The following is a 55,580-nucleotide window of genomic DNA, read 5'->3' on the forward strand; positions in this document are numbered from 1 at the left end:
TCGGCGTCGGGCGGGGAGCGGCGGTCGCGGGCGGCGTGCCGGGCGCGGTGGTGGCGGAGACGACCGGCTCGGCCTCGGGTGTCGTCGCGGCCGCCGCGCTGGCGGCGGTGAGCGATCCGGCGAGGAGGCCGAGGACGACGAGGGCGGAGACGGTCAGGCGTCCGCGCGCGGCGGCGGACGCGCGGAGGAGCGGGCGGGCACGCATTCGATCAGTATGTCGGAACCGGACGCGCACCCCTTGCGCAGGGGTCTCCCGCGCGGTCATGAAAGGATTGACGGGTTGCACCGCACGGATGAGCCGCCGGCTCTCGCGCGGTTGGAGTCGGCCAGAGGGGTTTCAGGCGTCATGAAGTTGAGTGTGATCGGTTGCGGTTATCTGGGTGCGGTGCACGCGGCCGCGATGGCGTCGCTCGGGCACGAGGTCGTCGGTGTGGATGTCGACGCGGCGAAGATCGACAAGCTCGCCGCAGGTGAGACGCCGTTCTTCGAGCCCGGTCTGGGCGAGATCCTCCAGGCGGGCCTGGCATCGGGCCGCCTGTCGTTCACGACCGACATGTCCGCCGCCGCCGGCGCGAAGGTGCACTTCATCGCCGTGGGCACCCCGCAGCGCAAGGACGGCACCGGCGCGGACATGACCTACGTCAACTCCTCCGTCGAGGCGCTGCTGCCCCACCTGGGCGAGGGCGACCTCGTCGCTGGCAAGTCCACCGTCCCCGTCGGCACGGCCCAGCGCCTGTCCGAGCTCGTCGCGCCCACCGGCGCGCACCTGGCGTGGAACCCCGAGTTCCTCCGCGAGGGCTTCGCGGTCAAGGACACCGTCGAGCCCGACCGGCTCGTGTACGGCGTCTCCGACACCACCGGCGAGACCGACACGGCCACCCTCGACGAGGTGTACGCCACCGCGCTCGCCGCCGGCACCCCGCGCCTGGTGACCGGGTACGCGACCGCCGAGCTGGTGAAGGTCGCCGCGAACAGCTTCCTGGCCACGAAGATCAGCTTCATCAACGCCATGGCCGAGATCGCCGAGGCCACCGGCGCCGACGTCACCCAGCTCGCCGACGCGATCGGGCACGACAACCGCATCGGGCGCCGCTTCCTCAACGCCGGCGTCGGCTTCGGCGGCGGGTGCCTCCCCAAGGACATCCGCGCCTTCGCCGCCCGCGCCGAGGAGCTCGGCAAGGGCGAGTCCGTGGCGTTCCTGAAGCAGGTCGACGAGATCAACCTCCGCCGCCGCCAGCGGGTGGTCGACCTCGTCACCCACAGCTTCGACGACCACGTCAACGGCCACCGCGTCGCCGTGCTCGGCCTGGCGTTCAAGCCCGACAGCGACGACACCCGCGACTCCCCCGCCCTCGACGTCGCCGTGCGCCTCAAGGGCCTCGGAGCCGACGTCATCGCCTACGACCCCGAGGCCATCGCCAACGCCCGCCGCGCTCACCCGCAGCTCGCGTACGCGGACTCCCTCGACGACGCCCTCACCGGCGCCGAGACCGTCGTCATCGCCACCGAGTGGAAGGCGTTCCGCGCCCTCGACGCCGCCGAGACCGCGCAGAAGGTCGCCCGCCCCGTCATCATCGACGGCCGCAACATCCTCTCCCCCGACCACTGGCGCGACGCCGGCTGGACCTACCACGGCATGGGCCGCTGACATGACCCCGCGCGTCGCGATCGTCGTCCGCACGAAGGACCGGGCCGACCTGCTCGGCCGTGCGGTGCGGAGCATCACGGCGCAGACGCTCGACGACTGGGAGGCGGTGATCGTCAACGACGGGGGCGATCCCGCCCCCGTCGACGCGCTGATCGCCGCGCTGCCGGAGGCGGATCGCGCGCGCGTGCGCGCGATCCACTCCGAGACGTCGCGCGGACGGTGGGTCAGCGCGAACGCGGGAGTCCTCGGGACGTCGGCGCCTCTGCTCGTGCTGCACGACGACGACGACACGTGGCACCCCGAGTTCCTCGAGCGCGCGGCGACGTACCTCGACGAGAACCCGGATCGCGGTGGCGTCGTCTCCCGCATCGAGATCGTGTGGGAGACCCTCGAGGACGACCGGCTCGTGCCCGTCCGGCGGGAGGTCTTCCAGCCGCACCTGCCCGCCCCCACGCTCGCGGACACGCTGCTGTTCAACCGCTACGTGCCGATCGGGTTCGTCTACCGCCGCGCGCTCCACGAGGAGCTGGGGCTGTACGACGACCGGCTGCCGGTGGTGGGCGACTGGGAGTTCAACCTCCGCGTGCTCGCGCGAGGCGCCCTCGAGTACCTCTCCGACGATCCGTACGCCTACTGGCACCAGCGGACCGGGGCCGACGGCAGCGCCGGCAACAGCGTGATCTCCTCGCGCGGCGAGCACGAGAAGCACGACGCCCTCATCCGCGACCGCGCGCTGCGCGAGTACGTCGACGAGAACGGCCTCGGCCTCGTGCTCTATCTCACGAAGTTCATCGACCGCCGCTTCGTCGACGTCGAGAACGGCATCCGCGACGAGGTGCGCCGCGAGGTGGGCCGCTTCAACGTGGTCGCCCGCGGCTACGACAAGCTGCGCCGCCGCCTCGCCCGCTGAATCCGGCCCGCGCGAGCGCTCGCGCCGTGCATCCACGTGCCGAGACAGCGCCATCGCTCCGACACGGCATGCGCCGCACGCGGTGTCGGAGCGGACGCTGGCCCCTCGGAGCGCCCGCGCGGTCTCGGAGCGCCCGCGAGCGCCCGCGAGCGCCCGCGCGACCGAGCTCAGTGCGGGGTGGTGCGCACGAGCTCGACGGCTTCCTCGATGGGGCCGTCGAAGAGCACCTTGTGCTCGTGGATGAAGATGCCGCGCGAGCACAGGCGCCTGACGGTGCCCATGTCGTGGCTGACGACGAGCATCGTGACGCCCTTGGCGGTGAGCTCCTCGATCTTCGCGTAGCACTTCTGCCGGAACGGGGCGTCGCCCACCGACAGCACCTCGTCGACGAGCAGCACGTCGAGGTCGACGTGGATCGCCACCGCGAACGCGAGGCGCATGAACATGCCCGAGGAGTAGTGCTTCACCTCGGTGTCGATGAAGTCGCCGATCTCGCTGAACGCGACGATGTCGTCGAAGCGCGCCTCGATCTCCTCCTGCTTCATGCCGAGGATGGCCGCGTTCAGGTACACGTTCTCGCGCCCCGACAGGTCGGGGTGGAACCCCGCGCCGACTTCGATGAGGCCCGCGACGCGGCCGCGGGTGAAGACGCGCCCCTCGTCGGGCTCGAGGACGCCGGAGACGAGCTTCAGCGTCGTGGACTTGCCCGACCCGTTGAACCCGAGCACGGCGACGGACTCGCCCTCGCCGATCTGGAAGCTGACGTCGTCGAGCGCGGTGAAGACATCGCTGCGGACCTTCTTGCGCTTGATCCAGCCGATGAACGCCTCCTTGAAGGAGTGCGTATTCCGCTTGAGGAACATCTTCGACACGTGGTCGATGACGATGGCCGGCTTCGTGGCCGACGTGACGGTGAGAGTGTTCGACATCACAGGTCCTGGGCGAAGGTGCGCTCGAAGCGGCGGAACGTGAGCTGTCCGATCATGAGGATGACGACGCAGATCACGACAGCCACGCCGAGGTACACGGTGAAGTGCGGCGGGAAGCCGTGGGGCTGCTTCTCGGCGGCGGAGCCGACGGTGGGCTCCCAGAAGGTCCAGTGGAACAGCTCCACGGCGATCGTGACGGGGTTCGACATGTAGAGGTGCAGGACCCAGCCGCTGGCCTTCTCGGCGACGAGCGTCCAGGCGTACAGCACCGGCGAGGCCCACGTCGAGACCATGCGGATGATCTCGACGAAGTTCTGCGCGTCGCGGTAGCGCACGTTGATCCCGGCGAAGAAGAGGCCGAGCCCCAGCGCGAGAGCGGCGACCAGGGCCATCCCCAGGAGCATCGCGCCGATCCCCGCGAACGTGGGAAGCCATCCGTAGAGCAGGGCGACGACGAGCAGGATGGCCAGCTGCGGCAGGAAGTGGATGAACGCGACCGTGACGGCGGAGATCGGGAAGAGCTCCCGCGGCAGGTAGATCTTCTTCACCAGCGCGCGGTTGTCGACGATCGCGGTCGTGGAGTTACCGAAGGCCTCGTTGAAGAAGTTCACCGCGACCAGCCCGGCGAACAGGTAGATCGGGAAGTTCGTGATGCCGCGGTTGCCGTCGAAGATGTATCCCACGACGAGGAAGTACATGAGGAACTGGATGCCGGGCTTGACATACGACCAGGTCCAGCCGAGCACCGAGTTGCGGTAGCGGGTCGCCGTGCCCTTGCGCACGAGGAGGCGCAGGAGATAGCGCCAGCGGAAGACGTCGGCGAGCCCGCGGCCCCGTCCGGGGACGTCGTACTCCGAGAGATCGATCGTCGTCACTGCTGCGCGCCCTGCCTCGTCAATCGGGAAAAAGCCACACGCGATCCTATCGCCGCACCCCCGGGCAACCTGGAGGCCAGCCCCGAAGCGGAAGTCACAGCTCGGCGTGCAGCTGCCACACCTTCTCGGCCGCGCCGTGCCAGGAGAACGCCCGCGAGCGGTCGCGCGCCCGCAGCCCGAGCGAGGTCGGGTCTCCCGCGAGCACCGCGACGAGCGCGTCGGCCATCTCATCGGCGGGCACCACGGCGCCGCCGTCGAGCACCACCTCGCGGTGGCCGTCGGCGTCGATCGCGATGACGGGCGTGCCGAGCGTCATGGCCTCGACGACGCGCCACGGCCACACCGCCCGCGTCGATCCGGCGAGGAACGCCCCCGCCGCTCCCAGGACCGCCGCGCGGTCGCCGCGGTCCAGGAAGCTGTGCGGATGGACGCGCTCCGCCCCGAGTCCGGCCTCCTCCGCGATCGCGTGGACCGACGCGAAGTGCCGCTCCGGCACATCCAGCACCACGACATCCGATCCGGCGGCGCGCGCGGCCGCGAACACGCGCGCGAGGCCATCCGAGGGCGCCGCCGTGCCGGCCGCGGCCACGAACGCGGGCGGCAGCCCGAGGTCCCGCCGACGCGCCTCGGCGTCGGTCGGCAGCGCGAACCCCTCCGGCGGCGCACCGGCGATGACGCGGATGCGGCCGCGCAGGGCGGCGATGGCGTCGAGGCGCTCGGCCACGGCGTGCGTGGGCACGACGACGGCGTCCGCGTGCCTCTGCGCCCGGCGCAGCAGCGCCTGCTCGAGGGCTGCCGCTCCGCGCGCCAGCTCCTCAGGCGCCTCCCAGGCGCGCAGATCCCAGACCGTGACCGCCGTCTGGGCCGCGGGGCGCTCGTGGCGCACAAGCGGCGCGAGCAGCGTCGGAGAGTGAATGAGGCCGTCCTCCGGTGCCATCCCCATCCGCCATGCCGCGGCGAGCTCGCGCCGTCCGCGCGTCAGTCGCTTCTCCGCGGCGAGCCCCGGCACGTCCAGCGGCGCACCGGCGGGCGCGATCGCGTCGACCACGCACCCGGCGGGGGCGGCCTCGACCAGCAGACGCGCCAGATCCCGCGAGGCGGCGGCGAGGTCGGGATCGGCGGGCGCCACGAGCTGATCCAGGACGACCCGCAGGCGCACGGTCATCCGGCGCTCGAGCCCGGGTGGAGCACCTCCTGCAGGTACGCGTGGATCGCGTCGAAGTCGGGGTCCTCCTGATCCACCGCCAGGGGCCCCTCGGGGGTGAGCTCGACGGATGTCATGGGCTGGCTCTTCGCCTGGACGGCCAGATCCAGGAAGGTCGGCAGCAGCGACTGCGGGATGTCGGTCTCGACGATCGCGGTGCCGGCGCGCGCCACGTCCTGGAAGCGCATCACGACGTTCTCCGGCGTGAACTGCGCGAGGATGGCCTCCTGCAGCTGGCGCTGGCGCTGCATGCGGTCCCAGTCGCTCGTCGTGTAGCGCGACCGCGCGTACCACTGGGCGGTGTTGCCGTCCATGTGCTGGGCACCCGGCTCGATCCATCCGGTCGCCCAGTCCTCGGCGGGCTGCCCCTCGTACGCGGGACCGCCGCCCTCGGGCAGGCGCTGGGCCACCTCGATGTCGACGCCGCCGAGCGCGTCGACGAGGGCGGCGAAGCCGTTCATGTCGATGAAGGCGTAGTACGGGATCTCGAGCCCCGTGACGCCCTCGGCGGCGTCCTTCGTCGCCTCCACGCCCGGCTCGGATCCGTGCTTCGCGGCATCGGGGTACAGCGCGGCGCCCTGGTCGTCGCGGCAGACCTGCGCGGCCTGCCGGATGTGGTTCATCCAGTCGTCCCAGCCGCACTCCGCGTCGGCGTGCCCCTCGAACCCGGTCGGGTACAGCGCCGCCATCGGGCTGCCCTCGCTGAACGGCGCTCCGCCGAGCTCGCGCGGGATGCCGGTGATCGTCACGGCGCCGGTCGTCGCCTCGATGGAGACCACCGAGATGCTGTCGAAGCGCATGGAGTCGCGGCCGTCGCCGGAGTCGGCGCCCAGCAGCAGGATGTTGTAGTACCCGTCGCTCGGCGGCACGACCGGCGCGCTGGCGGCGAAGATCGACCCGAAGGCGCTGGAGGCCGCGATGAGCCGCGGCGCGGCGTAGGCGACGGATCCGCCGGTGAGCACCATGAGCGCGATGCTGAGCAGGGCGATGCCGAAGCGCGCGGGGCTCTTGGTGCGGACGAGCCGCACGAGCCGCAGCGTGTCGATCGCGAGGACCAGCCACAGCACGCCGTAGCCGACCGAGAGCACAGCGAGGCCGATGAGGACGTAGGTGTTCAGCAGCACCGTGAGGGCGCCATCCCGCCACAGCAGGAACGCGAGCGCCGCCACGACGGCGACCACCCACGACGTCAGCGTCGCACCCAGGCCGAATCGTCCCAGCCGCCGGCTGCCGGCGAGGACCTGCGCGGAGCCGGGGATGACCCATCCGAGGAGGACGAGCCACCAGCCGCGCCGCGTCATGAGGGCGGCGTTCGCCGGGTCGGGGTGCCGCATCGGGCGCGCGAGGGCGACGGCGCTCGGCTTCGAGATCCGTGCGCGAGGGGGCGCCGCTGCGGCAACGGTCACAGAGAGTCCTTCAGCCGGGTGTTCTTCTCCTCGACCTGGCGTTCCAGGTCGCGCGCGTACTGCTCGACGGCGTCCGCCAGGGCGGGGTCGGATGCGCCGAGGATGCGGGCGGCGAGGAGGCCGGCGTTCTTGGCGCCGTTGATGGAGACCGTGGCGACGGGAATGCCGGCGGGCATCTGCACGATGGACAGCAGCGAGTCGAGGCCCTCGAGGGTCTTCAGCTGCACCGGGACGCCGATGACCGGCAGCGCGGTGAGGGAGGCGAGCATGCCCGGGAGGTGCGCCGCGCCGCCCGCACCGGCGATGATCGCCTTCAGCCCGCGACCGCGCGCCTCGCGCCCGTAGCGGACGAGCTTGTCGACCGTGCGGTGGGCGGAGACGACCTCCACCTCATGCGCGATGCCGAACTCCGACAGCGCGTTCGAGGCGTCGACCATGACGCGCCAATCGGAGTCGGAGCCCATGACGACGCCGACGAGGGGCGCTTCGGACGTGTTCAGCACCAGACAAGGGTAGGGGGAGAGCCTGGATTTCGCCCAGAGGACGCCGCAGGGTCGCCCGCGCCGTCGCCCGCACTAGGGTCGTTGCGTGATGTGGGAGCGAGCGCGCCGGGTGGCGGGGCGGATGGCCGAGGTCGCGCAGACGGGGTCGACGAACGCCGATCTCGCCGCGGCGATCGCACGCGGCGAGGAGTGGCCGCATCTCGGCGCGCTGCTGACGCACGACCAGCGCGCGGGCCGCGGACGCCTTGATCGCCGCTGGGTGGCGCCGCCCGGGGACGCGCTCGCGCTGTCCGTCGTGGTGCGGGTGCCCCGCCTCCCCCTCGCCGCGCGGGGCTGGATCCCGCTGGCCGCCGGCGTCGCGATGCGCGACGCCATCGCCGCGCAGATCTCCGCAGAGCGGGTGGGGCTGAAGTGGCCGAACGACGTGCTCGTCGGGCCCGACCTGCGGAAGATCTGCGGCGTGCTCGCGGAGGGCACCGCAGACCCCGACGCCGTGATCGTGGGCACCGGCGTGAACACCCGGCTCGACCCCGCCGACCTGCCGGTCGAGACCGCGACGTCGTTCCCCGCGCTGGGCCTCGTCTGCGACGAGGACGCGCTGGTCGCCGACTACCTGACCGGCCTCGACGCGCTGCTGGATGGCCTCGCCAGCGCGGGCGGGGACGCCGTCGCGTCGGGCGCGCACGCCGCGGCGACCGCCGCGTGCCTCACACTCGATCGCGACGTGTCGGTCGCGCTGCCCGACGGCAGCACCCTGCGCGGACGTGCTGCCGCCATCGCCCCCGACGGGCGCCTCGTCGTCGAATCGACCGGCGCGCGCGTCGCCGTCTCGGCGGGCGACGTCGTGCACGTGCGCTGACCCCCGGCGCGGCATGCGCGGGCGTCGGCGGGGTCGCGGACAATGGGGGCATGAGCACGCCTGGACTCGCAGGACGCCCCGCCACTCCCCCGGCCGCGCCCGCGCCGGAGCTGATCATCGCGCGCATGCACGGGCACGCGCGGCGGCTGGTCTGGTCGGCGCTCCTCCTCGTGGCGACCGCGGGCGCTGTCGCGTACTTCTACGACAACCTCGCGCTGCCGTGGGAGAACTGGATGCTCCTGTGCGCGGCGGGCGGCGTCATCCTCGTGGGCGTGGTCCTGCCGCTCGTGCGCTGGCTCACCCGCACCTACACCGTCACCACGCGGCGCGTGAGCGTGAAGGACGGCTTCCTCTCCCGCAGCAAGCGCGACCTCTTCCACGCCGGCGGCTACGGCATCCGGCTCCGCCGCGGCCCGCTGCAGCGGCTGTGGGGCGCAGGCACGATCACGCTCTCCGACGGCGCGTCACCGCCGCTCGTGCTGCACGACGTGCCCGATGCGGGGCTGGTGCACGAGGTGCTCGCCGACCAGGTGGAGATGAGCCAGATCCAGGCGCACCGCGATTCGCAGGGCTTCTCGTTCGGCCATCAGCTGCCCCCTGCCTGAACGGACCCCGGCGCCGCGATGCGCCAAGATGGACGCATGACGATGCGTGTGGGTGTGATCGGCGGCGGCCAGCTGGCTCGGATGATGATCGCTCCGGCGGTCGAGCTGGGGATCGAGATCCGAGTGCTGGCCGAGGCGGACGGCATGTCGGCCGCGCTCGCGCAGGCCGCGGTCGGCGACTACCGGGACATCGAGACGGTGCGCGCGTTCGCGCAGGATGTCGACGTCATCACGTTCGACCACGAGCACGTGCCGCAGGACGTGCTGCGGGCGCTCGTCGACGAGGGCGTCGCCGTGCACCCCGGCCCCGACGCGCTGCGCTTCGCGCAGGACAAGCTCGTGATGCGCCGCCGACTGGCCGAGCTCGGCGCACCCCAGCCCGATTGGGCCGCCGTCGCCCGGACGGAGGAGCTGCAGGCGTTCCTCGACGACCACGGCGGGCGCGCCGTCGTGAAGACCCCCCGCGGCGGCTATGACGGCAAGGGCGTGAAGGTGGTGTCCGACCCCGCCGAGGTCGCCGACTGGTTCGCCGACTTCGACGGCGAGGCGCTGCTCGTCGAGGAGCTCGTCGACTTCCGTCGCGAGCTCGCACAGCAGATCGCGCGCAGGCCGAGCGGCGAGATGGTCGCCTACCCCGTGGTGGAGACCGTGCAGCGCGGCGGGGTGTGCGCGGAGGTCCTCGCCCCCGCGCCGGACGCCAGCGAGAAGCTTCTCGAGGTCGCCGCGCGCCTGGGTGCCTCGATCGCGGACGGACTCGGCGTCACCGGGATGCTGGCCGTGGAGCTGTTCGAGACGTCGGATGACCGCATCCTCGTGAACGAGCTCGCCATGCGTCCGCACAACAGCGGTCACTGGAGCCAGGACGGCGCGGTCACGAGCCAGTTCGAGCAGCACCTGCGCGCGGTGCTCGACCTGCCCCTCGGCGCAGTCGACGTCACGGCCGGCGCCGTCGTGATGGTGAACATCCTGGGTGGGCCACAGGGCGAGCAGCTCACCGATCGCTTCGCCGCCGCGATGGCCGCTCACCCGCTCGCGAAGATCCATACCTACGGCAAGGAGCCGCGCCGCGGGCGCAAGGTCGGCCACGTGAACGTCACCTCCGACGAGCTCGACGACGCGGTCTACGAGGCCAGGGCGGCCGCTGCGTTCTTCGACACGTCGGCCGCGGACTGAGTTCTCGCCGGAGGAAGCCCACACAGCATCGCCGCTGTCATTGTGTGCGCCCTCCAACTGCTTCGCCGCGCCCACGGATAGGGTGGAACGCGTGACGGAACCGGACATGTCCACGACCCAGGGCAAGATCGCCGACCTGCGCGCCCGCTACGACGAGGCCGTCGTGCAGGCGGAGGTCAAGGCCCAGGAGAAGCAGCACGCCAAGAACAAGCTGACCGCGCGCGAGCGCATCGAGCTGCTCGTCGACCACGGCTCGTTCGTCGAGTTCGACGAGTACGTGCGGCACCGCACCACCGCCTTCGGCATGGATCGCTCCCGCCCCTACGGCGACTCGGTCGTGACGGGCGTGGGCACCATCCACGGCCGCACGGTCGCGGTGTACGCGCAGGACTTCTCCACCTTCGGCGGATCGCTCGGCGAGGTCGCCGGCGACAAGATCATCAAGATCATGGAGTTCGCCCTCCGCGGCGGCATGCCCATCATCGGCATCCTCGACTCCGGCGGCGCGCGCATCCAGGAGGGCGTGGTCGCGCTCGGGAAGTACGGCGAGATCTTCCGCCTCAACACCGCGGCCTCCGGCGTCATCCCGCAGATCTCGATCATCATGGGCCCCGCGGCTGGCGGCGCCGTCTACTCGCCCGCCCTCACCGACTTCGTCATCATGGTCGACAAGACCAGCCAGATGTTCGTCACCGGCCCCGACGTCATCAAGACGGTGACCGGCGAGGACGTCGGCATGGAGGAGCTCGGCGGAGCGCACACCCACAACACGCGCTCCGGCGTCGCGCATTACCTGGCGGAGGACGAGGACGACGCGCTCGACTACGCGCGCACGCTCCTGGGGTTCCTCCCCGACAACAACATGGCCGACGCCCCGACCTACGAGTCGGCGTTCGAGTTCGAGACCACCGACACCGACCGTCAGCTCAACACGCTGGTGCCGGACTCGCCGAACCAGCCGTACGACATCCACGAGGTCATCGCACGCACCGTCGACGACGGCGAGTTCCTCGAGGTGCAGCCGCTGTTCGCTCCCAACATCGTCATCGGCTTCGGCCGGGTCGAGGGACGCACGGTGGGGATCATCGCCAATCAGCCCTCGCAGATGGCGGGCACGCTGAACATCGAGGCGGGCGAGAAGGCCTCCCGCTTCGTGCGGTTCTGCGACGCGTTCTCCATCCCGATCGTCACCCTCGTCGACGTGCCCGGCTACCTGCCCGGCACCGACCAGGAGTGGACGGGCGTCATCCGCCGCGGTGCGAAGCTCCTCTACGCGTATGCGGAGGCGACGGTTCCGCTCGTCACCGTCATCCTGCGGAAGGCCTACGGCGGCGCGTACATCGTCATGGGCTCGAAGCAGCTCGGCGCCGACATCAACCTCGCGTGGCCGACGGCCGAGATCGCGGTGATGGGCGGCCAGGGCGCGGTGAACATCCTCTACCGCGGCGAGCTGCGGAAGGCGGAGGAGGCCGGTGAGGACGTCGCAGCAGTGCGCACGCGCCTCGCGAACGAGTACACGTACAACGTGGCGAGCCCGTTCCTCGCCGCCGAGCGCGGCGAGCTCGACGGCATCATCGAGCCGGCCGCCACGCGCGTGTCGATCGCGAAGGCGCTGCGGTCGCTTCGCGGCAAGCGCGCCGAGCTGCCGCCGAAGAAGCACGGGAACATCCCGCTCTAGCGGGAGCCGATCCATGTCGCAGCAGAACGACATCCCCCGCATCGACGTCGTGCGCGGCACCCCCACCGACGAGGAGCTCGCGGCGCTCATCGCCGTCGTCTCGGAGGCGTACGCCACGGAGGCCGCCACCGCGGTCGTCGAGGACGCGCCAGCCGCCGACGCGTGGACGCACGCCCGACGCCTGCGCCGCCCCCTCGCCCGGGGCGCGTGGGGCCGCTTCCGGGGCTGAGCCCCCATTCCGCGAGTTCCGCACCACCGGCACGCCAGGCCATCCACTCGATGGTGCCGAACTCGCCTTCCCAGCCCCCATTCCGCGAGTTCCGCACCACCGGCACGCCAGGCCATCCACTCGATGGTGCCGAACTCGCCTTCCCAGCCCCCATTCCGTGAGTTCCGCACCACCGGCACGCGAGGCCATCCACTCGATGGTGCCGAACTCGCCTTCCCAGCCCCCATTCCGTGAGTTCCGCACCACCGGCACGCGAGGCCATCCACTCGATGGTGCCGAACTCGCCTTCCCAGCCCCCATTCCGCGAGTTCCGCACCACCGGCACGCCAGGCCATCCACTCGGTGGCGGGCGGATGTCCCCCGAAATACCTACAGACATCCGCTTGCGGGTTTTCCATACTGAATACGGAAACGCTTTGCGTTGGCCGCCCCATCTGCTCCAGGGTAGGCGGATGGGCTGTCGGCCCTCCCGCGGACGGTTTTCGGGTAACCGTCCGCACCGGCCGGGGGTGAATGATCACCCCCGGCCCTTTCCGTTCCCCCGCAGCGCTCGGACGCCCCGCCGGGTGGAGCGCTGACGGCTCAGCTCGGGCGAGGGATCTCGTGCCAGAGCGCGACGGCGTCCTCGTCGGAGAGCTCGACTCCCGCGCGCCCCACGACCGTCACCGCGATCTCCGGATGGGGCGCCGCCCGGATGATGAGGCGCGGCGCGTCGGTCGCGGCGAGGGTCGCCGCGAGCTCGGCCCGGACGGTGGCGAGTTGCGCCTCGTCGAGGTCGTCCACGCCGCCCTCGTCGAGCACGGTGACGGTGGCGCCACGCCGCCGGAGGCCCGCGATCGCCGCGCGCACCTCGTCGTCCATGAGCTTCGGCGCCCGCAGCTCGTCGCGCAGCGTTCCCTCGGCGATCCACGCCTCGTTCCGCTCCTCGTCGGCGAGCGCGCCGCCCGAGGCGATGACCTGCGTGAGGACGGGGCCCGCCACCTCGAGCGCGTACTGCACGCGCTCGCGGCGCTCCCGCCGGCGCATCATCTGCGCGGACTGCCACGCCGCTGACGCCTGCTGCAGGCTCGCGAGCTTGACCGTGTCGGCGTACGCGCGGTCCGTCGAGAGCTGCATGAGCTGCGCGACGGCGACCCAGAGCACGGAGCCGACCAGGCCGAAGGACAGCGCGGAGCCCAGGCCGATGAGCGCCGAGCTCGCCGCGCTCATCGCCACGATGCCGCCCCATGCCCAGACCGGGCGGCGTCTGACCATGACGATCGTCATGAGCGCTCCGACCGCGCCGATGTACCACGTCACGTGCGGAGCGGTCCAGTCGTCCCGCTCGGAGCTCGCGCTGACGATGCAGGGCAGCGCGGCCGAGACGAGCACGGCCCAGGCCGAGGTCCATCTCGGCAGCCGAGCGGGGGCGCCGTCGCGGCGCCCCGACGGCACGGCGAGAACGAGCAGGGTCGACAGCAGGTAGACCGCGACGCCGGCGACCAGGAAGCCGGGGCGATCGACCATCTGCGTGGGGAAGATGCCGCGCGCGGCGAGGTAGCCCGACAGCGCGGCCGCGAGACTCGTCAGGACCTGACGGACCTTCACCGCGTCACCCCCTGCATGCTCTGGCGTGCGTCCTCGGATGGCCACGCGATCGTCACGACGGTGCCGCCGCCATCCGAGTCGATCTCCGCTCGCCCGCCGACGGCCGTCACGCGCGCGAAGATCGACGCGCGGATGCCGAGCCGGTCGGCGGGAATCGCCGCGAGATCGAGACCGGCGCCCGCGTCGACGACGACGATCTGCACCCGGCCGCCGCGGGCGGAGAGCCGCACCGCGAGCCCGCGCCCGTCGGCGTGCTGGATCGCGTTCGCAACGGCCTGGGTCGCGGCGAGCACGAGGGCGCGCGCGACGCGGCCCGGGATGCCCGACATCGGCGGCGCGGTCTCCTCCACGACCAGATCGAGCCCGAGCGCGCGCGCCTGCGCCTGCAGCTCCGAGCGGATCCACGAGGACGTGACGGGAGCGTCGCTGCCCTCCGGCTCGTCGGACTCGGCGTTCGCCAGGCGCGTGAGCGCCTCGCGCGCCATCGACACGGCCAGCTGGTGCTCGCGCTCGGAACGCGCGCGCCCCGCCGCGATGAGGGCCGCCAGAACGCTGTCGTGCATGAGCGCGGCGACCTCGACCCGCTCCTGCTCCGCGGCGTCGGCCGATGCCGCGCGCGAGTACTCCGCGATCGCGGCGGACCGCGCCGCGTCGACCCCCGACGCGAGGCTGCGGAACATCCACACGAGCGCCACGATCGTGGCGCCGATGATGAGAGCCAGCGACAGGTCGTAGACCGCGGCGATCCAGTACTCCGGCGCGAACGCGCCCCGGGAGAGCCGGATGTAGGCGTACAGCACGGGAACGACGACGACCCACAGGATCTGCCAGACCGTGGGGAAGGTGATCGCCGCGGCGGCCGGCGCGACGCTGAGGAGGAAGAAGATCCACGGCCCGCCGTCGGGTTCGTAGCCGGGTGCCGGGAGCGCGCCGAGCACCGCCAGCGCGAGCGGCAGCAGGAAGGCGAACACCGCCGACGTGCTGCGCGCCCAGCGGCCGACGAGGCACGCCACGATCATCGCGGCGAGCGAGGCGAAGACCATCACCACGAGCACCGTGCGCAGGGGCGGACCGAGATCGGAGGCGAGCGCGGCGCCCACCGCCTGCGCGCCGAGGAGCGTGGAGGCGAGCGCGAGCGCGACCTGCAGCACCCGCTCGATGCGCGCGGTCGTGAACCCTCGCTCGAGCGCGACGGCCGCCGCGCGGCGCGGCAGGACCTGGTTCCACGCCTGGGCGATCGCCTCCTCGCCGGTGGGAACGTGCGGGGCGGCCATCAGCTCTCCGCCGGGGCGTCGACGATGCCGTCTTCGATGGCGCGGCGGAGGAGGTCCACCTTCGTCGGCGCAGGGCGCCCGACATCCGTGTACTTCACGCGGATGCGCGTGATGTTCTCCTTCGCCGTGGAGTACGCGATGCCGAGCCGATCGGCGACCGCCTTGAGCGGGAGACCGGCGGCATACAGGCGCAGCACCTCACGCTCGCGCGCCGCCAGCTGCGCATCGGCGAACTCGCGATCGCTCGCCACGGCGCTCGCCCACTCCACGTTGTTCAACGGCTCGCCGCCCGCGGTGGTGCGCACCGCTGCGAGCACGTCCTCGAGCGGCGAGGACTTGCTCACCACGCCCGCGGCTCCCGCGGCGAGCGCCTCGCGCACAGAGGCCGGGCGGTCGGCGACGGAGTGGATGATCACCGCGGACTCCCCCGCCAGCCGCACGACGTTCTCGGTGATGGTGGCGCCGTCGCCGAGGGTGAGGTCGAGCAGCACGACGTCGGCGGGAGCCGCGCCCGTCTCCTGACGCCAGGCGAGGTGGGCGGACACGGACACGCCGCTGTAGACGACGTCATGTCCGTCGCGCCGCAGCGCCGCCTCGAGGCCGAGCCGAACCGACTCGTGATCGTCGATGAGGGCCACGCGTGTCATGCCTGAAGCCTAGCCGCCGGGCGCGTCGTCTCACGCCCGACGCAGCACCGCCAGCGCCTCCACATGATGCGAGTTGGGGAAGAGGTCGAATCCCGTCACGCTCTCGGCCGTGTAGCCGTGCGCGCGGAAGAGCCCGACGTCGCGTGCGAGCGCGACCGGATCGCAGGCCACGTACACGACCGCCGACGGCGCGATCTCCGCGATCGCGTCGACGACCTGTGCGCCCGCTCCCGCGCGCGGCGGGTCGAGCAGGGTGACGCCGCGCCGCAGGGCGTCGCGGTCCGCGGCGTCCGCGTCGGCGGCGAGCGCGCTGAGCCACCGCTCGACGCGGCCGGTGACCGCCTCCGCGCGCGGGTAGCGCTCGAGGTTCGCGCGGGCATGCGCGGTCGCGCGCGGTGCCGACTCGACCGACGTGAGCCGCACGTCCTCCCCCGCGACCTGGCCGATCGCGTCGGCGAGGAGTCCCACGCCGCCGTACAGGTCCAGGTGCCGGGCGTCGGCGTCGAGCTTCGCCCCGAGCGCGCGCATCACCGCGCCGTGCAGCACGCCGGCCGCGCTCCGGTGCACCTGCCAGAAACCGCCGGCATCCACCTGGAACGCGCGCTCACCCACGCGCTCGGTGACGACCTGCGGCGTCACCGCCAGCGTCTTCGCTCCACGCCGGCGGTCCGGTCGGCGCACGACGTGCACCGCGCCATCCGCCGACTGCGCGAGATCCACGCCGCCCGGCTTCTCGCGGTGCAGCGCGAGCGCGGCGCTCTCGATCGCCGCGGTCGCCAGCGGATGGCCGGCCACCGCGATGACACGATGGCTGCGGGAGGCGTAGGGCCCGATCCGCCCTTCCCCGTCGACATGGAGGCCGATGCGCGTGCGCCAGCGCGTGCCATCCGCCGTCTCGTCGTCGGCCGCCGCGACGGGCACCTCGACCTCGCCGCCCGCGAACCGCGCGAACGCGTCGCGCAGCACCTTCTCCTTGAGAGCGCGCTGGTGCGCCAGCTCGATGTGGCCGAGGTCCGCCCCGCCGACGCGCTGGGCGGGGTCGCGGGCGATGTCGGCTTCGGCCCAGATGTGCGGGCGCCGATGGGAAGAGACGTCCAGCACCTCGAGCGCCTCCGCGCGCGCGAAGCTCTTCTTCACCTCGGTCACCCGGGCGCGCACCCGCTCGCCGGGGATCGCATCCGGCACGAACACCACGCGCCCCTCGTGCCGGGCGACGAAGACGCCCCCGTGCGCGATGTCCGTGACCTCGAGATCGACGACGTCTCCGCTCTGCATCCCCACATCGTCGCATCGCCGGCTGGCCGATCGCCTACCGTGGGGGCATGCAGGTCTGTCTCGCCTCCACGTCGCCCGCGCGCTTGGCGCTCCTGAACCAGGCCGGCATCGAGCCGCTCCCTCTCGCCCCCGAGGTGGACGAGGAGGCCGTGATCGCCGACATCGAGCGGGGCGAGGGGCGCACCCTCCCCGCCGACGAGCACGTCCTCGTCCTGGCTCGGCGCAAGGCGGCGGATGTCGCCGGCCGCGTCCTCGAGGTCCTCCCCGACTTCGACGGGATCGTCATCGGCGGCGACTCGATGTTCGAGCTGGACGGCGAGATCCTCGGCAAGCCGTACACGCCGGAGGCCGCGACCGCCCGCTGGCAGGCGATGCGCGGACGCACCGGCGTGCTGCATTCCGGGCACGCGGTGATCCGGGTGCGCGCGGGGGCGAGCGAACATCCCGAGGCGCATGCGGTCGCGCGGGCATCGGTGTCGTTCGCCGCCGATGTGACCGACGCCGAGGTCGCGGCCTACGTCGCCACCGGCGAGCCGCTCCTCGTCGCGGGCGCCTTCACCGTCGACAGCCTCGGCGCGCCGTTCATCGAGCGCGTGGACGGCGACCCCTCCACGGTCGTCGGGATGTCGCTGTCGGCCATCCGCCGCCTCGCGCGCGAGCTGGGTGTCGAGTGGACCGACCTGTGGAACCGCATCCCGTAGGAATTCGCCCAGCAATCCGCGCGCACTTTGTGAGGGTCACGCAAAAGGGAGCACTCCCGCGTGACTACGCTGGGACGCATGTCTGAAATCGCCAAGGTGCTCATCGCGAACCGCGGCGAGATCGCCGTCCGCATCGTCCGCGCGGCGCGCGACTCGGGGATCTCCTCCGTCGCCGTCTATGCCGACCAGGATCGCGACGCCCTGCACGCGCGCCTCGCCGATGAGGCGTATGCGCTCGAGGGCTCCACGAGCGCCGAGACCTACCTGCAGATCGACAAGATCCTCTCCGTCGCCCGTCGCTCCGGCGCCGACGCCGTGCACCCGGGCTACGGCTTCCTCGCCGAGAACGCCGAGTTCGCGCGCGCCGTGCAGGCCGCCGGGCTCATCTGGATCGGCCCCTCGCCCGAGGCCATCGAGGCGCTGGGCGACAAGGTCACCGCGCGCCACGTGGCGGAGAAGGTGGGCGCGCCGCTCGCTCCCGGCACCCCGGGCCCCGTCGAGACGGCCGAGGAGGTCGTCGCGTTCGCCGAGCAGGCCGGCCTCCCCATCGCGATCAAGGCCGCGTACGGCGGCGGCGGGCGCGGGCTGAAGGTCGCGCGCACGCTCGACGAGGTCCCCGAGATGTTCGAGTCCGCGACCCGCGAGGCGATCGCCGCCTTCGGCCGCGGCGAGTGCTTCGTGGAGAAGTACCTCGACAAGCCGCGCCACGTCGAGACCCAGTGCCTGGCCGACGCCGCCGGAAACGTCGTCGTGGTCTCCACGCGCGACTGCTCGCTGCAGCGCCGGCACCAGAAGCTCGTCGAGGAGGCCCCCGCGCCCTTCCTCACCGACGAGCAGAACGCCATCCTCTACTCCGCATCCAAGGCCATTCTGCGCGAGGTCGGCTACACGGGCGCCGGCACCTGCGAGTTCCTCGTGGGGGCGGATGGCACGATCTCGTTCCTCGAGGTGAACACGCGTCTGCAGGTGGAGCACCCGGTCTCCGAGGAGGTCACCGGCATCGACCTCGTGCGCGAGCAGTTCCGCATCGCCGCCGGCGGCACCCTCGACTACGAGGATCCTGCGCCGCAGGGCCACTCCTTCGAGTTCCGCATCAACGGCGAGGACCCGGGACGCGGCTTCCTCCCCCAGCCCGGCCCCATCCACGTCTTCAAGACGTTCGGCGGCCCGGGCATCCGCCTCGACTCCGGCGTCACCGCGGGCGACGAGGTCTCCGGCGCGTTCGACTCGCTGCTGGCGAAGATCATCGTCACCGGCCGCACCCGCGAGGAGGCGCTCGAGCGCTCCCGCCGCGCGCTCGACGAGTTCGAGGTCGCCGGCATGCCGACCGTGCTGCCCTTCCACCGCAAGGCCGTCCGCGACCCCGCATTCACGGCCGAGAGCGGCGAGTTCGGCGTCTACACGCGCTGGATCGAGACCGAGTTCATCAACGACATCCCTGCCTGGGATGGCGAGCTCGAGTCGCCGCGCGCGGCGGAGGGCCGCCACTCGGTCGTCGTCGAGGTGAACGGCAAGCGCCTCGAGGTGAGCCTGCCCGACCGCGTCGTCACGACCGCGGCCGCCGCGGGCCGTCCGGCCGCGGCGCCGTCATCACGTCGCAGCCACTCGGGCGGCGCCGCCACCGCCGGCGCCTCGGGCGACGCGCTGACGTCGCCGATGCAGGCCACCGTCGTGAAGGTCGCCGTCGAGGAGGGCCAGCAGGTCGTCAAGGGCGACCTCGTCGTCGTCCTCGAGGCGATGAAGATGGAGCAGCCGCTGCACGCCCACAAGGACGGCACCATCGGCTCGATCGACGCCGCCCCCGGCACCACGGTCGGCGCCGGTCACCAGCTGCTCGTCATCGCCTGACGCCAGACCTGGACGAGCATGTCCCACTTGTGCACGCCATCCGATGCGGATGGGGTGCACAAGTGGGACATGCCGTATCCGGCGGGGGTCAGCTCCGGCGGTCGACGTGGTGCAGTGCGCGGGCGGCGTCGGTGATCGACCCCGCCAGCGACGGGTACGCCGCGAACACGCGCGCCACCTGGTCCACCGTGAGGCGCCGCTCCACCGCGATCGAGATCGGGTAGATGAGCTCCGACGCGCGGGGCGCCACGATGACGCCGCCGACGATCGTGCCGGACCCTTCGCGCGCGTAGAGCTTCACGAAGCCGTCCTTCACGCCCATCATCTTCGCGCGAGCGTTGGAGCTCAGCGGCAGCTTGTGCACCTCGGCGCTGACCGTGCCCTCCTCGAGAGCCGGCTGCGTCCATCCGACCGTCGCGATCTCGGGGCTCGTGAAGATGTTCGCCGCGATCTTGTGCGTGTCGAACGGGATGGCCACGTCTCCCATCGCGTGGAAGACGGCCGTGCGTCCGAGCATCGAGGCGACCGACGCCAGCGGCATCATCGTCGTGCAGTCCCCCACCGCGTAGACGTTCGGCACCGACGTGCGGCCGACCTTGTTGATGCGGATGTTGCCGGACGGCGTGACCTGCACGCCCGCCTCCTCCAGGCCGATGTCGGCGGTGTTCGGGATGGCCCCGACCGCCATGAGGCAGTGGCTGCCCTCCACGACGCGGCCGTCCGACAGCGTGACGCGCACGCCGTCGCCGGTGTTCTCCACCGACTCAGCGCGCGACTTCGCCAGCAGCTCCATGCCGCCGCGCGTGAACACCTTCTCGAGCACCTTCGCCGCGTCCTGGTCCTCACCGGGGAGGACCTGATCGCGGCTGGAGACCAGCGTCACCTTCGAGCCGAGGTTCATGTAGGCCGAGGCGAACTCCGCGCCGGTGACGCCGGAGCCGACGACGATGAGGTGCTCGGGCACCGCGGGGAGGTCGTACAGGTGCTTCCACGTGAGGATCCGCTTGCCGTCGGGCTTGGCGGACGGCAGCTCGCGCGGCGACGCCCCGACCGACACGATGATGGTGTCGGCCTCGATGCGGTCGAAGTCGGTTCCGGCGGGGCCCGTCGACACGACGATCGCCTCGTCCCCCTCGAGCCGGCCGTGCCCGGAGATGATCTTCACGCCCGCCTCGAGCAGCTGCGTGCGCATGTCCTCCGACTGCTGGCCGGCGAGCGCGAGGAGCCGCTTGTTGATGGCGAGGAGGTTGATGGCGACCTCCGGCTTCAGCGGCTTGTCGTGGTCGCCCTTCGCGTAGAACTGCACGCCGAGCTCTCCGGCGTCGGCGATCGCCTGCGCGGCGTCGGCCGTCGCGATCAGCGTCTTGGAGGGCACGACGTCGGTGAGGACCGCCGATCCGCCCACGCCGGTGTGCTCGACGAGAGTGACGTCGGCGCCGAGCTGAGCCCCGGCGAGCGCCGCCTCGTAGCCGCCGGGGCCGCCTCCCAGAATCGCGATGCGCTGTGTCCGCTCGAAATCAAAGACCATGCCCCCATTGTCCCCGGTTCCGGCCGCATCGGCGCGACCGTGTCTCACTGCGCGCGGGAATGGCGCGGCAATACCCGCCTCAAGTGAGACACGGGTGCCCGACGCGTGTCGTTATGCTCGTGCCATGACTCTGGAAGGCGCCCATCCCCTCGATCCGCCCGCCGATCCGTTCGCGGTCGCGCAGGCCGCCGCCGCCGACATCGCCCGCCTCACCGGCGTCGAGCGACACGACGTCGCCGTGACCCTCGGCAGCGGCTGGGGCAAGGCGGCCGAGCTCATCGGCGAGACCGTGGCGACCCTCCCCGCCACCGAGGTCACCGGCTTCTCGCGGCCCGCCCTCGAGGGCCACGTGGGGACCATCCGCAGCGTGCGCACGCCCCAGGGGCGCCACGTCCTCGTCATCGGCGCCCGCACCCATTACTACGAGAACCACGGCGTCCGCCGGGTCGTGCACAGCGTCCGCACCGCCGCCGCGGCCGGCGCCCGTGTGATGGTGCTCACGAACGGCGCCGGCGGCATCAAGGACACGTGGAGCCCCGGCCAGCCCGTCCTCATCCGCGACCACATCAACCTCACCGCGGACTCGCCGCTCGAGGGTGCGACCTTCATCGACCTCACCGACCTGTATGCGCAGCGCCTCCGCGACATCGCGCTGTCGGTCGACCCCTCCCTCGACAGCGGCGTGTACTGCCAGTTCCGCGGTCCGCACTACGAGACGCCCGCAGAGGTGCAGATGGCGAAGGCCATCGGCGGCGACATCGTCGGCATGTCCACCGCGCTCGAGGCGATCGCCGCGCGCCAGGCCGGCATGGAGGTGCTGGGCTTCTCGCTCATCACCAACCTCGCCGCCGGCATCTCCGCGGATCCCCTCAGCCACCAGGAGGTCATCGAGGCGGGTCGGATGGCCGAGGGCCGCATCTCCGCGCTCCTCGCCGAGGTCGTGGGGAAGCTGTGATGGACGTCCTCGCCGCCGCCCGCTCCTGGCTCGACCAGGACCCCGACTCGCAGACCCGCGAGGAGCTCGCGGCGATCATCGAGAGCGCCGAGCAGCAGGACGAGACCGCGGCCGCCGACCTCTCGGCTCGCTTCGCCGGCCGCCTGGCCTTCGGCACCGCGGGTCTCCGCGGCGAGCTCGGCGCCGGCCCCCTACGCATGAACCGCGTGCTCGTCGCGCAGGCCGCGGCGGGCTTCGCCGCCTACCTGACCGAGCGCGCGACGGCGGGGACGCAGCCGAGCGTCGTCATCGGCTACGACGGGCGCCGCAACTCCGACGTGTTCGCGCGCGACTCGGCAGAGATCTTCGCCGGCGCGGGTCTCCGGGCCATCATCCTCCCGCGTCTCCTCCCCACGCCCGTGCTCGCATTCGCGGTGCGGCACCTCGGCGCCGACGCCGGGGTCATGGTCACCGCCAGCCACAACCCGCCGAACGACAACGGGTACAAGGTGTACCTCGGCGGCGCCGACGAGGGCGCGCAGATCGTCACGCCCGCCGACCGCGAGATCGCCGCGCACATCCAGCGCGTGGCCGACGAGCTGCGCGTGCCAGAGCTGCCGCGCTCAGACGCGTACGAGATCGCCGGCGAGGACGTCGTCGAGGCCTACATCGCCGCGACCGCCGCGGTCGCCCCCGCTCCGGCGGCTGCCGCTGGCATGCGGTGGGCGTACACGGCGATGCACGGCGTCGGGTGGGAGACGTTCCAGCGCATCGTCGAGCGTGCGGGCTACCCCGCGCCGGAGGTCGTCGCCGAGCAGATCGCGCCCGATGCGGCCTTCCCCACGGTGGCCTTCCCGAACCCGGAGGAGCCGGGCGCCATGGACCTCGCGTTCACGACGGCCGCCGCGCACGACGCCGAGTTCGTGCTCGCGAACGACCCCGACGCGGACCGCCTCGCGGTCGGCATCCCGACGGTCGACGGATGGCGGCGGCTGACGGGGAACGAGATCGGCCTCCTCCTCGGCGCGCGGGCAGCCCGTGCCGCGGCCGGGCGCCCCGGTGCGTCGCTCGCCTGCTCGCTGGTGTCCTCCCCCGGGCTCGGTGCGATCGCGGAGCGGCATGGGCTCGTCTTCCACACCACCCTCACCGGGTTCAAGTGGATCTCCCGCGCTCCCGGCATCGTGTACGGATTCGAGGAGGCCCTCGGCTACCTCGTGAACCCGGAGACGGTGCGCGACAAGGACGGCATCTCCGCCGCGGTGGCGATGCTCTCGCTGGCAGCCGAAGCGCGCGGACGCGGCATCACCATCGCCGGTCTCCTCGACGAGCTCGCCGAGGAGATCGGCCACCACGCGAGCGGCCAGATCTCCGTCCGCGTGGCCGACATCTCGCTCATCGCGGCGGTCATGACCCGCCTGCGCGCAGCACCGCCCACCGCGTTCGGCGATCGCGCCGTGGTGCGCGCGGAGGATCTGCTGCGTCCGCCGCAGGGCGGCCCGTCCGGCGACGTGCTGCGGTACGCGCTCGACGACGGCTCCCGCGTGATCGTGCGCCCGAGCGGCACGGAGCCGAAGCTCAAGGTGTACCTCGACGTCGTCGGCGCGTCCGCCGCCGACGCGAGCGGGCGCCTCGCGGCGCTCGACGCCGCAGCGCGCGCGGTCGTCGGCGCGGACTGATCCGGCCCGGGGCGGTCGGGCTTCGGATCCGCCCGGCTAGGTGCCGATGATCGCGACGAGCTCGTCGAGGAAGCCGGCGAAGTCGGTGCCGCGGCGCAGCAGCCGCTCCACGTTCTCCCGCTCGCCGAACACCTCGACGAACTGCTCGAACACGGTCTGGAACGCCTCGCGGTCGCTCTCGCTGAAGGCCGCGAACGCGACCACCTGCACGCGGCCGTCACCCCACGGCACCGACGGCTCGGCGATGCCGATCGCGATGGCCGTGCGGGCGGCGGTCATGCGCAGGGCGTGCGGCACGGCCAGCGCGTCGGTGAAGGCGGTCGACGACATCCGCTCGCGCGCGATCGCCCCGGTCACGTAAGACTCCTCGATCACGCCGCGCTGGACGAGCAGGCCTCCCAACGTGCGGATGATCTCCTCCTCGCCGGCCGAGCCGTCGAGCCCGCGGAGGAAGGCGCCGGCGTCGAAGTACCGCTCGAGCTCCGCGCGCAGCCGCGAGAGCCGCCGTCCGCGCCGCAGCCGCGCTGCCGCCTGCATCACGCGCTCGACGTCGCCCTCGGTGAGGAACGGCCGGATCCGCACGATCGTCTCCGACGGCGTCGGCGGCTCGATCGTCGTGAGCACGAGGTCGGTGGCGATGGCCTTCCAGTCGGGGTCGACGCGCGTGACGACATCGGTCACCTCCACCGCCTGCCCCAGGGAGCGGGCCACGCTCGAGCGCAGCAGCTCGTGCAGCTCGTAGTAGCCGGGGCACACGATGGTCGCCGAGAGCCGGGCGTCGTCGTGGCGCTCGCGCTCGAGCTCCCCGCCCACGTGCATGGCGATATAGGCAATCTCGTCATCGCGGATGGCCATCCCGAGTCGGTCGGACAGGTCGCCGGCGATCGAGACGGCGACCTCGAAGATGAGCGGGTAGGTCGCCTTCAGCGAGCGCGTGAGCGGGTTCCGCGACCACGCGCGCTCGCGCGCACGATGCGCGAGGTTCTGCACGTGCAGGGCCAGGCGCTCGACGAACTCCTCGCGGCCGAGATCGACGAGGTAGGCGCGCGACACGTGCGCGACGGCCGCGCGGACGGCCTCCTCCACGGCAGCGTCGACGCCGCTCGTGCCGGCCTCGCGCGAATCGGGCACGACGACGCGGGTGAGGAGGAGCGACGCGAGGTGCAGGCGGTCCCCCGCGCCGAGCGCCGCGTCGAGCTCGCGCTCCGCGAGCCGGCCGACGACCGCGGCCAGGCGCTGCTGCTCGGCAGGCGGCTCCCCGTGGACGGTGTCGAGGGAGCGCCCCTGCCGCGCGCGGTCGACCGCGATGGAGACGTGCAGCGTGACGTCGGCGACGGCGAACTCGTTCACGAAGTAGCCCAGGTCGCCGAGCTCGGCGGCGAGCGCGGCCTTGAAGCGACCGAATGCCTCCGCCGGCACCGCGCTCGTGCCGGCGATGCGGCGCAGCGCCTCGAGGTCGAAGGCGCCATCGGCCATCTCGTCGTGGGCGAGCGACGAGAGCAGGCGCCGCCGCGCGAGCTCCGACCCGACCAGCACGATGCGCGCCCCGTGCCGCTCCAGCGACAGCTCGCCGCCGCGGATGAGCGCGCGCACGCGCGCGAGGTCGGATTCGACCGTCGCCTCGCTGACGTGCAGCTTCTCGGCCGTGCCGTAGAGGTCGATCCCGCCGTCGGAGTCGATGAGCGCGTGGATGAGCCGCCGCAGCCGCTCGCGCGGAGCGCTCGCCGGAGGCTGCTCGCCCTCCCGCAGGAGAGCAGCGCCCGTCGGGTGCACGCGGTAGCCGGCCGGCCCCGAGGCGACGACCGGATGGCCCGGCACGCGTCCGTTCACCGCGGTGACGTACGAGCGGATGCTGCGCGGCGTCACGCCCAGCCGGTCGGCGAGCGTGGCCGCCGTCATCCATCCGCCGTCGCGGAGGAGGATCGCCACGAGTCGATCCTGACGCTGCCGCGACATCCGCGCTCCCTCCCGCACCCCGCGACCAGTCAATCACGCGGCGGATGGCCCTTTCCTCGGGGGCGGAAGAAAGACTGCCTTGTCCCGCGGGGCCGCGCTGGGAAGGATGAGGGTCAGGAGGCGTCGGTCGATGAGGATCTTGGTGGTGTGCGGGGCGGGAGCGTCGAGCACGTTCGTCGCGCACCGGCTCAACCGCGCCGCGCGCGCCGCCGGCCTCGATCTCACGGCCTTCGCGGGAACGCAGGTCTCGCTCCCGGTCGACCTCGACGACGCGCACGTCGTCCTGGTCGGGCCGCACCTGGAGACCTCGCTCGACGCGATCCGGGGGGCCGCCGCGCCTCGCGGCGTCGTCGTCGTGCCGCTCCCCGACGACGTCTTCACCGACACCGACGGCACGCGCGTGCTCGCGCTCGTGCAGGCCGCCGCCGACCCGGACGCACCCGCGTCCGTCTGAACCGCAAGGAGCTCACATGTCCGCTGTCACCCGCACCGTGAAGATCGCCTCCTCCCACGGGCTCCACGCGCGTCCCGCGAAGCTCTTCGCCGAGGCGGCCAAGAACTCCGGCCTCAGCGTGCAGATCGCCAAGGGCGACGGCAAGGCCGTCAACGCCGCCAGCATCCTGGGCGTCATCTCGCTCGGCGCCAACACCGGCGACGAGGTCACGCTCACCGTCGAGGGCGAGGGCGCCGAGAGCGTGCTCGACACGCTGGCCGCTCAGCTCGAGACCGACACGGACGCCGCGTGATGCAGGAGCTCCGCGGCGTCGGGATCGGTCAGGGCGTCGCGCAGGGCCCCATCGCCGTGATGGCCGCGCGCCTCGATCCGCCGCGCGACGAGAAGAGCACCCGTGACGCCGACGAGGAGAAGGCCGCCGTCGCCGCGGCCGTCGCGGCGGTCGCCGCGGAGCTCAACGCACGCGGTGAGCGCGCCGGCGGCGCCGCGCGCGACGTGCTCGAGGCGCAGGCCATGATGGCCGAGGACCCGACCCTCGAGGAGTCCGTCCACACGCGCATCGATGCCGGCAGCACGGGCGAGTGGGCCGTGCACGCGGCCTTCGCCGAGTTCGCCGAGACCCTGCAGGCCATGGGCGGCTACCTCGGCGAGCGCGCGGCGGACCTCGCCGACGTCGCCCAGCGCGTCATCGCGCACCTCCGCGGCGTGGCCGCCCCCGGCGTCCCCGACCCCGGTCATCCGTTCGTGCTCGTCGCACCCGACCTCGCGCCCGCCGACACCGCCCTGCTCGACCTGGACAAGGTGCTCGCGGTCGTCACGACCGAGGGCGGCCCGACCTCCCACACCGCGATCCTCGCGGGCGACAAGGGCATCGTCGCGGTCGTCGGCACCGGCGAGAGCGACGCGCTCGCCGACGGCGCGACGGCCATCGTCGACGCGGCCTCCGGCGTGGTCACCATCGACCCCTCGCCCGAGCAGCTGCAGACGGCCGCCGAGCGGGCGGAAGCCCGCCGGGCCGCAGCGGGCGCGCCGATCACCCCTGGCGCCCTCGCCGACGGCACGCCGGTGCCGCTCCTGGCGAACCTCGGCAACCCGGATGGCGCGGTCGAGGCCGTCGCGCTCGGTGCGGAGGGCGTGGGCCTGTTCCGCACGGAGTTCCTCTTCCTCAGCTCCGACGACGCCCCGACGGTGGAGTCGCAGACCGCGTCGTACACGAAGCTCCTCGAGGCGTTCCCCGGCCGCAAGGTGGTCGTGCGCGCGCTCGACGCGGGCGCCGACAAGCCGCTGAAGTTCCTCACCGACGAGGGCGAGGAGAACCCCGCCCTCGGTCGCCGTGGGCTGCGCGCCCTGCGGCACCACGAGGAGATCCTCCGCGACCAGCTGACCGCGCTCGCGAACGCGCAGGCGGCGACCGAGGCCGACCTGTGGGTCATGGCGCCCATGGTCGCCACCGTCGAGGAGGCCGAGTACTTCACGCGGATCGCACGCGAGCACGGCATCCGCACCGCCGGCGTGATGGTGGAGGTGCCGTCCGTTGCGCTCCTCGCCGACGCCGTCTTCGAGGTCACCGACTTCGGATCGGTGGGCACGAACGATCTGGTGCAGTACACGATGGCCGCCGATCGCATGCTCGGCAGCGTCTCGTCGTACCAGGACCCGTGGCACCCCGCCGTCCTCCGCCTCATCGCGGAGATCGGGCGCGCCGGCGCGAAGCATGACAAGCCGGTGGGCATCTGCGGCCAGGCCGCGGCCGACCCGCTGCTCGCGGTCGTGCTGGTGGGCCTCGGCGCGAGCACGCTGTCGATGTCGCCGCCGGCGCTCGTCGACGTGCGCGCCGAGCTCCTCAAGCACACGCGCGAAGACGCCCGACGCATCGCCGAGGCCGCGCTCACCGCGCGCGACGGCGCATCCGCCCGCGAGGCCGCCCGCGCGGCGATCACGGCCTGAGCATCCCTCCACAGCAGAAAGACGACACCATGACCGACACCAGCACCGCGGCAAAGCAGCCCGGTTCGCTTCGCGTGGGCGTGCAGAAGTTCGGCACGTTCCTCTCCGGCATGATCATGCCGAACATCCCCGCACTCATCACGTGGGGCATCTTCACGGCCTTCTTCATCGCCGACGGCTGGACTCCGAACGAGGCGCTGTCGACCATCGTCGGGCCGATGATCCACTACCTCCTGCCCATCCTCGTCGCCTATCAGGGCGGCCGGATGATCTACGAGACCCGCGGCGCCGTCGTCGGAGCGATCGCCACATTCGGCGCGATCGCCGGCTCCGACTGGATCATCGCGAACTTCAACGCCGCGCTCCCCGAGGGCGAGCCCGAGCTCGGGCAGATCCACATGTTCATCGGCGCGATGATCATGGGCCCGCTGGCGGCGTGGATCATGAAGAAGCTCGACGCGCTGTGGGAGGGGAAGATCAAGGCGGGCTTCGAGATGCTCGTCAACATGTTCTCCGCCGGCATCTTCGGCTTCATCGCGGCGGTGTTCGCGTTCTACGTCCTGGCGCCGGTCGTCAACTGGATCATGGACGTCCTCAGCGGCGCGGTCGGCTGGCTCGTCGAGAACGGTCTGCTGCCCCTGACGAGCATCCTCATCGAGCCGGCGAAGGTGTTCTTCCTCAACAACGCCATCAACCACGGCGTGCTCACCCCGCTCGGTCTCGCGCAGGCCGACCAGGACGGCAAGTCGGTGCTGTTCCTCCTCGAGGCGAACCCGGGCGTCGGCCTCGGTCTGCTCCTCGCGTTCAGCGTCTTCGGCGTGGGCGCGGCCCGCGCCTCGGCCCCCGGCGCCGCGCTCATCCAGTTCGTCGGCGGCATCCACGAGGTCTACTTCCCCTACGTGCTCATGAAGCCGGCGCTCCTCATCGCCGTGATCGCGGGCGGCATGTCGGGCGTCTTCGTCAACGTGCTGTTCGGCACCGGACTGCGCGGGCCGGCATCACCGGGCTCGATCATCGCCGTGCTCGGCCAGACGGCGAGCGACAGCTACCTCGGCGTCATCCTCGCCGTCGTGGTCTCGGCCGCCGTGACCTTCGTCGTCGCCTCGGTCATCCTGCGCGCGAGCCGCAAGCGCGACCTCGCCGCGGAGGCGGCGGGCTCCGACGGCTTCGCCGACGCGGTCGCCCGTACCGAGGCGAACAAGGGCAAGAAGTCGAGCGTCCTCAGCGGCCTCGCCGGCGGTGCCGCGGGAGCGGCCGTCGCCACGCGTCCGATCGAGAAGGTCATCTTCGCGTGCGACGCGGGCATGGGCTCGTCCGCCATGGGCGCCAGCGTCCTGCGCAACAAGATCAAGCAGGCCGGCATCTCCGGCGTCAGCGTGACGAACAAGGCGATCGCATCGCTCGACGGCAGCGCGGACCTCGTCATCACGCAGGCGCAGCTCACCGATCGCGCCCGGCAGCGCGAACAGGGGGCGCTCCACGTGTCCGTGGACAACTTCATGAACTCGCCGCGGTACGACGAGGTCGTGGAGCTCCTGCGCGCGCAGGCGAACGGAGAGACCCCGGCGGCGAACGATCCGGTGTCGACCGGGCGTCCGGTCGACGCGGCGGCCGTTGCGGCCACCGGCTCCGCGCCTGCCACCACGGGCTCGGTCGCCACGACGGGCGCGCTCGGCGGCGGCCCCGCCCCCGTCGCGGAGGACTCCGTCCTCACCCGCGGCAGCGTCCGCATCCACGCCGGCTCCGCCACGCGCGAGCAGGCGCTCCAGGAGGCTGCGGACATCCTCGCCTCGGCCGGCGCCGTCACCGGCGGCTACTTCGATGCGATGCTCGCCCGCGAGCAGACGGTGTCGACGTACATGGGGAACGAGCTGGCCATCCCGCACGGCACCAACGAGGCCAAGGACACCATCCTCGGCTCCGCGCTCTCGGTCGTCCGCTACGACGGCGGCGTCGACTGGGACGGCGACGCGGTCACCTTCGTGGTCGGCATCGCCGGCAAGGGCGACGAGCACCTGCGGATCCTGTCGAACGTCGCCGAGCTGTTCAGCGACGACGACCAGATCGCGCGCCTGAAGGCGGCGAAGAGCCCGGAGGAGCTCTACGAGCTCTTCCAGAGCGTGAACGGGGAGGGCCGATGAAGGCGGTTCACTTCGGCGCCGGCAACATCGGCCGCGGCTTCGTCGGGCTGCTGCTGCACGAGGGCGGGTACGAGGTCGTCTTCTCCGACGTCGCGGCCCCGCTCGTCGACGCCCTGGCCGCCGCCGACGCGTACACCGTGCACGAGGCGGGGCCAGGCGGCACCGACCGCGTGGTCACGGGCTTCCGCGCGGTGAACAGCGCGGACGACCCGCAGGCGGTCGCCGACGAGGTCGCCTCGGCGAACGTCGTGACGACCGCCGTGGGTCCGACGGTGCTGAAGTTCATCGCGCCGCACATCCTCGCCGGAATCGGCCTGCGCGCCCCCGATGCGCCGCCGCTGCAGGTGATGGCATGCGAGAACGCGATCGGCGCGACGGATCAGCTCCGCGCGGAGATCGTGTCCCTCGCGGGCGCCTCCTGGGAGGCCCTGGAGGGACGCGCGGTGTTCGCGAACACCGCGGTGGACCGCATCGTCCCCGGGCAGCCGGCAGACGGGGGCATCGACGTCACGGTCGAGCCGTTCTTCGAGTGGGCGATCGAGAGCACGCCGTTCCACAGCGACCTGCCGCACATCCCCGGTGCGCACTTCGTCGAGGACCTCGCGCCGTACATCGAACGGAAGCTCTTCACGGTGAACACGGGGCACGCGGCGACCGCGTACCACGGGGCGCGGGCGGGCATCGAGCGCATCTCGGACGCGCTCGCCGACCCAGGCGTCTCGGCGGCCGTCACCGGCGCGCTCGAGGAGACGTCGGCTCTCCTCGCGGCCAAGCACGGGTTCTCCGCCGAAGAGCTGACGGCGTACCGCGCGACGATCCTCGAGCGCTTCCGCAACCCCGCCCTCCCCGACACCGTGCAGCGGGTCGGACGGCAGCCGCTGCGGAAGCTCTCCCGCCACGAGCGGTTCGTCGGCCCGGCCGCCGAAGCGATGGAGCGCGGCCTCGGCGCGAGCGCGCTGGTGTCGGCGATGGCGGCGGCCCTCGCGTTCGACGACCCGGCCGACGAGCAGGCCGTGCAGCTGCAGGCCCTGCTCGGCGAGCTCGACGCGGACGCGTTCACGGCCCAGGTGACGGGCCTCGAGGCGTCCCACCCGCTGTTCCCGGCCATCCGCGACGCCGTCGCCGAGCGCCAGGCGGCCTGACCCGCGTCCTGGGCTCCGCGCCCGGCATGTCCCACTTGTGCACGTCATCCGCCTCGGTTGGGGTGCATGAGTGGGACATGCTGCTCAGGGGCGGCGGGAGCGCAACGCCGCCCGCACGAGCGCGACGGCTCGGGAGCCGTCGCCCGCCATATGGTGGTTGAGGATGCGGACGAGCAGCCATCCCTCGCTCTGGATGGCCTGCCATCGGTCGGCATCCCGGGCGAACTGCGCCCGATCCTCCGCGTGCTGGCGACCGTCGTACTCGACCGCCACCCGCTCCCGCACGTACGCCTGATCCAGGCGCGCGATGTGCGCGCCGTTCGCGCCGCGCAGCTCCCAGTTCAGCTCCGGCTCGGGCAGGCCGTGCGCGAGGAGCAGCAGCCGCAGCTCCGTCTCCCTCGGCGACTCCGACCCCACGCGGACGTCATCGAGTGCCCGGCGCGCCGTCGCCGTGCTCCCCATCACCGCGAGCTCTGCCCGCAGCTCGTCGATCGTCGTCCACGGCCGGTCGCGCCGGACGAGGCGGTCACCGGCCTGTGTGAGAGCGAGCGACGTCCACGTCGCGCCCACCTGCCGCCAGGCGCGGACGGGGTGCTCGACGGCGAGCCCCGCGATCTGCAAGGTGCGGGGCTCGCGCGTCTGCAGTCGATGTCCGCGCACACCGCGCGTGCGGGGCTCGCGGGCGGGCCGGTAGGCGGACACGTGGATCTCGTCCGCATGTCGGAGCGGGACCGGTGCGCCGATGAGTCGGAGGGCGGTGCCGTGGCTCAGGAACTGACCCACGGCCATGCGCACCGCGACCTGGCGGCAGCGCTCGAGGAACTCGTCGGCCACCGGATGCTCCGGCTGCTCCTGCACCACGCCGTGGAACGGGTGCCGAAGCTGCGCCGACGCGAGCCGGCTGCGCCCGATCCCCGCAGCGCGGGCCTCGCGGAACGTGTGCGGCTCGGCGAGGAACGGCAGCGGCTCGCGCGGGCGTGACATGCTTCCACGATGCCGTCCGCGCACCGGCCTGGCGGGCCATCCCCCGACCGCGGCCTCCGAGTCGGCGCGTCACGCGCCTGTGCACGCGGCGTTGGCGACGGCCGCACCCCGCTGCATCCCAACCCCGGCGCGTCCCCGCCCGGCCCGACCCGTCCCGGCCCGGCGCGTCCCGGCGCGGCATGTCCCGATTGTGCACGTCATAGCACCCGGTTGGGGTGAACGAGTGGGACATGCCGAAACGAGGACGAGGCGGAGAGGCCGGGAGCTAGCGGCGGCGGCCCTTGCGGGCGAAGCCCTCGGTGATGAGGTCGATGAGCTCCTCGCGCTGCTCCACCGGGAGGAACGTCGCCGCGGCGGCGTTCAGCTGGAACTGCTCGATGTCGTCGAGCTCGTACCCGAAGGCGGTGGAGAGGATGGCCAGCTCGCGCGTGAGCGACGTCCGGCTCATGAGGCGGTTGTCGGTGTTCACGGTGACGCAGAACCCGAGCTGGTACAGCAGGTCGAACGGGTGGTCCTCGATCTGATCGCCCCAGTGCGCCGCCGCGCCCGTCTGCATGTTCGACGACGGCGCAAGCTCGAGCGGGACCTCGCGGTCGCGCACCCAACGCGCCATGTCGCCGAACTCGACGAGCACCTCCTCGCCCTCCCGCGACACCACGTCGAGGTCACGGGCGATGGCCAGGCCGTGCCCGAGACGGAGGGCGCGCGCATCCAGCAGCGCCGAGCGGATCGAGCCGACGCTCGCCGCCTCCCCCGCGTGCACGGTCACGGGCATGAACTCCCCCGCGAGGTAGTCGAACGCGGCGCGGTGCCCCGACGGCGGGAAGCCGTCCTCGGGGCCGGCGATGTCGAAGGCGACGACGCCGTCCTGGCGGAAGGCCACCGCGAGCTCCGCGATCTCGCGCACGCGCTCGCCCTGGCGCATCGCAGAGAGGATCTGGCCCACGCGGATGCTCCGGCCTGCGTCCTCCGCTGCGTCCTCGCCCTGCTCGATCCCCGCCTGCACGGCCTCGACGGCCTCCTCGAGAGACAGGCCACCGTCGAGGTGCTGCTCGGGCGCCCAGCGCACCTCGCCGTAGACGACGCCGTCGGCCGCGAGGTCCTCGACGTACTCGCGCGCCACGCGGGTCAGCGCCTCGCGCGTCTGCATCACGCCGACGGTGATCTCGAACGTCTTGAGGTACTCCACGAGGGAGCCCGAGTCCGCCTGCTCGGCGAACCAGATGCCGAGCGGCTCCGGCTCCGAGGCGGGCAGCCCGATCTCCGTCCCCTCCGCCAACTCGATGATCGTCGCGGGCCGCAGACCGCCGTCGAGGTGGTCGTGCAGCGACACCTTGGGCAGGCCGCGCAGCTGCACGTTCTGCACGCGGGGCTCGGCGGTCGGTTCGGGCGCCATGGCGGCCTCCAGTCTCACGGGGATGGTCGGGGCCGCCGGGGCGGTCCGCTGTCGGTCAGGCCGAGATGCGCTCGCGGACGAGCGGCTCGCGTGGGGCAGCAGTATCGCCGATCTCGAACGCCCCGTCGAGGGCGTCCAGCGCGCGCTCGAAGCGCGCGCCGTCGTCCGCGCTCAGGGTGAACAGCGTCTGCCCCTCCGACACGGCGTCTCCCGGCTTCACGAGGAGGTCGATGCCCGCCGCGTGCACCACGGGGTCCTGAGCACGGGCGCGCCCAGCACCCAGGCGCCAGGCGGCCAGGCCGAAGTCGTACGCGTCCATCCGCGTGACGACGCCGGAGCGGGACGCAGTGACGGCGTGGGTCTCGCGCGGCGTGGGAAGTGCCGCGTCGGGGTCGCCGTCCTGCGCGCGGATCATGCGGCGCCAGGCGTCCATCGCACGCCCGTCGGCGAGCGCGCCCGCCACGTCGGCGTCGGGCTGCCCCGCAAGTGCGAGCATCTCGCGCGCGAGGGCGACCGTGAGCTCCACGACGTCGGATGGGCCGCCGCCGGCGAGCACCTCGACCGACTCGCGCACCTCGTTCGCGTTGCCGATCGCCAGGCCGAGCGGGGTGTTCATATCGGTCAGCAGGGCGGTGGTCTTGACGCCGGAGTCCGCGCCCAGGGCGACCATCGTCTCGGCGAGCTCACGCGCGCGCGCGTAGTCCTTCATGAAGGCGCCGGTGCCGAACTTGACGTCCAGCACGAGGGAATCGGTCCCCTCGGCGATCTTCTTCGACATGATGCTGGAGGCGATGAGCGGGATCGCCTCGACCGTCCCCGTCACGTCGCGCAGCGCGTAGAGCTTCTTGTCCGCGGGGGCGAGGCCGGTTCCCGCGGCGCAGATGACCGCGCCCACGTCGGCCAGCTGCGCGAGCATCTCCTCGTTGGAGAGCGCGGCGCGCCATCCGGGGATCGACTCGAGCTTGTCGAGCGTGCCGCCGGTGTGCCCGAGGCCACGCCCCGACAGCTGCGGCACCGCGACCCCGAAGGCCGCCACGAGCGGGGCGAGCGGCAGGGTGATCTTGTCGCCCACACCGCCGGTGGAGTGCTTGTCGGCGGTGGGCTTGTCAAGCGAAGCGAACGACATCCGCTCACCCGACGCGATCATCGCGTCGGTCATCACGCGGATCTCGTCGCGCTCCATGCCGTTCAGGAGCACGGCCATGGTGAACGCCGACATCTGCGCGTCGGCGACGTAGCCGCGCGTGTACGCGTCGATCATCCACCGCAGCGCGTCTTCGGGAACACGACCGCCATCGCGCTTGGCGCGGATGACGTCGACGGCGTCGAAGGGCTCCGGCGCGCTCATCGCTCCTCCAGGTCTCGAGGTCCGAACGCGTCGGGCAGCACCTCTTCGATGCTGCGGATGCCCGACACGGTCTCCAGGAGCATCCCGGGGAGGGCGTGCTCGAAGATCAGCTGGCGGCAGCGACCGCACGGCATGAGGGTGCGGCCCTCCCGGTCCACGCACACGAACGCGACGAGCTGTCCGCCGCCCGTCATCGCGAGGTTCGAGATGAGCCCGCACTCGGCGCACAGGCCCACCCCGTACGAGGCGTTCTCGGTGTTGCATCCCGCGACGACGCGGCCATCCGTCACGAGGGCAGCGGCTCCCACGGGGAAGCGCGAGTACGGCACGTAGGCCCGCGTCATCGCGTCGGTGGCGACGGCGCGCAGCTGGTCCCAGTCGATGTCTGTCATGTGGTCCTAGCCCTTGATGTACGGCTGTCCGGCCGCGGCGGGTCCGCGGGAGCGCCCCACGGCTCCGGCCACGACGAAGATCGTGACGAGGTACGGCAGCATGAGCATGAACTCCCCCGGCACCGGCGAGCCGATGACGCTGAGGGTGTTCTGGAGGTTCGAGGCGAAGCCGAACAGCAGCGCAGCGAGCGTGGCCTTCACGGGATGCCACTGCCCGAAGATCACCGCCGCCAGGGCGATGAAGCCCATGCCGTTGGTCATCTCCTGCCCGAACGGGATGCCGCTGCCGACGGTGAAGACGGTGCCGCCGGCACCCGCGATCGCGCCGCCGAGCAGCACGTTGAGGAAGCGGGTGCGACCGACCCGGATGCCGACGGTGTCGGCCGCCTGCGGGTGCTCGCCGACCGCGCGCAGGCGCAGGCCCCAGCGGGTGTGGAACATCGCGAAGTACACCGCCGCGACCGCGACGTACATCGCGTACACGAGGATCGTCTGCTGGAACAGCACCGGTCCGAGGATCGGGATGTCCGACAGCAGCGGGATGGCGATGCGATCGAACCGGGGCGGCGTGTTGAGCGTCGCGGCGTTGGGCTGCATGACCTGCGAGTACAGGAAGCTCGTGAGCCCAGCGATGAGCACGTTGAGCACGACGCCGACGATGATCTGGTCGACCATGTAGACGATCGCGAACACGGCCAGGAGCGCCGCCACGATCACGCCCGCGGCCATCGCGGCGAGCAGGCCGAGGATCGGCTGGCCGGTGAGCGTGGCCACGAGCGCGGCGCTGAACGCGCCGCCGAGCAGCTGGCTCTCGATGGCGATGTTGACCACGCCCACCCGCTCGCCGATGACGCCGCCGAGGGCGCCGAAGATGAGCGGGACGGCCAGGGCCAGGGCACCGGCGAGGAGGCCGGTCACCGGGATGGTCGCACCGGCGGCCGCCCAGCAGAGGAACCCGAAGACCGCGATGACGATGTACGCCGCGACGATCCAGCGCGGCACCTTCGCGGCCTGCCGCACGAAGTACGCCGCGGCGGCGGCCAGGAGCGCCATCAGGACGATCGAGCCCCAGGCGCCGACGGCGACCCCGACGACGAGCGAGGGCAGCACGATGGCGTCCGACTCCGAGGAGAGCCGGAAGGTCGACTCTCCCGTCCGCGGCGCGAGGAGCACCAGGAGCGCAAGGAGCACGGTGAAGACGGCCAGCACGACCGGCGTCTTCCAGCTGCGCGTCAGCGGAGTGACGCCGGCGTCGGGGGCGAGGGCCGCCGGGACGCGTGTGGCGGTGTCGCTCATCGGTCTCCCCCTGTCTCATGCGAGGCGACCGCGAGCTGCGCCTTCATCCTCGACCTCTCCCTCTTCCGGCGGTCGCGCTCCGGCGACGGCAGCACGAAGATCGCGCGCACGAGCGGGGGCGCGGCGATGAACAGCACGATGAACGACTGCACGACGAGCACGATCTCGAGCGGGATCTGCTCGGCGGCCTTCATCGTGAAGCTCCCGGCCTTGAAGGCGCCGAAGAGCAGACCGGCCGCGAAGGTGCCCCACGGCGTGGAGCGGCCGAGCAGCGCGACGGTGATCGCGTCGAATCCGATGCCGGCGTCCACGCCGGCGGCGAAGCCGTTCGTCGAGGTGCCGAGCACCTGGGCCACACCCGCGATGCCGACGAGCCCACCCGACATGACCATGCCGAGCACGTACATCCGCTTCACATCGATGCCCGCCACGCGCGCCGCATGCGGGTTCTCGCCCACCGCGCGGAACTGGAAGCCGAGGTTCGAGCGGCTGAGGATCCACCACACGAGGACGGTCGCGGCGATCACCACGAGGAAGCCGGCGTGGAGATTGAACTGCGGGCCCAGCAGCGACGGGAAGACCGCGGTGTCCTTCATCGCCGGGGACTTCGGGTCGCTGGAGCCGGGCTTCTGCAGCAGGCCCGGCGTGCGCAGCATCCACGAGACGAGGTAGAAGGCGATGTAGTTGAGCATGATCGTGAGGATCACCTCGTGCGCGCCGGTGCGCGCCTTGATGACTCCCGCGATGCCGCCCCAGATCGCGCCGGCCGCGATCCCCGCGAGCAGCGCGAGGAGCGTGTGCAGCCCCCAGGGCAGGTCGACCCCGAAGCCGACCCAGCCGGCAGCCGCTGCGCCGACGAGCATCTGCCCGCGACCGCCGATGTTGAACATGCCGACGCGGAAGGCCAGGGCGACGCCGAGACCGCCCGCGATGAGCGGCGTCGCGTACGTGAGCGTCTCGGTCAGGGGGCGGATGGCGCGGACGAACGTATCGGCCTCGTAGTTGAAGATCGCCCCCCGGAAGAGCGCGGCGTAGGCGCCGGCGACGGCGTCCCAGATCGCCGCGAGCGTGTCGACGGGGCGCGCGAAGAAGTAGCCGGAGGCCTCCTGCACGGCCGGGTCGGTCACGGCGATCATGATGCCGCCGATGACGAACGAGAGCAGGATGGCCAGGACGATGATGGTGCCGTTGGCGCGCGTGATCTGCGTCAGGGCGACGTGCCAGCGTGAGGACTCCGTGGTCTGCGGGTCGGTCATGCTGCGGTTCCTCCCAGCGGAGCCGGCTCCCCGGCCATCATGAGGCCCAGCACGTCGCGGGGCGTGTCGGCGGGGACGATGCCCACGATGCGGCCGCGGTACATCACCATGATCCGGTCGGCGAGCGCCGCCACCTCGTCGAGCTCCGTGGAGACGACGATGACGGGCACGCCGGCGTCGCGCGTGGCGACGATGCGCTTGTGGATGAACTCGATGGAGCCGACGTCGACGCCGCGCGTGGGCTGGGCGGCGACGAGGAGGGACAGCTCGCGGCTCATCTCGCGCGCGAGGACGACCTTCTGCTGGTTGCCGCCGGAGAGGCTGCCGACCGGCGCGTCGATGCCGGGGGCGCGCACGTCGTACTCGTCGAAGCGCTCCTTCGCGAACTCCGTCAGGTACCCCCGGCGGATGCTGCCGCGGCGGACGAACGGCTCCCCGTGCGCGCGGTCCAGCATGAGGTTCTCCGCGATCGTGAACGCGCCGACGAGACCGTCCTCGGTGCGGTCCTCGGGGACGAAGCCGACCCCGCTGTCGAGGATCTGCCGCACGGTGCGTCCGACGAGCTCGCGCCCATCCAGCGTGGCACTGCCCCGCACCCGGTCCTGCAGGCCGAGCAGCGCCTCGGTCAGCTCCGTCTGGCCGTTGCCCTGCACACCGGCGATCGCGAGGATCTCCCCCGCGCGCACCTCGAACGACGCGCCGTCGACGACCTTGCTGCCGGCCTCATCGACGACGGTGAGGCCGTTGACGACGAGCCGTGGCTCCCCGAGCGATGGCTCGTCCTTCTGCACGGTGAGCTCGACGGCTCGGCCGACCATCATCGCGGCGAGCTCCTGGTTGCTGGCGGTCGGCTGCGCTTCGCCCACGACCTTGCCGAGCCGGATGACCGTGATGCGGTCGGCCACCTCGCGCACCTCGCGCAGCTTGTGGGTGATGAAGACGATCGCCGCACCGCCTTCGCGCAGGCGGCGCATGGTCGCCATGAGCTCGTCGGTCTCCTGCGGCGTGAGCACCGCCGTGGGCTCGTCGAACACGAGAACCTTCGCGTCGCGCGAGAGCGCCTTGATGATCTCCACGCGCTGCTGCACGCCGACCGGGAGGTCCTCGACGACCGCATCCGGGTCGACGTCGAACCCGAATCGTGCGGAGATCTCCCGCACACGCCGCCGCGCGGCGTCGATGTCGAGCACCCCGCCGGCCTTCGTCGACTCGTGCCCCAGCGAGACGTTCTCGGCGACCGTGAAGACGGGGATGAGCATGAAGTGCTGGTGCACCATGCCGATTCCCGCACGCATCGCGTCGCCGGGTCCTTGGAATGCCTGCGGCTCGTCGTCGAGGAGGATCGCGCCCTCGTCGGCCTGGTAGAGGCCGTACAGGACGTTCATGAGCGTGGACTTGCCCGCCCCGTTCTCACCGAGGAGGCAGTGGATCTCGCCCGGCTGGACGACGAGGTCGATGTGGTCGTTGGCGGTGAGTGCGCCGAACCGCTTCGTGATGCCGCGGAGCTCGAGCTTCATATGCCGATCCTAATGAGAGGGCTGGACATGCGAGCGCGGGGAGGCCGAGGAGGCCTCCCCGCGCTCAGCCGATCACTCGGCCAGGTAGGACTGGACCTCGATCGAGCCGTTGATGATCCCCGCGGAGATCTCGTCGAGCTCGTCCTGCAGTCCCTCGGGGACCTTGTCCTCGAAGTCGTGGAACGGCGCGATCGAGACGCCGCCGTTCTCCAGCGTGCCGATGTACGGCGACGCGTCGAACTCGCCGTCGCCGGCCTGCTCGACCGTCTCCTGCACCGAGATGTCCATGCCCTTCTGGATGGACGTCAGCAGCAGGTCGGCGACCGACGGGTCGGACTCGTACACGTCGGCGTCCGTGCCGATGAGCGCGATCTCGCGACCGGAGTCGCGGATGACGGACGCGGCGCTCTGGTAGATCGGGCCGCCGACCGGCAGCAGCACGTCCACGCCCTGGTCGACGATGCCCTGGGCGGCGTTGACCGCCGCCTGGTCGGCCGCGAACGCGCCGGTGAACACGCCATCCGAGCCGTCCCAGCCCACGACCTGCACGTCGCCGTCGTTCTGCTCGTTCCAGTACTCCACGCCCTGGCGGAAGCCGTCCATGAAGATCGTCACGGTGGGAATGTTCGCCCCGCCGAAGGTGCCGACCTTGCCGGCCTCCGAGTACGCCGCCGCCGCGTAGCCGCCGAGGAAGGCCGCCTGCGCGGTGTCGTACACGAGGGGCTTGATGTTGTCCTGGTCGGTGGCGCCGTCGCCATCGACGTCCACCAGCTCGTCGATCGAGACGAAGTGGATGTCGGGGTTGGCCTCCGCGGCGTCGTTGGCGTCCGCTGCCAGCTTGAAGCCGACGGTGACGATGAGGTTGCAGTTCTGGTCGACGAGGCTCGACAGGTTGCCCGCGTACTCGGACTCGTCGTTCGACTCCACCGTGACCGGCTCCACGCCGAGCGTCTCGCCCGCGGCGAGCAGTCCCTCGTAGCCGAGCTGGTTGAACGACTTGTCGTCGAAGCCGCCCTCGTCCGAGATCATGCAGGGCAGGAAGTCGCTGTCCGCCTCCGCGCCGCCGCCCGTGGTCTCCTCGGGGGCCGACCCGCAGCCCGCGAGCAGGACCGCCGAGGCGGTGAGCGCGAGGCCGCTGAGCGCAGCCTTCTTCATGGTCTTCACACTGTCCTCCAGAGTGTGCGGGCCCCGATCCGGTTCGGGGCAATATGCTCACGCTAGTTTGCCCGTACCGTGCGAATCGAGAATGGGGGCGACCGCAACGCGATAGTTACAAAGACGACGACGGGGCCCGGGAATCGTCCCGGACCCCGTCGCGATGCCGGCTCAGCGACCGCCCTTGAGCACCGCCTGCTTGACCTCGGCGATGGCCTTGGTCACCTCGATGCCGCGGGGGCATGCCTCGGTGCAGTTGAAGGTCGTGCGGCAGCGCCACACGCCCTCCTTGTCGTTGAGGATGTCCAGGCGCACCTGGGCCTCGTCGTCGCGCGAGTCGAAGATGAAGCGGTGGGCGTTCACGATCGCGGCCGGGCCGAAGTACTGCCCGTCGGTCCAGAACACCGGGCACGACGAGGTGCACGCCGCGCACAGGATGCACTTGGTGGTGTCGTCGAACCGGGCGCGGTCGGCGATCGACTGCACGCGCTCCTTGCCCTTGACCGGAGCGCTGCTCGCCTGCAGGAACGGCTGCACGTCGCGGTACGCCGCGAAGAAGGGGTCCATGTCGACGACGAGGTCCTTCTCCAGCGGCAGGCCCTTGATGGCCTCGACGTAGATCGGCTGCGAGATGTCGAGATCCTTGATCAGGGTCTTGCAGGCGAGCCGGTTGCGGCCGTTGATGCGCATGGCGTCCGAGCCGCAGATGCCGTGGGCGCACGAGCGGCGGAAGGTCAGCGAGCCGTCGACCTCCCACTTGATCTTGTGCAGCGCGTCGAGCACGCGGTCGGTCGGGTACATCTCGACGTCGTAGTCGACCCAGCGCGGCTCGCTGTCGAGCTCGGGGTCGAAGCGGCGCACGATGAACGTGACGAGGTACGACTGGATGGCCTCGGCTGCGGGAGCCTCGGCGACGGCGGTCGACATCAGTACTTCCTCTCCATCGGCGGGTAGTTGAACTCGCCCTGCTCGTTCCTGGTGAACACGACGGGCTTCCAGTCCAGCCGGATGTGGTCCTCGGGGATGGGCGAGTGCGGGTCGCCGGTGAGGTACGCCATCGTGTGCTGCATGAAGTTCTCGTCGTCGCGGTCGGGGTAGTCCTCCCGCATGTGGCCGCCGCGGCTCTCCTTGCGGTTGCGCGCGGCGTACGCGATGATCTCGGCGAGGTCGAGCAGGAACCCGAGCTCGACCGCCTCGAGCAGGTCGGTGTTGAACCGCTTGCCCTTGTCGTCGACGTAGATGTTCGCGTAGCGCTCGCGCAGGTCGTGGATGGTGCCCATGACGTTGGTCAGGGTCTCCTCCGTGCGGAAGACCTGGGCGTTGGCGTCCATCTCCTCCTGCAGCGTCCGGCGGATGTCCGCGATGCGCTCGGTGCCCTTGGCGCTGCGCACGCGCTCGATGAGCTCGCGCACCTCCTTCGCCGGGTCCGCCGGCAGCGGCACGAGCTCTCCGGTCTTAACGTACTCGACCGCGTTGCGGCCGGCGCGCTTGCCGAAGACGTTGATGTCCAGGAGCGAGTTGGTGCCGAGGCGGTTCGCGCCGTGGACCGACACGCAGGCGCACTCGCCGGCTGCGTAGAGGCCGGGAACGACGGTGTCGTTGTCGGCCAGCACCTCGGCGGCGTTGTTGGTGGGGATGCCGCCCATCGCGTAGTGGGCGGTCGGCATGACCGGCACCGGCTCGACGACCGGGTCGACGCCCAGGTAGGTGCGCGCGAACTCGGTGATGTCGGGGAGCTTCGTCTCCAGCACCTCGGCGCCCAGATGGGTGCAGTCGAGGTAGACGTAGTCCTTGTTCGGACCGGCGCCGCGGCCCTCGAGGACCTCCTTGACCATGCAGCGCGCGACGATGTCACGCGGAGCGAGGTCCTTGATGGTCGGGGCGTAGCGCTCCATGAAGCGCTCGCCCGACGCGTTGCGGAGGATGGCGCCCTCGCCTCGCGCGCCCTCGGTGAGGAGGATGCCGAGACCGGCGAGTCCGGTCGGGTGGAACTGGAAGAACTCGATGTCCTCGAGCGGCAGGCCCTTGCGCCAGATGATGCCCACGCCGTCGCCCGTGAGGGTGTGCGCGTTCGAGGTGGTCTTGAAGACCTTGCCGAAGCCGCCCGTGGCGAAGATGACGGCCTTGGAGTGGAAGACGTGCAGGTCGCCCGTGGCGAGCTCGTAGGCGACGACGCCCGCGATCTTGGTGGAGCCGTCCGCGTCCTTCACCGTGATGAGGTCGAGCGCGTAGTACTCGTTGAAGAAGTTGATGCCGAGCTTGACGCAGTTCTGGAACAGCGTCTGCAGGATCATGTGTCCGGTGCGGTCGGCCGCGTAGCAGGCGCGGCGAACCGGCGTCTTGCCGTGCTCGGCGGTGTGCCCGCCGAAGCGGCGCTGGTCGATCTTGCCGTCGGGCGTGCGGTTGAACGGGAGGCCCATGTTCTCGAGGTCGATGACCGCGTCGATGGCCTCCTTGGCGAGGATCTCCGCCGCGTCCTGGTCGACGAGGTAGTCGCCGCCCTTGACGGTGTCGAAGGTGTGCCACTCCCAGGAGTCCTCCTCCACGTTCGCCAGCGCAGCGGCCATGCCGCCCTGCGCGGCGCCCGTGTGGGAGCGCGTGGGGTAGAGCTTCGTGATCACGGCGGTCTTCGCGCCGGGGCCGGCCTCGATCGCCGCACGCATGCCGGCGCCTCCTGCGCCGACGATGACGATGTCGAACTCGTGGTAGTACACGCCGTCCTTCAGAACGGCGTCGGGGTGCTGTGTCGTCACGTCTCTTCCGTCTATCCCTGTCACTTGGCCGCGGCGGCCTGGCAGACCTCGAACAGCGCGCTGTCGGGGTTCTCGAATGGTCCGAACACGCCGGCACACGGGTCGAAGGTGAACACCACGAGCGTGCCGAGCACGATCATGAGCGCGGCGACGATGCCGATCACCCAGACGAGCGTCTTGCGCACCGCGCGGCCCTGCACGTAGTCGTTGACGATCACGCGCATGCCGTTCGCGCCGTGGATGAACGCCAGCCACAGCATGAGGACGTCCCACCACTGCCAGAACGGGTCGGCCATCTTGCCGGCGACGAAGGCGAAGTCGAGGGCGTGGACGCCGCCCTCGGGGAGCACGAGGTTGACGAGCAGGTGGCCGAAGATCAGCACGACGAGCAGGACGCCCGAGACGCGCATGTAGACCCAGCCCCACTTCTCGAGATTGCCTCGACGAGCGGGCCGCTGCGGTGAGCGCGGGGCGGCGAGTTCTGCGGCGGTCATCAGTGTCCTCCCCCGAACACGTTCATGAGCTGACGCGGCACGAAGCCGGCCATGACGACGACCCAGACGGCCAGGACGCCCCAGAACAGCTGGCGCTGGTACTTGGATCCCTTGGACCAGAAGTCCACCAGGATGATCCGCAGGCCGTTGAAGGCGTGGAAGGCGATCGCGCCCACGAGGGCGATCTCGCCGATGCCCATGATCGGGTGCTGGTAGGTGCCGATCACGGCGTCGTACCCCTCCGGCGACACGCGGATGAGCGACGTGTCGAGGACGTGCACGAGCAGGAAGAAGAAGATGGCGATGCCGGTGATGCGGTGAAGCACCCACGACCACATGCCCTCGCGGCCGCGGTAGAGCGTGCCTCTCGGGGTTCTCGACGTCGTCTCCGACACCCGGGGCGTCGGTCGCGCGGTAGCGGACAAGATCGTCCTCCTGCTCTCAAAGGCTGCGAAGACGGGCACAGTGATGCCCCGTCGATCGTCCTTCAGGGTACTCCCAGGGCCATGCGCCGGGCCAATGAGGGGAGCCTAAGTATCTCGACATCGAGAGATCTCCGGTGCGCGGGGGCCGGTCGCGGGGCGCCCGCGCGCGGGCTTGTAGCCTGGTGCACATGTCAGAACCGATCCAGGACTTCTTCGCCGTTATCCCCGCGGGGGGCGTCGGGTCGCGGCTGTGGCCGCTCTCCCGGGCCCAGACGCCGAAGTTCCTGCACGATCTGACCGGGTCTGGCCGCTCCCTCCTCCAGGAGACGTGGGATCGCCTCCTCCCGCTCGCCGACCGCGAGCACATCGCCGTCGTGACCGGCGCCGCCCACGGCCCCAAGGTGGAGACGACGCTCCCCGACATGCCGGAGCACAACGTGTTCGTCGAGGCCGAGCCCCGCGAGTCCGCGGCCGCGATCGGGCTGGCCGCGGCCATCCTGCATCGTCGGAACCCCGACGTCATCATCGGCTCGTTCGCCGCCGACCATGTCATCAAGCGCCAGCGCGTGTTCGAGTTCACCGTCCGTCAGGCCGTCGCCGTCGCGCGCGAGGGATACATCTGCACGATCGGGATCCAGCCGTCCGAGCCCGCCGTCGGCTTCGGATACATCAAGACCGGTGCGGAGCTGTTCGTCGAGGATGCACCGCTGGCCGCCATGGTCGACACGTTCGTCGAGAAGCCCGACCTCGAGACTGCCCGCCGCTACTACGCCGACCGCTCCTTCCTCTGGAACGCCGGCATGTTCATCTCCCGCGCCGACGTGCTCCTCGATGAGCTGCACGCCAACGAGCCGGAGCTGCACGCGGGCCTGATGGAGATCGCGGAGGCGTGGGACGACCCCGCGCGCAAGGACGAGACCGTGGCGCGCGTGTGGCCGGGCCTCAAGAAGATCGCGATCGACTACGCCGTCGCCGAGCCCGCGGCCGCCAAGCGCCGCCTCGCGGTCGTGCCCGGCCAGTTCGACTGGGACGACGTCGGCGACTTCGCCAGCCTCTCGAACCTCGTCTCGGACGGCGACAGCGCGCGGATGAGCGTGCTGGGCCCGAACGACAAGGTCATCGTCGACGAGTCCACCGGTCTCATCGTCTCGCACTCCAACCGCGTGATCGCCGTCATCGGCGTCGCCGATCTCATCGTCGTGGACACCGACGACGCGCTGCTGGTGACGACGAACGAGCACGCCCAGCGCGTGAAGGGCGTCGTCGGCCGCCTGCACGAGGGCGGCCGCGACAGCGTCCTCTGAGGCTCAGCGAGCGCAGCCAGCCCGCGCCAGCCGGGAGGGCAGGGCGACGGGCGGCTCAGCCAGGTCACCGTGTCTCAGTTGCGGCGGCTTCGACGCGCACTATCCCGCATCGAGTGAGACATGGGCGGCCCCGCCGTCGCTGTCGGACCCCCTCGATAGGCTCGAGACCATGTCTCGCACCCTCCGTGTCGCCGCCGTCAATGTCAACGGGATCCGCGCAGCCGCCCGCAAGGGCATGGCCGGATGGCTGGATGCCGCGGATGTGGACATCCTCACGCTGCAGGAGGTGCGCGGCGAGCGCGAGCACCTCGACGCCGCCCTTCCGGGATGGCACATCCTCGAGGACCGCTCGCTGCAGAAGGGGCGGGCGGGCGTCGCGATCGCCAGCCGCCTCGAGCCGACCGCATCGCGCATCGCGCTCGGCGGCGAATCGCTCGAGTCGAACGGGCGGTGGCTGGAGGCCGACTTCGAGGTGGAGGGGCGCACCCTCACCGCGGTGAGCGCCTACGTCTTCACCGGCGAGGTCGGCACCCCGAAGCAGGAGCAGAAGTGGGCGTTCCTCGAGGCGATGGACGCGCGCCTGCCCGAACTCGCCGCCGACGGGGCGCTCGCGGTCGTCACCGGCGACCTCAACGTGGGGCACCGCGAGCTCGACATCAAGAACTGGAAGGGCAACCTCAAGAAGGCGGGCTTCCTCCCGCGCGAGCGGGCCTACTTCGACCGCTGGCTCGGCGCCGCCGGTGAGAGCGTCACCTGCGCCGACGGGACCACGGGCACGGGGCTCGGCTGGGTCGACGTGGGCCGCCGCTTCCACGGCGACGTGCCCGGCCCCTACACCTGGTGGTCACAGCGCGGCCAGGCGTTCGACAACGACTCGGGCTGGCGGATCGACTACCAGCTCGCGACCCCCGCCCTCGCCGAGCGGGTCGCCGCCTACCGGGTCGATCGGCAGGCGTCGTACGCGGAGCGCTGGACGGACCACGCTCCGGTCGTCGTCGACTACGCGCTCTGACCGGCGCCATCCGTCTCTCCCGCGTTCACCTGCCGTTCACCCGCGCACCGCAGTCTCTTCACCACGCCCTCTTAGCGTCCTCACGTGCCCCGCGAACCCGGCGGGGCTCCCCTGAACCGAATGAGGATTCACAGTGAAGATCACTCGTCTTTCGAGCCTGGCCGCCGTCAGCGCCATCGCCGCACTCTCGCTCGCCGGCTGCGCCGCGAACGAGGGCGGCACGGACTCCGCCCCCGGTGACAGCGCCGAGGAGAGCACGCTCAGCGGAACGCTCGACGCCACCGGCGCGTCTTCGCAGACCGCCGCGCAGGAGGCCTGGGTCGCCGGGTTCCAGACGACGAACCCCGACGTGACGGTGAACTACGAGCCGACCGGATCCGGCACCGGCCGTGAGAACTTCCTCTCCGGTGCGAGCGACTTCATCGGCTCCGACCGGGCGTTCGACGACGAGGAGGTCGCCGCGGGCGGCTTCGGCGCCTGCACGAGCGACGCCATCGTCGAGGTCCCCCTCTACATCTCCCCCGTCGCGGTGGCCTTCAACCTCGAGGGCGTCGACACGCTCAACCTCGACGCGGCCACGATCGCGGGCATCTTCGCCGGCGAGATCACGAACTGGAACGACCCCGCCATCGCGGAGGCGAACCCGGACGCCGAGCTGCCCGACCTCGCCATCTCGCCCGTCCACCGCTCCGACGACTCGGGCACCACCGAGACCTTCGCGACCTACCTCGCCGCCACCGCCTCCGACGTGTGGACGTACGAGGTCTCCGGCGAGTGGCCGATCGAGGGCGGCGAGGCCGCGCAGGGCACCTCGGGCGTCGTCCAGGCCATCACCTCCGGCAACGGCGCCATCGGCTACGCCGACGCGTCGCAGATCGGCGACCTCGGCCAGGTCCACGTGGGCGTCGACGGCGAGTACATCGAGTACTCCGCCGAGGCCGCATCAGCGCTCGTCGAGAACTCGCCCCTCGTCGAGGGCCGCGGCGAGGGCGACCTCGTCTTCGACGTCGACCCCGCAGCGGCGACCGACGGCGCCTACCCGATCGCGCTCGTGAGCTACCTCATCGGGTGCGAGGAGTACGAGGACACCGCCACCGCCGAGCTCGTCAAGGCGTACTTCGAGTACGTGGCGAGCGAGGATGGCCAGAGCGCGGCCGCCGAGAACGCCGGCAGCGCGCCCATCTCCGACGGCCTGCGCGAGCAGGTCCTCACCGCGGTCGACCGCATCCAGGTCGGCTGACCCGCTTGACGCCGTAGTCGATGCCCTCGCGCCCTTGTCCGGGGAGATCCTCCCCGACAGGATGGCGCGAGGGCATCGTCGCGGAAGCCCCCACCATCCGCATCCCTTCGCCGACCCGAGGACTGGGACCACATGAGCATCACTGAGAAGACGGCACCGCAGTCGCCGTCCGACGCACCGGAGCCCGCGGGCCCCGGGGCGCCGATCAAGGCGAAGCAGCGCCTCGGCGACCGCCTCTTCTCCGGCACCGCGCTCGGCGCCGGCACGATCATCCTGGTCGTGCTCGCCGCCGTCGCGATCTTCCTCGTCATCCAGAGCATCCCCGCGTTCCGGGCGGACACGAGCGACAACCACATCCTGCGCGGGCAGTCGTTCTGGTCGTATGTGGGACCGCTCGTCTTCGGCACGGTCTGGTCGTCGATCATCGCCCTCGTCATCGCCGCCCCGATCGCGATCGGCATCGCACTGTTCATCTCGCACTACGCCCCCCGGCGACTGGCCGCGACCCTCGGCTACGTCATCGACCTGCTCGCGGCGGTGCCGTCGGTGGTGTTCGGCCTCTGGGGCGGCCTCGTGCTCGCGCCCGTCCTGCAGCCGCTGTTCGTGTGGCTGAACGACAACCTCGGGTGGATTCCCCTCTTCAGCGGGCAGGTCTCGGCGACCGGCCGCACGATCTTCACCGCATCGCTGGTCCTCGCGGTGATGATCATCCCGATCATGACCGCCATCTGCCGCGAGGTCTTCCTGCAGACCCCGAAGCTGCACGAGGAGGCAGCGCTCGCCCTGGGCGCCACACGGTGGGAGATGATCCGGATGGCCGTGCTCCCGTTCGCCCGCGGCGGCATGGTGTCCGCCGCCATGCTGGCGCTCGGCCGCGCGCTCGGCGAGACGATGGCCGTCACCATGGTGCTCTCGGTCTCCGGCGCGATCACCGTCGAGCTCCTCACCTCGACCAACCCGACGCCGATCCCCGCCAACATCGCGCTGTCGTTTCCCGAGGCCCACGACGAGGGCGTCAACACGCTCATCGCGACCGGCCTCATCCTCTTCATCGTGACCTTCGCGGTCAATGCGTTCGCGCGGTGGATCGTCGCGCGCCGCGCCGAGTTCTCGGGAGCGAACTGACATGGCCGCCATCGCCGCCTCTGCGCAGAGCATGCGCCTCACGTCGGGCCGCCTCCCGAAGTGGGCGCCCTGGGCGCTCCTGCTGGGCTCCTTCGCCGCGGCCGCCGTGGTCTTCGGCGTGGCCGCCGCCGGTGGCGAGCTCGCCGACTTCAACATCGGCGGCACGCTGATCGTCGGGATGATCCTCTACATCGTCCTCATCGCCGTCGTCTCGTCGATCGCCGAGAGCAGCCGCAAGGCGATGGACCGTGTCATGACCGCGCTCGTCTCGACCGCGTTCGTGATCGCCCTCCTCCCGCTCGTCTCGCTGCTGTGGACCGTCGTGGTCAACGGCATCCAGCGCTTCGACGCGGAGTTCTTCACGTTCTCGATGCGCAACGTCGTCGGCGAGGGCGGCGGCATCGTCCACGCCATCTGGGGCACCGTCCTCATCACGCTGCTGGCCGCCCTCATCGCGGTGCCGGTGGGCCTCATGACCTCGATCTACCTCGTCGAGTACGGCCGCGGCCGCGTCGCGCGCGCGATCACCTTCCTCGTCGACGTGATGACGGGCATCCCCTCGATCGTCGCGGGCCTGTTCATCTACTCGGTCTTCGCTCTGTTCGTGCGCCCCGGCATCTCCATGGGCTTCATGGGCGCTCTGGCCCTCGCCGTGCTGATGATCCCCGTGGTCGTGCGCGGCAGCGAGGAGCTGCTGCGGATCGTGCCGAACGAGCTGCGCGAGGCGGCCTACGCGCTCGGCGTGCCGAAGTGGCTGACGATCGTGAAGGTGGTCCTGCCAACCTCCATCGCGGGCATCACGACGACCGTCATGCTGGCCATCGCCCGCGTGATCGGCGAGACCGCGCCCCTGCTCCTCACCGCGGGCTACACCCTCAGCCTCAACACCAACCTCTTCGACGGGCAGATGATGACCCTGCCGGTGTTCGCGTACAACCAGTACATGAACCAGGGCACGAACCCCGACGCGGCCGTCGCGCGGGCATGGGCCGCCGCGCTCACCCTCATCGCCATCGTCATGGTGCTCAACCTCGTCGCCCGCCTCATCGCGCGGCTCTTCGCGCCGAAGACCGCCGGCCGCTGAGCACCCCAGACTCTCTCCGACCATCCCGAAGGAACCCCGTGTCCAAGAGCATCGAAGTCAACGACCTCAACGTCTACTACGGCGACTTCCTCGCCGTCGAGGGCGTGTCCATCGACATCCAGCCCCGCACCGTCACCGCCTTCATCGGCCCGTCGGGCTGCGGCAAGTCCACGTTCCTGCGCACGCTGAACCGCATGCACGAGGTCATCCCCGGCGCCTCGGTGAAGGGTCAGGTGCTCGTCGACGGGCAGGACCTCTATGGTCCCGGCGTCGACCCGGTGCTCGTGCGCCGCCAGGTCGGCATGGTGTTCCAGCGGCCCAACCCGTTCCCCACCATGTCCATCCGCGAGAACGTGCTGGCGGGCGTGAAGCTCAACAACAAGCGCATCTCGAAGGGCGACGCCGACGCGCTGGTGGAGAAGTCGCTGACGGGCGCCAACCTCTGGAACGAGGTGAAGGACCGGCTCGACAAGCCCGGGTCCGGGCTCTCCGGCGGGCAGCAGCAGCGTCTCTGCATCGCACGCGCGATCGCGGTCTCGCCCGACATCATCCTCATGGACGAGCCGTGCTCCGCCCTCGACCCGATCTCCACCTTCGCGATCGAGGAGCTCATCAGCGAGCTGAAGAACGACTACACCGTCGTCATCGTCACGCACAACATGCAGCAGGCGTCGCGCGTGAGCGACAAGACGGCGTTCTTCAACATCGCCGGCACCGGCAAGCCCGGCAAGCTCATCGAGTACGACGACACCACCCGGATCTTCACCACCCCCTCGGTGCAGGCCACCGAGGACTACGTCTCCGGCCGCTTCGGCTGAACCGCGGATGGCCGGGGCCGGGTCGACGACGCGGCTCTCCGCTTCGGATGTCCGCCGCGGCGGCCCTCGCCCGGATCGTGTTTGTTAGACTGGTCGAGCCGGGCCGCAGTAACCCCGGGCTCCAAATTCTGCCGCTGCGAGCGGCCTTTCGCCGAGAGGCGTTTTCTGCGGCTCGGCCTTTTTCATGCTCGCGCGCGGCGGCGACGTCGCGTCCGCGTCACTCGAGGGCGTCGCGACGCCAGAGGCGAGCCGCCGCCGTCAGGTCGGCCGCGAACGCCGACAGGCGCAGCGCCCGCGTGGTCAGCGCGGACGACCGGTGCGGCTCGGTCGCCTCGTAGTCGTCGGCCAGGTGCGTGGCACCCGATGCGACAACGCGGCAGAATGACGCCGTGCGGTCGAGCGCGACCGCGTAGTCGCCCGTGAAGGCGCCGTGCAGGATGGTGTCGATCAGGGCCATGAGCTCCTGCGGGCCAGCGGGAGTCGGTGCGCCGGCGACGACGGCGTCGGCCGAGTGCAGCTCGGCCCGGCCCCGTTCGTAGAGGAGCGACGAGGTCTCGGGGTCGTCGTGGATCGACAGCTGCACGAGGTAGAGGCGCCACAGCGACCCGGGCAGCGAGCGCGCGGGCGATTGCGACCACAGCTCGGCGATGTCGTCGATGCCGTGCCGGGCGGTGAAGGAGATGAGCCGCTGCACGACGTCGGCATCGGCCTCGTCGCGCACGCGCGACAGCAGCGCGACCGCCGTGGCGTGCGCTGCGCGCGAGACCTCCGCCGGGTCACTGCCCGCGAACAGCCGGTCGAACATCTCCGAGGGCCGGCGCACCGGCTTGCTGAACTCCGCACTCATCCGGAACAGGCTACGCCGCACGGGTCCCGCCGTCTCCGGGTCCGTGCACACCCTCGGCCGATAGGATGGAAGGGCGGATCGGCCGCGTCAGCGGGGCTCGGAGTAGCGCTCGGCGATGGCGTCGAGGAACGCGCCGCCCAGCCGCTCCACGTCGTCGAATGTGAGCGTCAGATGCTGCCCGACCGGGCTCGCCAGCACCGATCGCGCCCGGTCGTACATGATCGGCGGCTGCTCGCGGAGGACGCCGTCGGCGAGGATCGCCTCGACCACGAGCACGAGCTCGGTGAGCGGATTCGTGTCCTCCCCCGCGACGCTGCGCACCCGATGGATGAACCAGCGGTCGAGCGCGAGCAGGATCCCCTCTGACGCCCGTCGCTCCCCGATCGTGTGCACGTCGCGGGCTGCGCGAAGCGTCTCCTCGAACCATTCCCGCGCGCGGGCCTGCTCCTCGTCCCTGAAGGTGCGTCTGCCCAGCATGCGCCGAAGCTATCACCGCGGCCGCGTAAAGTGGTCGTGGGCCTATAGCTCAGTCGGTAGAGCAGCGGACTTTTAATCCGTAGGTCGAGGGTTCGAGCCCCTCTGGGCCCACCCCCGCACGAGAGGAGCACCGTGACCGCCGATCGTCTCTTCACCAAGCCCCGCCGCGCGGGCGACGATCCCCGGGGCGAGGCCGCGGGACTGCGGTGGCTGGCCGCAGTCGGCGGCGGTGCGCGCATCGCTCGCGTGATGGACGTCGACGACGATCGGCTCGTGCTGGAGTCGATCGTCGAGGTCGCTCCCTCCGCCACGGCAGCGCGGGCATTCGGCGCGGCCCTGGCCCGCACGCATGCCGCCGGTGCCGGATGGTGGGGCTGTCCGCCCGACGGATGGCCGGGGTCGGCGACCATGGGGCGCTCGCGGACGCCGCTCGTCCTCGACTCCGCCGCTGCTCCCCCGACGTGGGGCGCGTTCTACGCCGAGCACCGCGTCGAGGTGTTCGCCCGCCGGCTGCACGCGGACGGCATCATCGACGCCGACGAGGCGCGCGTCTTCGACCGGCTCTGCCAGCGCCTGCGAGAGGGCGCCCTCGACCATCCGCAACCGGCCTTCGTCTCGGCCGCCGGCCATCCTGTCGCGCGAGTGCACGGTGACATGTGGGCGGGCAACGTGCTGTACGACGGGGGCCCCACCGGGGCTGCCCTCATCGACCCGCTCGCGCACGGCGGTCATGCCGAGACCGACCTCGCAACGCTCGCGGTGTTCGGGTTCCCGCACCTGGCGGAGGTGTACGCCGGCTATGACGAGGCCTCTGAACTCGCCGACGGGTGGCGCGAGCGCGTGGAGCTGCATCAGCTGGGGATCGTCATCATGCACGCGCACCTCTTCCGGGGCGGCTACACGCGCTCCGCGCTGCGGCTCGCGGGCCGGTATCTCTGAGGCCGGTGCCTCTGGGGACCTTGCCTCCCCTACCCTGGCGGCATGGGCGACAAGCTCGACGTGCGCCGGGAGCTCGACGCGTACCGCGCTCGGCAGGGCGTCTTCCGCGCCGTCACGGTCCCCGAGATGGCGTATCTGGCCGTCGACGGCAGCGGTGATCCGAACACGTCGCCGGCGTTCGCGGCGGCGGTCGAGACGCTGTACCCCGTCGCGTACGCGCTCAAGTTCGGCCTGCGCGACGAGACCGGCGTCGACGTCGTCGTGCCGCCGCTCGAGGGGCTCTGGCACGCCGACGATCCCGCGGTCTTCACCACGGCGCGGGACAAGTCGGCATGGGCGTGGACGCTGCTCATCCACACCCCCGGCCCCGTGGAGGCCAGTGCTGTCGAGCGTGCGGTCGCCCGGGCCGCGGCGAAGCGCCCGCCTCGGATCGATGCACTGCGGTGGATGTCGCTGGCCGAGGGTCGCTGTGTGCAGACGCTGCACGTGGGGTCGTTCGACGACGAGGGGCCTGTCCTCGAGCGGATGCACCGCGAGGCGATCCGCGAGCAGGGGCTGCGGATGGCCGGCGCGCATCACGAGATCTACCTCAGCGACTTCCGCCGCGTCCCCGTCGAGCGCCGGCGGACCATCCTGCGTCAACCGGTGGCAGCGTGACTCAGACGACCTCCGCCCCCGCGCGAACGAGCTCGGCGAGAGAGTCCTCGGACGGCTCGGGGGCGACCCCTGCGACGAGGTCGGAGAGCACGCGCACGTGCTGCCCGTACCGGAGCGCGTCGAGGGCGGTGGCGCGGACGCAGTGATCCGTCGCGATCCCGACGATGTCGACCGACTCGATACCGTGCTCGGCGAGCAGGTCCATGACGGTGCCACCACCATCCGTCGTGCCCTCGAACATGGAGTACGCCGCTCGCCCCTGCCCTTTCTTCACGTGGTGCGTGATCGGCGCGGTGTCGAGCCCCGGATCGTACTCGGCGCCCGTCGTGTCCGCCACGCAGTGCACGGGCCAGGTGTCGACGAAGTCCGGAACGCCGCTGGCGAAGTGACCGCCGTTGTCGCCGGTGGCGTCGTGCCAGTCCCTCGAGGCGATGATCGCGGTGTAGTCGGCCGCATGCGCGGCCAGGTGGCGGGTGATGCCCTCGGCCACCGCGTGGCCGCCGGACACTCCGAGGGCGCCGCCCTCGGTGAAGTCGTTCTGCACGTCGACGATGAGAAGCGCTCGGGTCATGCCCCGAGCGTAGACGCCCAGAGCCTCAGGCCTCCAGCTGCCCCGCGAACGGTCGGAGGGCGTCGCGGAGCGCGCCCAGCTGCGCGGCGTCCAGGCCGACGCGCGCCATGATCTGCTGCGGCACGGCCAGCGCCCGCTCTCGCAGCGCCGCCCCGTCCTCGGTCAGGCCGATCTCCAGGCGCCGCTCATCGCGGGGGCTGCGCTCGCGGCGCACCAGACCCTGTCGCTCCAGGCGCTTCACCAGCGGCGACGCCGTGGCCGGCTCGAGCGCGAGGGCCGCGGCGATCTCACGGAGTGTCCGCGGCGATTCCTCCCACAGCGCCAGCATGACGAGGTATTGCGGATGCGTGAGTCCGAGCGGCTCCAGCACGGGCCGGTAGATCGACACGACGTTGCGGGCGGCGGTGACGATCGCGAAGCAGAGCTGGTTGTCCAGCTTCAGGAGGGCGTCTGGATCGGTCACCCGTCCACCTTACCGCCGCAATTATTAGTACACTAACGATTATGGGACGAGCAGCCGACCGGAAGCCCCTGCGCGCGCGCATCCGCGAAGCGGGCGGGTTCTATCAGTGGTTCAACACCACGCTCATCGGCCTCGCCGGCCCGGCCCAGGTGGGCGAGGGGCGCGGCACGCCCTGCCACCGCTGCGGCGCCTTCAAGGCCGAGCACCGCCTGATCGAGGGCGAGCTGCACTGCCCCACCCCCTGATCGCCGTCAGCGGAGGGCGACGAGCACGAGCTGCGTGACGCTCGAGATGATGCCGAGGGCGGCGAACGCGACCGCCCCCCAGCCCAGCAGACGCGGCAGCGGCGAGTGCTGCTGCAGGCGCACGGAGCCCGGACGCCGGGGGTTCGTGAAGACATCGACCTCGTCGGCATCGCCCGCCGCCCGTCGAACCTCGGGCGTGAGCAGCGCGTGGCCCACCTCGTGCCCGGCCGAGAACCAGCGGATGGCCGGAGGCTCCGCTTCCGGGAGCACGAACGCGCGGACGGGCACCCAGGTGCCGTCGGCCATCCGGGCGACGATCGCCGCGAGACCGAGCACGATCGCGGCGCCCAGGCCGATCCACGAGAAGATCTCGGTGATCGCGCCGATCACGTGGCTGGCGTCCATGGGGCTCTCGTTCCTGGGGCGTCCCGTGTCCGCGGATGCCGCGTCTTCCCGGGGCTCCCAGCCTACGCGACCGCCACTCGCCGCCCGTGCGGAGGCTCAGAAGGTCAGGACCACCGACCGCAACTGGGCCTACGAGGGCATCGCGATGTACGCCCCCGCCTCGGGCCCGACTGTGCCCGACCTGCGCGCCCCGAAGCCGCCGCTCGCCGACGGCTGGAACTGCCCCGCGGGCTACCCGATCAAGGGCA

55 protein-coding genes and 1 tRNA gene (2 of these 56 cut by a window edge) are annotated in these 55,580 nt (G+C 71.5%); 27 read left to right on the forward strand and 29 right to left on the reverse strand.

The genetic code is table 11. The features are described from left to right. Positions 1 to 205, reverse strand: partial view of a hypothetical protein gene (locus tag QWJ90_RS03255; protein WP_290106158.1) — the 5' end (the start) only. Its footprint begins 1,880 nt before the window's first position; 205 of the gene's 2,085 nt are visible here — the first part of the coding sequence; the start codon lies at positions 203 to 205; its stop codon lies beyond the left edge, outside the window. 141 nt (positions 206 to 346) lie between these two features. Between QWJ90_RS03255 and QWJ90_RS03260 the strand changes: the two genes are divergently transcribed. Continuing rightward, entirely contained in the window at positions 347 to 1,648 is a 1,302-nt protein-coding gene (locus tag QWJ90_RS03260; RefSeq protein WP_290106159.1) for a UDP-glucose dehydrogenase family protein, read from the forward strand. Position 1,649: 1 nt separating this feature from the next. After that, positions 1,650 to 2,558, forward strand: coding sequence for a glycosyltransferase family 2 protein (locus QWJ90_RS03265; RefSeq protein WP_290106160.1), 909 nt, complete (start codon positions 1,650 to 1,652; stop codon positions 2,556 to 2,558). 167 nt (positions 2,559 to 2,725) lie between these two features. Here QWJ90_RS03265 and QWJ90_RS03270 read toward each other — a convergent pair whose 3' ends face one another. From QWJ90_RS03270 to purE, 5 genes are all read right to left on the reverse strand, one after another. Next, a complete protein-coding gene (locus QWJ90_RS03270; protein WP_290106161.1) occupies positions 2,726 to 3,487 on the reverse strand; it encodes an ABC transporter ATP-binding protein in 762 nt (253 codons plus the stop codon). Further along, positions 3,487 to 4,362: an ABC transporter permease gene (locus tag QWJ90_RS03275; RefSeq protein ID WP_290106162.1), complete on the reverse strand. Its 876-nt coding sequence runs from the start codon at positions 4,360 to 4,362 to the stop codon at positions 3,487 to 3,489. Before QWJ90_RS03275 ends, QWJ90_RS03270 begins: the two co-directional genes overlap by 1 nt. A 94-nt stretch (positions 4,363 to 4,456) precedes the next feature. Continuing rightward, positions 4,457 to 5,527, reverse strand: a complete 1,071-nt coding sequence (locus tag QWJ90_RS03280) for a glycosyltransferase (RefSeq protein WP_290106163.1) — start codon at positions 5,525 to 5,527, stop codon at positions 4,457 to 4,459. Then, entirely contained in the window at positions 5,524 to 6,972 is a 1,449-nt protein-coding gene (locus QWJ90_RS03285; RefSeq protein ID WP_290106164.1) for an LCP family protein, read from the reverse strand. Before QWJ90_RS03285 ends, QWJ90_RS03280 begins: the two co-directional genes overlap by 4 nt. Then, on the reverse strand, positions 6,969 to 7,436 hold the full coding sequence (gene purE / locus QWJ90_RS03290; protein WP_290106359.1) for a 5-(carboxyamino)imidazole ribonucleotide mutase: 468 nt from the start codon (positions 7,434 to 7,436) through the stop codon (positions 6,969 to 6,971). The genes QWJ90_RS03285 and purE overlap by 4 nt, the downstream gene beginning before the upstream one ends. A 127-nt stretch (positions 7,437 to 7,563) precedes the next feature. On the opposite strand from purE, the gene QWJ90_RS03295 reads away from it, so the two are divergent. From QWJ90_RS03295 to QWJ90_RS03315, 5 genes are all read left to right on the forward strand, one after another. Next, on the forward strand, positions 7,564 to 8,334 hold the full coding sequence (locus tag QWJ90_RS03295; RefSeq protein WP_290106360.1) for a biotin--[acetyl-CoA-carboxylase] ligase: 771 nt from the start codon (positions 7,564 to 7,566) through the stop codon (positions 8,332 to 8,334). A 50-nt stretch (positions 8,335 to 8,384) separates the two neighbouring features. Further along, the gene (locus tag QWJ90_RS03300) at positions 8,385 to 8,939 is read left to right on the forward strand and encodes a PH domain-containing protein (RefSeq protein WP_290106165.1); all 555 of its coding nucleotides are present in this window, start codon (positions 8,385 to 8,387) and stop codon (positions 8,937 to 8,939) included. 36 nt (positions 8,940 to 8,975) lie between these two features. After that, entirely contained in the window at positions 8,976 to 10,112 is a 1,137-nt protein-coding gene (locus QWJ90_RS03305) for a 5-(carboxyamino)imidazole ribonucleotide synthase (RefSeq protein WP_290106166.1), read from the forward strand. Positions 10,113 to 10,218: 106 nt separating this feature from the next. Then, positions 10,219 to 11,790, forward strand: a complete 1,572-nt coding sequence (locus tag QWJ90_RS03310) for an acyl-CoA carboxylase subunit beta (protein ID WP_290106167.1) — start codon at positions 10,219 to 10,221, stop codon at positions 11,788 to 11,790. A 13-nt stretch (positions 11,791 to 11,803) separates the two neighbouring features. Beyond that, positions 11,804 to 12,019, forward strand: a complete 216-nt coding sequence (locus QWJ90_RS03315) for an acyl-CoA carboxylase subunit epsilon (protein WP_290106168.1) — start codon at positions 11,804 to 11,806, stop codon at positions 12,017 to 12,019. A gap of 582 nt (positions 12,020 to 12,601) precedes the next feature. On the opposite strand, the gene QWJ90_RS03320 is transcribed toward QWJ90_RS03315, so the two are convergent. From QWJ90_RS03320 to QWJ90_RS03335, 4 genes are read right to left on the reverse strand one after another with little or no spacing between them, the layout of a single operon-like run. Beyond that, positions 12,602 to 13,606 (reverse strand): hypothetical protein, encoded by a 1,005-nt coding sequence (locus tag QWJ90_RS03320; protein WP_290106169.1) that lies wholly within the window; start codon positions 13,604 to 13,606, stop codon positions 12,602 to 12,604. After that, complete coding sequence (locus tag QWJ90_RS03325; protein ID WP_290106170.1) at positions 13,603 to 14,880, reverse strand: sensor histidine kinase; 1,278 nt, start codon at positions 14,878 to 14,880, stop codon at positions 13,603 to 13,605. The genes QWJ90_RS03320 and QWJ90_RS03325 overlap by 4 nt, the downstream gene beginning before the upstream one ends. After that, entirely contained in the window at positions 14,880 to 15,527 is a 648-nt protein-coding gene (locus tag QWJ90_RS03330; RefSeq protein WP_290106171.1) for a response regulator transcription factor, read from the reverse strand. The genes QWJ90_RS03325 and QWJ90_RS03330 overlap by 1 nt, the downstream gene beginning before the upstream one ends. A 30-nt stretch (positions 15,528 to 15,557) precedes the next feature. Next, the gene (locus QWJ90_RS03335) at positions 15,558 to 16,802 is read right to left on the reverse strand and encodes a class I SAM-dependent RNA methyltransferase (protein ID WP_290106172.1); all 1,245 of its coding nucleotides are present in this window, start codon (positions 16,800 to 16,802) and stop codon (positions 15,558 to 15,560) included. Between the two features lie 47 nt (positions 16,803 to 16,849). Here QWJ90_RS03335 and QWJ90_RS03340 point away from each other — a divergent pair, with 47 nt between their 5' ends. Continuing rightward, positions 16,850 to 17,503, forward strand: coding sequence for a Maf family protein (locus QWJ90_RS03340; protein WP_290106173.1), 654 nt, complete (start codon positions 16,850 to 16,852; stop codon positions 17,501 to 17,503). A 78-nt stretch (positions 17,504 to 17,581) separates the two neighbouring features. Next, the gene (locus QWJ90_RS03345; protein WP_290106174.1) at positions 17,582 to 19,351 is read left to right on the forward strand and encodes an acetyl/propionyl/methylcrotonyl-CoA carboxylase subunit alpha; all 1,770 of its coding nucleotides are present in this window, start codon (positions 17,582 to 17,584) and stop codon (positions 19,349 to 19,351) included. Positions 19,352 to 19,439: 88 nt separating this feature from the next. Here QWJ90_RS03345 and QWJ90_RS03350 read toward each other — a convergent pair whose 3' ends face one another. Continuing rightward, positions 19,440 to 20,879 carry an NAD(P)H-quinone dehydrogenase gene (locus tag QWJ90_RS03350; protein WP_290106175.1) on the reverse strand — a complete coding sequence of 480 codons (1,440 nt, stop codon included), beginning with the start codon at positions 20,877 to 20,879 and terminating at the stop codon, positions 19,440 to 19,442. A 124-nt stretch (positions 20,880 to 21,003) separates the two neighbouring features. Here QWJ90_RS03350 and QWJ90_RS03355 point away from each other — a divergent pair, with 124 nt between their 5' ends. Further along, the gene (locus tag QWJ90_RS03355) at positions 21,004 to 21,834 is read left to right on the forward strand and encodes a purine-nucleoside phosphorylase (RefSeq protein WP_290106176.1); all 831 of its coding nucleotides are present in this window, start codon (positions 21,004 to 21,006) and stop codon (positions 21,832 to 21,834) included. Continuing rightward, positions 21,834 to 23,489, forward strand: coding sequence for a phospho-sugar mutase (locus QWJ90_RS03360; protein WP_290106177.1), 1,656 nt, complete (start codon positions 21,834 to 21,836; stop codon positions 23,487 to 23,489). Before QWJ90_RS03355 ends, QWJ90_RS03360 begins: the two co-directional genes overlap by 1 nt. Positions 23,490 to 23,525: 36 nt before the next feature. Here the strand turns inward: QWJ90_RS03360 and QWJ90_RS03365 are convergent, their stop codons facing one another. Beyond that, positions 23,526 to 25,418 (reverse strand): BglG family transcription antiterminator, encoded by a 1,893-nt coding sequence (locus tag QWJ90_RS03365; protein WP_436836679.1) that lies wholly within the window; start codon positions 25,416 to 25,418, stop codon positions 23,526 to 23,528. Between the two features lie 157 nt (positions 25,419 to 25,575). Here QWJ90_RS03365 and QWJ90_RS03370 point away from each other — a divergent pair, with 157 nt between their 5' ends. The 5 genes from QWJ90_RS03370 to QWJ90_RS03390 are packed head-to-tail and all read left to right on the forward strand — an operon-like array spanning position 25,576 to position 31,129. Beyond that, positions 25,576 to 25,899, forward strand: a complete 324-nt coding sequence (locus QWJ90_RS03370; protein ID WP_290106179.1) for a PTS sugar transporter subunit IIB — start codon at positions 25,576 to 25,578, stop codon at positions 25,897 to 25,899. 16 nt (positions 25,900 to 25,915) lie between these two features. Further along, entirely contained in the window at positions 25,916 to 26,191 is a 276-nt protein-coding gene (locus QWJ90_RS03375) for an HPr family phosphocarrier protein (RefSeq protein WP_290106180.1), read from the forward strand. Next, positions 26,191 to 27,846, forward strand: a complete 1,656-nt coding sequence (ptsP, locus tag QWJ90_RS03380) for a phosphoenolpyruvate--protein phosphotransferase (protein WP_290106361.1) — start codon at positions 26,191 to 26,193, stop codon at positions 27,844 to 27,846. Before QWJ90_RS03375 ends, ptsP begins: the two co-directional genes overlap by 1 nt. Before the next feature lie 29 nt (positions 27,847 to 27,875). After that, the gene (locus QWJ90_RS03385) at positions 27,876 to 29,987 is read left to right on the forward strand and encodes a PTS sugar transporter subunit IIA (RefSeq protein ID WP_290106181.1); all 2,112 of its coding nucleotides are present in this window, start codon (positions 27,876 to 27,878) and stop codon (positions 29,985 to 29,987) included. After that, entirely contained in the window at positions 29,984 to 31,129 is a 1,146-nt protein-coding gene (locus QWJ90_RS03390; protein ID WP_290106182.1) for a mannitol-1-phosphate 5-dehydrogenase, read from the forward strand. Before QWJ90_RS03385 ends, QWJ90_RS03390 begins: the two co-directional genes overlap by 4 nt. Positions 31,130 to 31,213: 84 nt before the next feature. Here QWJ90_RS03390 and QWJ90_RS03395 read toward each other — a convergent pair whose 3' ends face one another. The 12 genes from QWJ90_RS03395 to sdhC all read right to left on the reverse strand — a co-directional run bounded on the left by QWJ90_RS03395 (position 31,214) and on the right by sdhC (position 44,145). Beyond that, on the reverse strand, positions 31,214 to 32,113 hold the full coding sequence (locus QWJ90_RS03395) for a DUF559 domain-containing protein (protein ID WP_290106183.1): 900 nt from the start codon (positions 32,111 to 32,113) through the stop codon (positions 31,214 to 31,216). Between the two features lie 265 nt (positions 32,114 to 32,378). Further along, positions 32,379 to 33,509 carry an adenosine deaminase gene (locus QWJ90_RS03400; RefSeq protein ID WP_290106184.1) on the reverse strand — a complete coding sequence of 377 codons (1,131 nt, stop codon included), beginning with the start codon at positions 33,507 to 33,509 and terminating at the stop codon, positions 32,379 to 32,381. Between the two features lie 55 nt (positions 33,510 to 33,564). Continuing rightward, on the reverse strand, positions 33,565 to 34,857 hold the full coding sequence (locus QWJ90_RS03405) for a thymidine phosphorylase (RefSeq protein WP_290106185.1): 1,293 nt from the start codon (positions 34,855 to 34,857) through the stop codon (positions 33,565 to 33,567). Further along, complete coding sequence (locus tag QWJ90_RS03410) at positions 34,854 to 35,249, reverse strand: cytidine deaminase (protein ID WP_156240661.1); 396 nt, start codon at positions 35,247 to 35,249, stop codon at positions 34,854 to 34,856. Before QWJ90_RS03410 ends, QWJ90_RS03405 begins: the two co-directional genes overlap by 4 nt. Before the next feature lie 6 nt (positions 35,250 to 35,255). Beyond that, positions 35,256 to 36,545, reverse strand: coding sequence for an ABC transporter permease (locus tag QWJ90_RS03415; RefSeq protein ID WP_290106186.1), 1,290 nt, complete (start codon positions 36,543 to 36,545; stop codon positions 35,256 to 35,258). Next, the gene (locus tag QWJ90_RS03420; RefSeq protein ID WP_290106187.1) at positions 36,542 to 37,801 is read right to left on the reverse strand and encodes an ABC transporter permease; all 1,260 of its coding nucleotides are present in this window, start codon (positions 37,799 to 37,801) and stop codon (positions 36,542 to 36,544) included. Before QWJ90_RS03420 ends, QWJ90_RS03415 begins: the two co-directional genes overlap by 4 nt. Next, on the reverse strand, positions 37,798 to 39,318 hold the full coding sequence (locus tag QWJ90_RS03425; RefSeq protein WP_290106189.1) for an ABC transporter ATP-binding protein: 1,521 nt from the start codon (positions 39,316 to 39,318) through the stop codon (positions 37,798 to 37,800). The genes QWJ90_RS03420 and QWJ90_RS03425 overlap by 4 nt, the downstream gene beginning before the upstream one ends. Positions 39,319 to 39,390: 72 nt before the next feature. Further along, positions 39,391 to 40,473 (reverse strand): BMP family lipoprotein, encoded by a 1,083-nt coding sequence (locus tag QWJ90_RS03430; protein ID WP_290106190.1) that lies wholly within the window; start codon positions 40,471 to 40,473, stop codon positions 39,391 to 39,393. A 171-nt stretch (positions 40,474 to 40,644) separates the two neighbouring features. Then, positions 40,645 to 41,400: a succinate dehydrogenase iron-sulfur subunit gene (locus QWJ90_RS03435; RefSeq protein ID WP_290106192.1), complete on the reverse strand. Its 756-nt coding sequence runs from the start codon at positions 41,398 to 41,400 to the stop codon at positions 40,645 to 40,647. Next, entirely contained in the window at positions 41,400 to 43,226 is a 1,827-nt protein-coding gene (sdhA, locus tag QWJ90_RS03440; protein ID WP_156240656.1) for a succinate dehydrogenase flavoprotein subunit, read from the reverse strand. The genes QWJ90_RS03435 and sdhA overlap by 1 nt, the downstream gene beginning before the upstream one ends. 20 nt (positions 43,227 to 43,246) lie before the next feature. Beyond that, on the reverse strand, positions 43,247 to 43,720 hold the full coding sequence (locus QWJ90_RS03445; RefSeq protein ID WP_290106195.1) for a succinate dehydrogenase hydrophobic membrane anchor subunit: 474 nt from the start codon (positions 43,718 to 43,720) through the stop codon (positions 43,247 to 43,249). Further along, complete coding sequence (gene sdhC, locus QWJ90_RS03450) at positions 43,720 to 44,145, reverse strand: succinate dehydrogenase, cytochrome b556 subunit (RefSeq protein WP_156240654.1); 426 nt, start codon at positions 44,143 to 44,145, stop codon at positions 43,720 to 43,722. The genes QWJ90_RS03445 and sdhC overlap by 1 nt, the downstream gene beginning before the upstream one ends. A gap of 188 nt (positions 44,146 to 44,333) precedes the next feature. Between sdhC and QWJ90_RS03455 the strand changes: the two genes are divergently transcribed. The 6 genes from QWJ90_RS03455 to pstB all read left to right on the forward strand — a co-directional run bounded on the left by QWJ90_RS03455 (position 44,334) and on the right by pstB (position 50,728). Then, a complete protein-coding gene (locus QWJ90_RS03455; protein ID WP_290106196.1) occupies positions 44,334 to 45,449 on the forward strand; it encodes a mannose-1-phosphate guanylyltransferase in 1,116 nt (371 codons plus the stop codon). A gap of 169 nt (positions 45,450 to 45,618) precedes the next feature. After that, on the forward strand, positions 45,619 to 46,461 hold the full coding sequence (locus tag QWJ90_RS03460) for an exodeoxyribonuclease III (protein WP_290106198.1): 843 nt from the start codon (positions 45,619 to 45,621) through the stop codon (positions 46,459 to 46,461). 133 nt (positions 46,462 to 46,594) lie between these two features. After that, positions 46,595 to 47,701, forward strand: a complete 1,107-nt coding sequence (locus tag QWJ90_RS03465; RefSeq protein ID WP_290106200.1) for a phosphate ABC transporter substrate-binding protein PstS — start codon at positions 46,595 to 46,597, stop codon at positions 47,699 to 47,701. Between the two features lie 132 nt (positions 47,702 to 47,833). Further along, on the forward strand, positions 47,834 to 48,826 hold the full coding sequence (gene pstC, locus QWJ90_RS03470) for a phosphate ABC transporter permease subunit PstC (protein ID WP_290106201.1): 993 nt from the start codon (positions 47,834 to 47,836) through the stop codon (positions 48,824 to 48,826). A 1-nt stretch (position 48,827) separates the two neighbouring features. Beyond that, positions 48,828 to 49,910, forward strand: a complete 1,083-nt coding sequence (gene pstA / locus QWJ90_RS03475) for a phosphate ABC transporter permease PstA (protein WP_290106202.1) — start codon at positions 48,828 to 48,830, stop codon at positions 49,908 to 49,910. A gap of 38 nt (positions 49,911 to 49,948) precedes the next feature. Beyond that, a complete protein-coding gene (gene pstB, locus QWJ90_RS03480) occupies positions 49,949 to 50,728 on the forward strand; it encodes a phosphate ABC transporter ATP-binding protein PstB (protein ID WP_156240648.1) in 780 nt (259 codons plus the stop codon). Between the two features lie 217 nt (positions 50,729 to 50,945). Here pstB and QWJ90_RS03485 read toward each other — a convergent pair whose 3' ends face one another. Both QWJ90_RS03485 and QWJ90_RS03490 read right to left on the reverse strand, forming a co-directional pair. After that, positions 50,946 to 51,575, reverse strand: a complete 630-nt coding sequence (locus QWJ90_RS03485) for a DNA-directed RNA polymerase subunit beta (RefSeq protein WP_290106203.1) — start codon at positions 51,573 to 51,575, stop codon at positions 50,946 to 50,948. 87 nt (positions 51,576 to 51,662) lie between these two features. Beyond that, positions 51,663 to 52,052, reverse strand: a complete 390-nt coding sequence (locus QWJ90_RS03490; protein WP_290106204.1) for a hypothetical protein — start codon at positions 52,050 to 52,052, stop codon at positions 51,663 to 51,665. Between the two features lie 38 nt (positions 52,053 to 52,090). Between QWJ90_RS03490 and QWJ90_RS03495 the strand changes: the two genes are divergently transcribed. The 3 genes from QWJ90_RS03495 to QWJ90_RS03505 all read left to right on the forward strand — a co-directional run bounded on the left by QWJ90_RS03495 (position 52,091) and on the right by QWJ90_RS03505 (position 53,648). Next, positions 52,091 to 52,163, forward strand: a tRNA-Lys gene (locus tag QWJ90_RS03495). A gap of 21 nt (positions 52,164 to 52,184) precedes the next feature. Beyond that, positions 52,185 to 52,991 carry a fructosamine kinase family protein gene (locus QWJ90_RS03500; RefSeq protein ID WP_290106205.1) on the forward strand — a complete coding sequence of 269 codons (807 nt, stop codon included), beginning with the start codon at positions 52,185 to 52,187 and terminating at the stop codon, positions 52,989 to 52,991. 42 nt (positions 52,992 to 53,033) lie between these two features. Then, entirely contained in the window at positions 53,034 to 53,648 is a 615-nt protein-coding gene (locus QWJ90_RS03505; RefSeq protein WP_290106206.1) for a GyrI-like domain-containing protein, read from the forward strand. A gap of 1 nt (position 53,649) precedes the next feature. On the opposite strand, the gene QWJ90_RS03510 is transcribed toward QWJ90_RS03505, so the two are convergent. Next, entirely contained in the window at positions 53,650 to 54,219 is a 570-nt protein-coding gene (locus tag QWJ90_RS03510; protein WP_290106207.1) for an isochorismatase family protein, read from the reverse strand. A gap of 25 nt (positions 54,220 to 54,244) precedes the next feature. Continuing rightward, positions 54,245 to 54,682: a MarR family winged helix-turn-helix transcriptional regulator gene (locus QWJ90_RS03515; protein WP_290106208.1), complete on the reverse strand. Its 438-nt coding sequence runs from the start codon at positions 54,680 to 54,682 to the stop codon at positions 54,245 to 54,247. Between the two features lie 41 nt (positions 54,683 to 54,723). Here QWJ90_RS03515 and QWJ90_RS03520 point away from each other — a divergent pair, with 41 nt between their 5' ends. Beyond that, on the forward strand, positions 54,724 to 54,927 hold the full coding sequence (locus QWJ90_RS03520; protein ID WP_290106209.1) for a hypothetical protein: 204 nt from the start codon (positions 54,724 to 54,726) through the stop codon (positions 54,925 to 54,927). A gap of 6 nt (positions 54,928 to 54,933) precedes the next feature. On the opposite strand, the gene QWJ90_RS03525 is transcribed toward QWJ90_RS03520, so the two are convergent. Next, positions 54,934 to 55,332: a hypothetical protein gene (locus QWJ90_RS03525; RefSeq protein ID WP_290106210.1), complete on the reverse strand. Its 399-nt coding sequence runs from the start codon at positions 55,330 to 55,332 to the stop codon at positions 54,934 to 54,936. Between QWJ90_RS03525 and QWJ90_RS03530 the strand changes: the two genes are divergently transcribed. Then, positions 55,301 to 55,580: the 5' portion of a sunset domain-containing protein gene (locus QWJ90_RS03530; protein ID WP_290106211.1), read on the forward strand. Its footprint extends 131 nt past the window's final position; only the first 280 of its 411 coding nucleotides appear in the window; it begins with the start codon at positions 55,301 to 55,303; the stop codon falls past the right edge of the window. The genes QWJ90_RS03525 and QWJ90_RS03530 overlap by 32 nt on opposite strands.

The organism is Microbacterium oryzae, assembly GCF_030406385.1.
GTDB lineage: Bacteria > Actinomycetota > Actinomycetes > Actinomycetales > Microbacteriaceae > Microbacterium > Microbacterium oryzae_A.

Coding starts and splice junctions, on each gene's coding strand:
- QWJ90_RS03435 (WP_290106192.1), bottom strand. CDS start 41,400: ATGTCGACCGCCGTCGCCGAGGCTCCCGCAGCCGAGGCCATCCAGTCG.
- QWJ90_RS03280 (WP_290106163.1), bottom strand. CDS start 5,527: ATGACCGTGCGCCTGCGGGTCGTCCTGGATCAGCTCGTGGCGCCCGCC.
- QWJ90_RS03325 (WP_290106170.1), bottom strand. CDS start 14,880: ATGGCCGCCCCGCACGTTCCCACCGGCGAGGAGGCGATCGCCCAGGCG.
- QWJ90_RS03525 (WP_290106210.1), bottom strand. CDS start 55,332: ATGGACGCCAGCCACGTGATCGGCGCGATCACCGAGATCTTCTCGTGG.
- ptsP (WP_290106361.1), top strand. CDS start 26,191: ATGCAGGAGCTCCGCGGCGTCGGGATCGGTCAGGGCGTCGCGCAGGGC.
- QWJ90_RS03460 (WP_290106198.1), top strand. CDS start 45,619: ATGTCTCGCACCCTCCGTGTCGCCGCCGTCAATGTCAACGGGATCCGC.
- pstA (WP_290106202.1), top strand. CDS start 48,828: ATGGCCGCCATCGCCGCCTCTGCGCAGAGCATGCGCCTCACGTCGGGC.
- QWJ90_RS03425 (WP_290106189.1), bottom strand. CDS start 39,318: ATGAAGCTCGAGCTCCGCGGCATCACGAAGCGGTTCGGCGCACTCACC.
- QWJ90_RS03260 (WP_290106159.1), top strand. CDS start 347: ATGAAGTTGAGTGTGATCGGTTGCGGTTATCTGGGTGCGGTGCACGCG.
- QWJ90_RS03415 (WP_290106186.1), bottom strand. CDS start 36,545: ATGAGCGACACCGCCACACGCGTCCCGGCGGCCCTCGCCCCCGACGCC.
- QWJ90_RS03385 (WP_290106181.1), top strand. CDS start 27,876: ATGACCGACACCAGCACCGCGGCAAAGCAGCCCGGTTCGCTTCGCGTG.
- QWJ90_RS03340 (WP_290106173.1), top strand. CDS start 16,850: ATGCAGGTCTGTCTCGCCTCCACGTCGCCCGCGCGCTTGGCGCTCCTG.
- QWJ90_RS03360 (WP_290106177.1), top strand. CDS start 21,834: ATGGACGTCCTCGCCGCCGCCCGCTCCTGGCTCGACCAGGACCCCGAC.
- QWJ90_RS03270 (WP_290106161.1), bottom strand. CDS start 3,487: ATGTCGAACACTCTCACCGTCACGTCGGCCACGAAGCCGGCCATCGTC.
- QWJ90_RS03335 (WP_290106172.1), bottom strand. CDS start 16,802: ATGCAGAGCGGAGACGTCGTCGATCTCGAGGTCACGGACATCGCGCAC.
- QWJ90_RS03355 (WP_290106176.1), top strand. CDS start 21,004: ATGACTCTGGAAGGCGCCCATCCCCTCGATCCGCCCGCCGATCCGTTC.
- pstC (WP_290106201.1), top strand. CDS start 47,834: ATGAGCATCACTGAGAAGACGGCACCGCAGTCGCCGTCCGACGCACCG.
- QWJ90_RS03295 (WP_290106360.1), top strand. CDS start 7,564: ATGTGGGAGCGAGCGCGCCGGGTGGCGGGGCGGATGGCCGAGGTCGCG.
- QWJ90_RS03330 (WP_290106171.1), bottom strand. CDS start 15,527: ATGACACGCGTGGCCCTCATCGACGATCACGAGTCGGTTCGGCTCGGC.
- QWJ90_RS03370 (WP_290106179.1), top strand. CDS start 25,576: ATGAGGATCTTGGTGGTGTGCGGGGCGGGAGCGTCGAGCACGTTCGTC.
- QWJ90_RS03265 (WP_290106160.1), top strand. CDS start 1,650: ATGACCCCGCGCGTCGCGATCGTCGTCCGCACGAAGGACCGGGCCGAC.
- QWJ90_RS03505 (WP_290106206.1), top strand. CDS start 53,034: ATGGGCGACAAGCTCGACGTGCGCCGGGAGCTCGACGCGTACCGCGCT.
- QWJ90_RS03445 (WP_290106195.1), bottom strand. CDS start 43,720: ATGACCGCCGCAGAACTCGCCGCCCCGCGCTCACCGCAGCGGCCCGCT.
- QWJ90_RS03390 (WP_290106182.1), top strand. CDS start 29,984: ATGAAGGCGGTTCACTTCGGCGCCGGCAACATCGGCCGCGGCTTCGTC.
- QWJ90_RS03410 (WP_156240661.1), bottom strand. CDS start 35,249: ATGACAGACATCGACTGGGACCAGCTGCGCGCCGTCGCCACCGACGCG.
- QWJ90_RS03490 (WP_290106204.1), bottom strand. CDS start 52,052: ATGCTGGGCAGACGCACCTTCAGGGACGAGGAGCAGGCCCGCGCGCGG.
- QWJ90_RS03350 (WP_290106175.1), bottom strand. CDS start 20,879: ATGGTCTTTGATTTCGAGCGGACACAGCGCATCGCGATTCTGGGAGGC.
- QWJ90_RS03310 (WP_290106167.1), top strand. CDS start 10,219: ATGTCCACGACCCAGGGCAAGATCGCCGACCTGCGCGCCCGCTACGAC.
- QWJ90_RS03485 (WP_290106203.1), bottom strand. CDS start 51,575: ATGAGTGCGGAGTTCAGCAAGCCGGTGCGCCGGCCCTCGGAGATGTTC.
- QWJ90_RS03400 (WP_290106184.1), bottom strand. CDS start 33,509: ATGGCGCCCGAACCGACCGCCGAGCCCCGCGTGCAGAACGTGCAGCTG.
- QWJ90_RS03520 (WP_290106209.1), top strand. CDS start 54,724: ATGGGACGAGCAGCCGACCGGAAGCCCCTGCGCGCGCGCATCCGCGAA.
- QWJ90_RS03300 (WP_290106165.1), top strand. CDS start 8,385: ATGAGCACGCCTGGACTCGCAGGACGCCCCGCCACTCCCCCGGCCGCG.
- QWJ90_RS03455 (WP_290106196.1), top strand. CDS start 44,334: ATGTCAGAACCGATCCAGGACTTCTTCGCCGTTATCCCCGCGGGGGGC.
- QWJ90_RS03375 (WP_290106180.1), top strand. CDS start 25,916: ATGTCCGCTGTCACCCGCACCGTGAAGATCGCCTCCTCCCACGGGCTC.
- QWJ90_RS03395 (WP_290106183.1), bottom strand. CDS start 32,113: ATGTCACGCCCGCGCGAGCCGCTGCCGTTCCTCGCCGAGCCGCACACG.
- QWJ90_RS03315 (WP_290106168.1), top strand. CDS start 11,804: ATGTCGCAGCAGAACGACATCCCCCGCATCGACGTCGTGCGCGGCACC.
- QWJ90_RS03510 (WP_290106207.1), bottom strand. CDS start 54,219: ATGACCCGAGCGCTTCTCATCGTCGACGTGCAGAACGACTTCACCGAG.
- QWJ90_RS03405 (WP_290106185.1), bottom strand. CDS start 34,857: ATGAGCGCGCCGGAGCCCTTCGACGCCGTCGACGTCATCCGCGCCAAG.
- QWJ90_RS03430 (WP_290106190.1), bottom strand. CDS start 40,473: ATGAAGAAGGCTGCGCTCAGCGGCCTCGCGCTCACCGCCTCGGCGGTC.
- purE (WP_290106359.1), bottom strand. CDS start 7,436: ATGGGCTCCGACTCCGATTGGCGCGTCATGGTCGACGCCTCGAACGCG.
- QWJ90_RS03420 (WP_290106187.1), bottom strand. CDS start 37,801: ATGACCGACCCGCAGACCACGGAGTCCTCACGCTGGCACGTCGCCCTG.
- QWJ90_RS03345 (WP_290106174.1), top strand. CDS start 17,582: ATGTCTGAAATCGCCAAGGTGCTCATCGCGAACCGCGGCGAGATCGCC.
- QWJ90_RS03305 (WP_290106166.1), top strand. CDS start 8,976: ATGACGATGCGTGTGGGTGTGATCGGCGGCGGCCAGCTGGCTCGGATG.